The 55,798-nt window shown below is 62.7% G+C and carries 57 protein-coding genes (2 of these 57 running past the window's edge); 16 read left to right on the top strand and 41 right to left on the bottom strand.

The genetic code is table 11. The features are described 5' to 3' along the window. From J8I33_RS13260 to J8I33_RS13245, 4 genes are all read left to right on the top strand, one after another. Positions 1-352 carry the final stretch of a hypothetical protein gene (locus J8I33_RS13260; RefSeq protein WP_209936589.1) on the top strand. 737 nt of this gene lie to the left of the window's left edge, so the window shows 352 of its 1,089 coding nt (coding positions 738-1,089); the start codon falls outside the window, past its left edge; it ends in the stop codon at positions 350-352. A 15-nt stretch (positions 353-367) separates the two neighbouring features. Beyond that, positions 368-1,438 (top strand): nucleotidyltransferase domain-containing protein, encoded by a 1,071-nt coding sequence (locus J8I33_RS13255; RefSeq protein ID WP_209936585.1) that lies wholly within the window; start codon positions 368-370, stop codon positions 1,436-1,438. A 561-nt stretch (positions 1,439-1,999) separates the two neighbouring features. After that, a complete protein-coding gene (locus tag J8I33_RS13250; protein ID WP_209936987.1) occupies positions 2,000-2,275 on the top strand; it encodes an HU family DNA-binding protein in 276 nt (91 codons plus the stop codon). A 105-nt stretch (positions 2,276-2,380) separates the two neighbouring features. Continuing rightward, positions 2,381-2,836 carry a helix-turn-helix transcriptional regulator gene (locus tag J8I33_RS13245; RefSeq protein WP_209936583.1) on the top strand — a complete coding sequence of 152 codons (456 nt, stop codon included), beginning with the start codon at positions 2,381-2,383 and terminating at the stop codon, positions 2,834-2,836. Positions 2,837-2,908: 72 nt separating this feature from the next. Here J8I33_RS13245 and mobH read toward each other — a convergent pair whose 3' ends face one another. Further along, positions 2,909-4,780 (bottom strand): MobH family relaxase, encoded by a 1,872-nt coding sequence (mobH, locus tag J8I33_RS13240; RefSeq protein WP_209936581.1) that lies wholly within the window; start codon positions 4,778-4,780, stop codon positions 2,909-2,911. Positions 4,781-5,139: 359 nt separating this feature from the next. Between mobH and J8I33_RS13235 the strand changes: the two genes are divergently transcribed. From J8I33_RS13235 to J8I33_RS13225, 3 genes are all read left to right on the top strand, one after another. Continuing rightward, positions 5,140-5,766: an integrase gene (locus J8I33_RS13235; protein ID WP_209936566.1), complete on the top strand. Its 627-nt coding sequence runs from the start codon at positions 5,140-5,142 to the stop codon at positions 5,764-5,766. A 12-nt stretch (positions 5,767-5,778) separates the two neighbouring features. After that, a complete protein-coding gene (locus tag J8I33_RS13230; protein ID WP_209936560.1) occupies positions 5,779-6,387 on the top strand; it encodes an RES family NAD+ phosphorylase in 609 nt (202 codons plus the stop codon). 106 nt (positions 6,388-6,493) lie between these two features. Continuing rightward, complete coding sequence (locus tag J8I33_RS13225; RefSeq protein ID WP_209936554.1) at positions 6,494-6,850, top strand: DUF3742 family protein; 357 nt, start codon at positions 6,494-6,496, stop codon at positions 6,848-6,850. Here the strand turns inward: J8I33_RS13225 and J8I33_RS13220 are convergent. Genes J8I33_RS13220 through J8I33_RS13200 form a run of 5 tightly spaced genes read right to left on the bottom strand, consistent with a single transcriptional unit; the run spans position 6,847 to position 11,500 of the window. Next, positions 6,847-8,352, bottom strand: a complete 1,506-nt coding sequence (locus J8I33_RS13220; protein WP_209936546.1) for a conjugal transfer protein TraG N-terminal domain-containing protein — start codon at positions 8,350-8,352, stop codon at positions 6,847-6,849. The two genes, J8I33_RS13225 and J8I33_RS13220, sit on opposite strands and share 4 nt — an antisense overlap. Positions 8,353-8,364: 12 nt before the next feature. Next, positions 8,365-8,727 (bottom strand): hypothetical protein, encoded by a 363-nt coding sequence (locus tag J8I33_RS13215; protein WP_209936539.1) that lies wholly within the window; start codon positions 8,725-8,727, stop codon positions 8,365-8,367. Beyond that, positions 8,724-10,136: an integrating conjugative element protein gene (locus J8I33_RS13210; RefSeq protein ID WP_209936535.1), complete on the bottom strand. Its 1,413-nt coding sequence runs from the start codon at positions 10,134-10,136 to the stop codon at positions 8,724-8,726. Before J8I33_RS13210 ends, J8I33_RS13215 begins: the two co-directional genes overlap by 4 nt. A gap of 12 nt (positions 10,137-10,148) precedes the next feature. After that, positions 10,149-11,084, bottom strand: a complete 936-nt coding sequence (locus J8I33_RS13205) for a TIGR03756 family integrating conjugative element protein (protein ID WP_209936529.1) — start codon at positions 11,082-11,084, stop codon at positions 10,149-10,151. Further along, positions 11,084-11,500 (bottom strand): TIGR03757 family integrating conjugative element protein, encoded by a 417-nt coding sequence (locus J8I33_RS13200; RefSeq protein ID WP_209936526.1) that lies wholly within the window; start codon positions 11,498-11,500, stop codon positions 11,084-11,086. Before J8I33_RS13200 ends, J8I33_RS13205 begins: the two co-directional genes overlap by 1 nt. Before the next feature lie 270 nt (positions 11,501-11,770). Between J8I33_RS13200 and J8I33_RS13195 the strand changes: the two genes are divergently transcribed. Together J8I33_RS13195 and J8I33_RS13190 are read left to right on the top strand one after the other, a co-directional pair. Beyond that, positions 11,771-13,159 carry a kelch repeat-containing protein gene (locus J8I33_RS13195; protein ID WP_209936523.1) on the top strand — a complete coding sequence of 463 codons (1,389 nt, stop codon included), beginning with the start codon at positions 11,771-11,773 and terminating at the stop codon, positions 13,157-13,159. A gap of 82 nt (positions 13,160-13,241) precedes the next feature. Further along, entirely contained in the window at positions 13,242-13,610 is a 369-nt protein-coding gene (locus J8I33_RS13190) for a hypothetical protein (protein WP_209936520.1), read from the top strand. Positions 13,611-13,690: 80 nt separating this feature from the next. On the opposite strand, the gene J8I33_RS13185 is transcribed toward J8I33_RS13190, so the two are convergent. From J8I33_RS13185 to J8I33_RS13120, 14 genes are all read right to left on the bottom strand, one after another. Next, positions 13,691-14,446, bottom strand: a complete 756-nt coding sequence (locus J8I33_RS13185; RefSeq protein WP_209936518.1) for a thioredoxin domain-containing protein — start codon at positions 14,444-14,446, stop codon at positions 13,691-13,693. Positions 14,447-14,470: 24 nt separating this feature from the next. After that, the gene (locus tag J8I33_RS13180) at positions 14,471-17,350 is read right to left on the bottom strand and encodes a conjugative transfer ATPase (RefSeq protein ID WP_209936514.1); all 2,880 of its coding nucleotides are present in this window, start codon (positions 17,348-17,350) and stop codon (positions 14,471-14,473) included. Continuing rightward, positions 17,350-17,781, bottom strand: coding sequence for a TIGR03751 family conjugal transfer lipoprotein (locus J8I33_RS13175; protein ID WP_209936509.1), 432 nt, complete (start codon positions 17,779-17,781; stop codon positions 17,350-17,352). Before J8I33_RS13175 ends, J8I33_RS13180 begins: the two co-directional genes overlap by 1 nt. After that, positions 17,762-19,168: a TIGR03752 family integrating conjugative element protein gene (locus J8I33_RS13170; RefSeq protein WP_209936504.1), complete on the bottom strand. Its 1,407-nt coding sequence runs from the start codon at positions 19,166-19,168 to the stop codon at positions 17,762-17,764. The genes J8I33_RS13175 and J8I33_RS13170 overlap by 20 nt, the downstream gene beginning before the upstream one ends. Further along, positions 19,158-20,069 (bottom strand): TIGR03749 family integrating conjugative element protein, encoded by a 912-nt coding sequence (locus tag J8I33_RS13165; protein WP_209936498.1) that lies wholly within the window; start codon positions 20,067-20,069, stop codon positions 19,158-19,160. The genes J8I33_RS13170 and J8I33_RS13165 overlap by 11 nt, the downstream gene beginning before the upstream one ends. Then, positions 20,066-20,761: a PFL_4703 family integrating conjugative element protein gene (locus tag J8I33_RS13160; RefSeq protein ID WP_209936491.1), complete on the bottom strand. Its 696-nt coding sequence runs from the start codon at positions 20,759-20,761 to the stop codon at positions 20,066-20,068. Before J8I33_RS13160 ends, J8I33_RS13165 begins: the two co-directional genes overlap by 4 nt. Continuing rightward, positions 20,758-21,168 (bottom strand): TIGR03750 family conjugal transfer protein, encoded by a 411-nt coding sequence (locus J8I33_RS13155; protein ID WP_209936485.1) that lies wholly within the window; start codon positions 21,166-21,168, stop codon positions 20,758-20,760. Before J8I33_RS13155 ends, J8I33_RS13160 begins: the two co-directional genes overlap by 4 nt. Before the next feature lie 13 nt (positions 21,169-21,181). Further along, entirely contained in the window at positions 21,182-21,541 is a 360-nt protein-coding gene (locus J8I33_RS13150) for a TIGR03745 family integrating conjugative element membrane protein (protein WP_209936479.1), read from the bottom strand. An 11-nt stretch (positions 21,542-21,552) separates the two neighbouring features. Further along, positions 21,553-21,786, bottom strand: a complete 234-nt coding sequence (locus tag J8I33_RS13145; protein WP_209936474.1) for a TIGR03758 family integrating conjugative element protein — start codon at positions 21,784-21,786, stop codon at positions 21,553-21,555. Further along, positions 21,783-22,169 (bottom strand): RAQPRD family integrative conjugative element protein, encoded by a 387-nt coding sequence (locus J8I33_RS13140; RefSeq protein WP_209936467.1) that lies wholly within the window; start codon positions 22,167-22,169, stop codon positions 21,783-21,785. Before J8I33_RS13140 ends, J8I33_RS13145 begins: the two co-directional genes overlap by 4 nt. Before the next feature lie 365 nt (positions 22,170-22,534). Beyond that, a complete protein-coding gene (locus J8I33_RS13135) occupies positions 22,535-23,284 on the bottom strand; it encodes a TIGR03747 family integrating conjugative element membrane protein (RefSeq protein ID WP_209936460.1) in 750 nt (249 codons plus the stop codon). Continuing rightward, positions 23,281-25,482 (bottom strand): type IV conjugative transfer system coupling protein TraD, encoded by a 2,202-nt coding sequence (traD, locus tag J8I33_RS13130; RefSeq protein ID WP_209936454.1) that lies wholly within the window; start codon positions 25,480-25,482, stop codon positions 23,281-23,283. Before traD ends, J8I33_RS13135 begins: the two co-directional genes overlap by 4 nt. Before the next feature lie 4 nt (positions 25,483-25,486). Further along, a complete protein-coding gene (locus tag J8I33_RS13125; RefSeq protein WP_209936449.1) occupies positions 25,487-26,035 on the bottom strand; it encodes an integrating conjugative element protein in 549 nt (182 codons plus the stop codon). Then, positions 26,032-26,565 carry a transglycosylase SLT domain-containing protein gene (locus J8I33_RS13120; protein WP_209936981.1) on the bottom strand — a complete coding sequence of 178 codons (534 nt, stop codon included), beginning with the start codon at positions 26,563-26,565 and terminating at the stop codon, positions 26,032-26,034. The genes J8I33_RS13125 and J8I33_RS13120 overlap by 4 nt, the downstream gene beginning before the upstream one ends. A gap of 327 nt (positions 26,566-26,892) precedes the next feature. Here J8I33_RS13120 and J8I33_RS13115 point away from each other — a divergent pair, with 327 nt between their 5' ends. After that, positions 26,893-28,647 carry a hypothetical protein gene (locus tag J8I33_RS13115; protein WP_245171976.1) on the top strand — a complete coding sequence of 585 codons (1,755 nt, stop codon included), beginning with the start codon at positions 26,893-26,895 and terminating at the stop codon, positions 28,645-28,647. Positions 28,648-28,704: 57 nt separating this feature from the next. After that, complete coding sequence (locus tag J8I33_RS13110; RefSeq protein WP_209936443.1) at positions 28,705-29,793, top strand: DUF3800 domain-containing protein; 1,089 nt, start codon at positions 28,705-28,707, stop codon at positions 29,791-29,793. Between the two features lie 18 nt (positions 29,794-29,811). On the opposite strand, the gene J8I33_RS13105 is transcribed toward J8I33_RS13110, so the two are convergent. From J8I33_RS13105 to J8I33_RS13095, 3 genes are read right to left on the bottom strand one after another with little or no spacing between them, the layout of a single operon-like run. Next, positions 29,812-30,564, bottom strand: coding sequence for a TIGR03759 family integrating conjugative element protein (locus J8I33_RS13105; RefSeq protein WP_209936437.1), 753 nt, complete (start codon positions 30,562-30,564; stop codon positions 29,812-29,814). Then, a complete protein-coding gene (locus J8I33_RS13100) occupies positions 30,561-31,199 on the bottom strand; it encodes a hypothetical protein (protein WP_209936434.1) in 639 nt (212 codons plus the stop codon). Before J8I33_RS13100 ends, J8I33_RS13105 begins: the two co-directional genes overlap by 4 nt. Then, on the bottom strand, positions 31,196-31,672 hold the full coding sequence (locus J8I33_RS13095) for a PilL N-terminal domain-containing protein (protein WP_245171974.1): 477 nt from the start codon (positions 31,670-31,672) through the stop codon (positions 31,196-31,198). The genes J8I33_RS13100 and J8I33_RS13095 overlap by 4 nt, the downstream gene beginning before the upstream one ends. A 515-nt stretch (positions 31,673-32,187) precedes the next feature. On the opposite strand from J8I33_RS13095, the gene J8I33_RS13090 reads away from it, so the two are divergent. The 4 genes from J8I33_RS13090 to J8I33_RS13075 all read left to right on the top strand — a co-directional run bounded on the left by J8I33_RS13090 (position 32,188) and on the right by J8I33_RS13075 (position 40,599). Further along, on the top strand, positions 32,188-34,350 hold the full coding sequence (locus J8I33_RS13090) for a type VI secretion system tip protein VgrG (protein WP_209936428.1): 2,163 nt from the start codon (positions 32,188-32,190) through the stop codon (positions 34,348-34,350). Positions 34,351-34,387: 37 nt separating this feature from the next. Then, positions 34,388-39,163: an RHS repeat-associated core domain-containing protein gene (locus J8I33_RS13085; RefSeq protein ID WP_209936426.1), complete on the top strand. Its 4,776-nt coding sequence runs from the start codon at positions 34,388-34,390 to the stop codon at positions 39,161-39,163. Beyond that, positions 39,160-39,564, top strand: a complete 405-nt coding sequence (locus J8I33_RS13080; protein WP_209936424.1) for a hypothetical protein — start codon at positions 39,160-39,162, stop codon at positions 39,562-39,564. Before J8I33_RS13085 ends, J8I33_RS13080 begins: the two co-directional genes overlap by 4 nt. A gap of 684 nt (positions 39,565-40,248) precedes the next feature. Then, positions 40,249-40,599 (top strand): hypothetical protein, encoded by a 351-nt coding sequence (locus J8I33_RS13075; protein ID WP_209936422.1) that lies wholly within the window; start codon positions 40,249-40,251, stop codon positions 40,597-40,599. Positions 40,600-40,829: 230 nt separating this feature from the next. On the opposite strand, the gene J8I33_RS13070 is transcribed toward J8I33_RS13075, so the two are convergent. Then, positions 40,830-41,549: a hypothetical protein gene (locus J8I33_RS13070; protein WP_209936420.1), complete on the bottom strand. Its 720-nt coding sequence runs from the start codon at positions 41,547-41,549 to the stop codon at positions 40,830-40,832. Between the two features lie 534 nt (positions 41,550-42,083). On the opposite strand from J8I33_RS13070, the gene J8I33_RS13065 reads away from it, so the two are divergent. Further along, the gene (locus J8I33_RS13065; protein ID WP_209936417.1) at positions 42,084-42,545 is read left to right on the top strand and encodes a lysozyme inhibitor LprI family protein; all 462 of its coding nucleotides are present in this window, start codon (positions 42,084-42,086) and stop codon (positions 42,543-42,545) included. 224 nt (positions 42,546-42,769) lie between these two features. Here J8I33_RS13065 and J8I33_RS13060 read toward each other — a convergent pair whose 3' ends face one another. From J8I33_RS13060 to J8I33_RS12980, 17 genes are all read right to left on the bottom strand, one after another. After that, positions 42,770-45,049, bottom strand: a complete 2,280-nt coding sequence (locus J8I33_RS13060; protein WP_209936415.1) for a helicase-related protein — start codon at positions 45,047-45,049, stop codon at positions 42,770-42,772. 111 nt (positions 45,050-45,160) lie between these two features. Beyond that, positions 45,161-45,463, bottom strand: a complete 303-nt coding sequence (locus J8I33_RS13055; protein ID WP_209936413.1) for a hypothetical protein — start codon at positions 45,461-45,463, stop codon at positions 45,161-45,163. Positions 45,464-45,554: 91 nt separating this feature from the next. Next, complete coding sequence (locus J8I33_RS13050; protein ID WP_209936410.1) at positions 45,555-45,875, bottom strand: methyltransferase; 321 nt, start codon at positions 45,873-45,875, stop codon at positions 45,555-45,557. Between the two features lie 56 nt (positions 45,876-45,931). Next, a complete protein-coding gene (locus J8I33_RS13045) occupies positions 45,932-47,071 on the bottom strand; it encodes a DUF6094 domain-containing protein (RefSeq protein ID WP_348636013.1) in 1,140 nt (379 codons plus the stop codon). Between the two features lie 39 nt (positions 47,072-47,110). After that, positions 47,111-47,761: a hypothetical protein gene (locus J8I33_RS13040; RefSeq protein ID WP_209936399.1), complete on the bottom strand. Its 651-nt coding sequence runs from the start codon at positions 47,759-47,761 to the stop codon at positions 47,111-47,113. 78 nt (positions 47,762-47,839) lie between these two features. Then, entirely contained in the window at positions 47,840-48,100 is a 261-nt protein-coding gene (locus J8I33_RS13035; protein ID WP_209936394.1) for a hypothetical protein, read from the bottom strand. Between the two features lie 9 nt (positions 48,101-48,109). Next, positions 48,110-48,433: a hypothetical protein gene (locus J8I33_RS13030; RefSeq protein ID WP_209936389.1), complete on the bottom strand. Its 324-nt coding sequence runs from the start codon at positions 48,431-48,433 to the stop codon at positions 48,110-48,112. A gap of 92 nt (positions 48,434-48,525) precedes the next feature. Next, positions 48,526-49,215 (bottom strand): DUF3275 family protein, encoded by a 690-nt coding sequence (locus J8I33_RS13025; RefSeq protein ID WP_209936382.1) that lies wholly within the window; start codon positions 49,213-49,215, stop codon positions 48,526-48,528. A gap of 57 nt (positions 49,216-49,272) precedes the next feature. Then, on the bottom strand, positions 49,273-50,202 hold the full coding sequence (locus J8I33_RS13020) for a DUF3577 domain-containing protein (protein ID WP_209936375.1): 930 nt from the start codon (positions 50,200-50,202) through the stop codon (positions 49,273-49,275). Between the two features lie 323 nt (positions 50,203-50,525). Continuing rightward, positions 50,526-51,368 carry a phosphoadenosine phosphosulfate reductase family protein gene (locus J8I33_RS13015; RefSeq protein ID WP_209936369.1) on the bottom strand — a complete coding sequence of 281 codons (843 nt, stop codon included), beginning with the start codon at positions 51,366-51,368 and terminating at the stop codon, positions 50,526-50,528. Positions 51,369-51,517: 149 nt separating this feature from the next. After that, positions 51,518-51,871: a DUF3085 domain-containing protein gene (locus tag J8I33_RS13010; RefSeq protein WP_209936355.1), complete on the bottom strand. Its 354-nt coding sequence runs from the start codon at positions 51,869-51,871 to the stop codon at positions 51,518-51,520. 132 nt (positions 51,872-52,003) lie between these two features. Continuing rightward, entirely contained in the window at positions 52,004-52,816 is an 813-nt protein-coding gene (locus tag J8I33_RS13005) for a GTPase (protein ID WP_209936348.1), read from the bottom strand. A gap of 289 nt (positions 52,817-53,105) precedes the next feature. Then, the gene (locus J8I33_RS13000; protein WP_209936962.1) at positions 53,106-53,384 is read right to left on the bottom strand and encodes a hypothetical protein; all 279 of its coding nucleotides are present in this window, start codon (positions 53,382-53,384) and stop codon (positions 53,106-53,108) included. A gap of 469 nt (positions 53,385-53,853) precedes the next feature. Next, positions 53,854-54,573 carry an ABC transporter substrate-binding protein gene (locus tag J8I33_RS12995; RefSeq protein WP_209936340.1) on the bottom strand — a complete coding sequence of 240 codons (720 nt, stop codon included), beginning with the start codon at positions 54,571-54,573 and terminating at the stop codon, positions 53,854-53,856. A gap of 74 nt (positions 54,574-54,647) precedes the next feature. Next, the gene (locus J8I33_RS12990; RefSeq protein WP_209936334.1) at positions 54,648-55,103 is read right to left on the bottom strand and encodes a hypothetical protein; all 456 of its coding nucleotides are present in this window, start codon (positions 55,101-55,103) and stop codon (positions 54,648-54,650) included. Positions 55,104-55,205: 102 nt separating this feature from the next. Next, a complete protein-coding gene (locus J8I33_RS12985) occupies positions 55,206-55,598 on the bottom strand; it encodes a hypothetical protein (protein ID WP_209936327.1) in 393 nt (130 codons plus the stop codon). A gap of 27 nt (positions 55,599-55,625) precedes the next feature. Beyond that, positions 55,626-55,798 carry the 3' portion of a hypothetical protein gene (locus J8I33_RS12980; protein WP_209936322.1) on the bottom strand. The gene runs 40 nt beyond the window's last position, so only the last 173 of its 213 coding nucleotides appear in the window; its start codon lies beyond the right edge, outside the window — the gene reads right to left on this strand; the stop codon is at positions 55,626-55,628.

The raw sequence follows: 55,798 nt of genomic DNA, 5'->3' as shown, positions 1-55,798 counted from the left end.
AGAGCACCTTGCTGTGATGATGGATGGGGTGGATTGGGGGGGAGCATGGGCATGGAATGTTTCTGCGCTGGGTGCGACGATGCTGGGCGTGCCGTATGACGAGTTGCCGATCAGGTATTTCAGTCCGGCAATCCTGGACGTAAGGGGGGCAAAATTCTCCAAGTCGGTGTTTGTGGCCTCTGGAACGTACGACTACCTTCCTCGGGAGTATCTTGATTCCAGGCACATGTACGAGAGGCACGGAGAGCCAATCTTCGAACGCCTCTTGCAGATGACAAGAAAATGGATGTCGGATCCCACGCGCTTTTTTAGGAATTATTCGATTGATTACGTCATTCAGGAAATTTCATGAAAAAGATCTTTAGATATGGAAAATAAAAATATTATCGATATGGATTTTATTGGGCGGAGTGTGTTGGCAGCAGTTTTGCAAAAAGCAAAACAGAAGGAGCTGGAAGTTCGATTTGTCTTGATGGGAGGGTCGTTTTCGGAGGGTTTGGCATCATCGGCATCAGATATCGATCTTGTTGTCGTTCATGACGGTGAAAAGAAGTCGCATAACATTGTCATGGTTGTCGAAGGGATGAAGGTCGAGGCGATAGTTTTGGGTCAGCAGGACTTTTTAAGAATTATCGGGATGGACCGACAGGGTGCCGCGGGTGCGGCATATTTCTGGCAGTTGGACGCAAGAAGAAGGCTGCTATTTTCCAGGCCGATCCATGGGCATGACGTATACGAGGCTCAATTCAAGCAAGCCCGGCTCGAGGATTTCATTGCGGATCTTGCCGAATTTCAAAAATCGCTTGCCATCAAGAGCTTCTTGGACGTGAAAGGAGCGTTCGACGACGCTCTTCATGAGGATGATCTCAGAATTCGCTGCCGAATTCACCTCGAGCATAGCGTTGATCTGCTGCTTAGCTCACTTGGCGATTATTATTTTCGCGAAAAATACAGAGTGGCACGGATTAGACGCAGGTTAAAAGGGGATTGCCTGGCGTTGGTTGAAGATTCTATTTCTGCGCTTCTTTCTGGGCGCATGGAGGATAGTGGCTCAACCTCGATGTCGGCTTGGAGTGGGCGGGTATTTGCCTATTCGAATTTATGTCAGTATTTGGCAGCGTTTTCGGATTTCTGGCCCGGTTGGCTGACCGTGAGTGATTTTGAGAATTTTTTGCAAAAAGCCTCGCTTGAATTCCCGATCGGTATTTTTGCGTGTGGCAAGGATGTTCTATGTCAGTCTCGGTATGCGGCATTTAAAATTCCAATGGCATTTGCCAATGCCATGACTCTGAGGCTGCTTGGGCTGTCTGAAGTGCGAGTGGCCGAGGGGGTCGAAGCTTACGCTCAATATGAGTCGGCCGGTGGCCGGGATGAGATCGTGCCGGCAGACCTCGTGAAGCGGAAGCTGCAGGAGATGATGGTGAAATTGGGCGTATGAAATCGAGAAAGAACTCGACGGGCAGCCGAAGCAGATTTGGCGTTTGGTCACCTGTGTGGGGAAGGGCTTCTAGAGAGTGATGGTCAAGGAGAACCTGCTGGCCATCAGCTGGTGCTGGATGGCCTGATCTCCCAGGACGCTCAATCGGTGAGCGGCTCGTCTCAGCAGGCAGAAGCCACGCTGGCCTCGGCCAAAGCTGCATTGGCCGCGCAGATGGAGGAAGACTGCACGGCAGGCTTGCTCGATGAGGCACGCATAGAGGCCCCGGCCTCCATGCTGTGGGCCGGATGGTGCTGGCCCCTGTCTGCCAGGCGTTTGGTGAGTCCCGCGCTCGCACGAAGTGACGGGGTATCACGGCGTTCCACCGAGCCCGCTGATTAGGTGCGTTGGCCTGGCCGATTCCAAGGCTGACGCGCTTCGTTTCAGCAACAATCTTCTTGATTTTTCCGATGCCGTTTTTGACGAACTTCTTCGGTCGCTTGACGACTACGGTGTAAGTTTTGCGCGACGAAGCCGTCATCGATTGTGATCTATGCCTAGCTTTGCACGCGGCAAGCGTTCCTGGCCGCCAAGAATGAGTTGTCCAAAAGGGCAGCCAATGATGTGCTCGACACCTTGATCGAGACCATCCAGACGACAGTGAAGAAGGGCTATCCAGTGCAGTTGATTGGTTTCGGCACCTTCAAGTCTGTCAAACGCGCGGCGCGTACGGGCAAGAATCCTTTGACGGGGGCTGCGCTCAAGATTCCCGCGCCGACGGTGCCGAAGTTCGTGCCAGGCGCGAAATTCAAGGCCGTAGTGGACCCAAAGGCTGCCGAGCGCAAGGCTGGCAAGTAATCCAGTCTTCCTCTGCGCACCTGATGCAGAGGATGGCAGTCTTTGGTAGTTGCTTCCACAACGGTGTTACGCTTTGTTCAATCCGTCGCATGGAGTGGTTACGAGATGACTGCCTTTTCTGATGCATTCCGGTCCGAGGTCTTGCGCATGGCGCGCAAGGAGATCAAGGGGGCGGTTGGGGGCCTGCGCAAGACGGTAGCGACCCAGCGCTCCGAGATCGCGGCGCTCAAGCGGGATGTTAAAGCGCTGACTGCCCAGTTGAAGGCAGTGCTCAGGGGCGTGAGCCGCCAGGATGGGGCCAGCAACGCTGCGCCCGTCGAGAGCACTGATGTACCAGCACGGCGCACGCGCCGCTTCTCTTTCAATGCGCAGGCGCTGGCGGCGAAGCGGGAAGAGCTGGGAATCTCTCAGCAGGGCATGGCGGTCCTGCTGGAGGCTTCCACGCTGTCGGTGAGCCGGTGGGAGAGCGGCAAGGTTACGCCGCGTGCCGCGCAACTGGAGCGCATTCAGTCCGTGCTGAAAATCGGGAAGCGGGAAGCGAAGGCCAGGTTGCTTGGCTGAATCGCAGGCACACGCCCGCATAAAGGCCATGCCAGCCATTGGCATGCTGACAGGCATGGCAGGATCACGCGGTCATTCACCAGCAAGCCTGAGATAGGGATTGTTCACCGGGCTGTCGCTGAATAAGGGGTGGTGGCTTTGCAGCAGATAGCCATGCAGGCGTCTGGACTTGCGGGGCCCGGTGACCTCGCAAGTCCAGATGTTCAATCCGTCCTTTTGCTTGCGGTGCAGTTGCAGCTTTTCAAAGCGCTTTTGGACCCATTGCCAATCCTGCTGGCCCTGGCCCTCTTGCCGGGCCAGCACACCCACCTGCGGGTGCTCTTGTGCATAGCGCTGGAACACTCCGGGGCTGACCAGGTAGGCCGTGTCGCTCACGGTATGCACGAGTGCCTTTGCGTCGTTGATGACGAGCTTTCGTGAGGTGATGGCCAGCTTCAGCCAAGCCATGAAATGCTCGCCGGATGGTTGTTCCACCGTGGACGCTGGTGCAGGCGAGGGCGCAGGCGGTGGGGGCAAGGCCTCGGCCGGTGCGGGCATTGGCGCTTCAACGGGTGCGGCAGGCGCTTGCTCCGGGACGGCATCCGCATCTTGCCGGACGCCGGGTGCATCGCTCATGCCTACCAGCGCCAGCATGTCCGCGAGCACGTCGGGCGCGGCCTGGGCTGCAGGCGGAGGAACCGGGGCCAACGCCGAGCTGCCGCCGTCTTCCCAGGGGGCGCTCTCTGGCGTTGGGGCGGTTGGCTTTACAGTCGCTGCGGGCTGGGGGGCTGACGCGTCAACGTCTGTCTCGGCAGGGGCGGTGTCGATGGCTACCGTGCCAGCAAACGGCGCGGGCCGCTCGCCGATATCCCAGATCAGCGCAGGAGCGAGGCGCAGTACTGTGAACGAATGGGACCAGCCGGTCGCGCTGGTCACGGTCGCTCGCCATACCGCTTTGCCGTCCGGCGTGGGCTGCAGCATGCCGTGATCCTGCAGCACGTTGAACACGGCGGTGTTGTTCGCGGGAATACCGTCGATGCCTTGGGACAGCAGATGCGCACGCAGCTTGTCCGAGACAGTCTTGCTCACCAGCCACAAGGCGTCCTCGGTGAGCCAGCCATCGGAGGCTTCCGGCTGATTCAGTTTCAACGTTTCCTTGAGCAGATATCGCAGCCCGTCGAGCAGCTTGCGTTGCAGCGCATGCTTGGGCGCGGCCATGGCGCGCGCCGGGTCGCCTCCCAGCTCCTGGGCCACAGAAGCCCGGTCGGCCTGCACCACCAGTTCGCCCAACACGCCGGCATGCTCGTACTGGCCCGCCATGACGTAGAGCAGCGGGCCCCAGAGCGCGGGGTAGCCGCTGAGCCAGTCCAGGATATGGCGGTCGAGCAGCTGGTGATAGAGCAAGCCCGTAGCGGCGCCGTGCAGGCGGTACTCGCGGTTGTCGCGGTAGCGGAAGTGGTACGGCTGGTTCAGCGGGCCGTGCCACGGGTGCCATGTTGAGCCATCGGCCAGCTCGACGTGCAGGTCGACGGCGAGCTTGCCGATGTCATGCAGCAGCGCGGCGTAGGCGACGGCGGCGGTCCAGGCTTCGGATTGCGCCGCCTGGTCCTCGGGGCTGGCGCCAATGGGCAGCAGATGGGACTGCCGCAGTTTGAGCGCGTAGGCGACGATTTCCAGGCCGTGGTCGAGCATGCCCCCCGGGTAGGCATGGTGATGCGCCTCAGAGGCCGGGAATGCCTGGACCAGTTCCGCGTAGCGTTCCAGTGGTGTGCGGTACAGGGTGGCGAACTGCTTGCGCGACAGCGACGTGCGCTGCCAGATGTGTTCCAGCAGCCTCTGGCGGCGCGGCGTTGCCAGCAGAGACGCGGCCGACTCGGGCCGCAGCAATCCGGTGGGGAGCGTGGCGGCAGGTGCTGGCGCCACAGCGGCCACCGGGGGGCGTTTTCGCTGGAACAGGGAGAGCATGCGGTGTCCTGATGTTGGGGCAGGGCGGGAGCCTTTTTGCCTTTTCGGCCTTTTCGGGGTAGGGCCTTTCCCCTTGCTCCCATTCCCTTCCCCTTTTGGCCCTTTACGGCCCTTTGGCCTTTGACCATTTGGGTATAGCGCGGCGCGGGGCGCGGCTCCATCGTCAATGGGGAACCGGGCTGAATCGGATTGGGTGAGGGCCAGGCAGCGAGGCTGCCCTATGATGCGCGGATGCCGTCGCCAACCAGGCCGATGGAGGCCTTTGCCAGGGAGAGTAGCTTTGCGAGTTGTCAAAGTTGACAAACGAGACAAGAGAGACTAGAGTGGGTTTTGTCTCAACCATGCTGTAGGAGATGACCATGCCCACGACCCTTGAATTCATTGCCGACCATCTGCCTCGTGTCACGGTGGAGGATGTGCGCCGTTTCGCGGCGACTGTCGAAATCCTGGATGCTCGGGCTTTCGCGGCAGAGTTGCAGGCGTTCGTCCACGAGCGCGTGGAGGCGGTGGAGCTTCCCGCTGCCTTGGAAGAGAAAGCGGTGGAGCAGACCCTGGCGCGCAAGGCGGCTGCACTGCGCGCCGGCATGCGCTGGACGCCCGGCGAAACCGACATCCAGCGCGGCCGCGCCGTGTTGCTGGAGGCATTCGACCGGCCGCACAACCTGCCGCTGCCCGAGTTTGCCAAGTTGGCGGACAAGTCGCGCCAGCAAATCTATAAGGACATCCTGGCCCGCAGGCTGCTGGCGTTGAACGTGGGGCCGCGTGGCCAGAAGCTGCCCGACTGGCAGCTAGATCCGGTGAAGCAGCAGTTGACGCAGGCTGTGCTTCAGGAGGTCGAGGGCATCGACAACTGGACGATCTACCGTACGTTGTCCGAACCGATAGAGGGCCTGGGCGGGCGTTCGCCGGTGGAGGCGGTAACGGCGGGCTCGATCGACGACGTGGCCCGAGCCGTGTTCAACGTTCTGGGCGTGCATGCGCATTGAGATGGGGTTGGCGTGAGTATCGAGTTGCCACCGTTCCTGATCGATGCGGGTGAATTGCTTCAGCACGTGAGCCGTGTCGCGTACCGGGGCGGCCCGCTGCACTACGGCTGCGACGCCGCCAACCGCTACGATGACCCCGCACGGACCTATGGCGTGCTATACCTGGGCCGTGACCTTCCCACGGCGCTGATGGAGTCGGTGTTTCACAAGCACCAGTGGCTCGCGAACACGGAGCGCTCGATCGCGCTCAAGGAAATCCAAAGCCGGATGGTGCGCGCGGTGGGCGTCCTGCGCGAACTGCGCTTGGCAGACCTCACGGCAGCGGGTGTCATGGCGGGTTACTTCGGCTTGAATCTGGAACAGTTGGCCAGCAGGGACTACACGCATACGCAGCAGATTTCTGCGCAGGTGCATGCAATGCTCGGTGCCGATAGCCTCCCGCTGTTCGACGGCATGCTCTATCCGTCGCGCAACAATTATCCTTCCGCGAGCATCGCACTGTTCGAGCGGGCCAAGGCAAGGATTCGCGTCTTCGAGGACATTGATCTGGTTGACCATGCAGACTGGCCGCGTTTCGTTGCCACCTATCGCATCGGCGTGGTGCCCGATCTTGGTCCGTAGAGCCTGAGACGAAGCGTTTTGCCGCAGGTGAAGACACATCTACGCCGCAAGCAGGAGCGATTGGGGCAAACTGGAGCAGCTACCGCACATCCATGCGCTGACGATCATGAAGACGACAAAGCACACCAGCATCGCAGAACGATTCGGCCGCCGGCTTGGCCGCGGATGGCGTGCCTATGCGCGCGGTGAGCGGCGTGCGTCGAACTGGTTGGTGTCCAAGGGGATGCCGCTGGCTGGAGCCGCCGTACTCGTGTGGGCGGTCAAGCTGGCTGTGCTCGGGGTGTTGCTGTACACCACCTTCTGGCTGGCTCTGCTGCTGGTGTTCGTCATGGTACTTGCACGGGCTGCTGATAAATCCTCCTTGGAAGACGATGAAAAGGCGGAATGGCGGGTGGGCTGGTCCGGGTATGGTCTATATCGTGGCGAAACGCGTGTCGATCCCGGTCAGGATGACGATGCTTAGACTACCTTATTAGCGACTTTGCTCCCCGCGGCTTTGGCCCCATCGGTTGACGTTGCCATCATCTGAGCAATGTTGCCTACCCGGACACCCGCCCAGGCCAACGCCGCGACCCAGAATGCGGGCAGCGCAATGAACATCGTCCCCATGACGAAATTCAGCAGCATGTCGCCGAAGGCGTTGTCCAACCCCACCAGCGGATGAAAATTTTGGTGCGGCCGGTTCCAGCCGAAGCCCCAACCGTAGAGCGCGTCGAGGATGGTGCTGTCGATCCAGCGGGCCAGCTGGAACCAGAAGTCCACGAAGAACAATGCGAACTGCACGACGCTGACGGTGACGACCGTCTTCAGGTCGTAGGTGCCCACGACCAGCACCAGCGGGATGCAGATGACCAGCGCCATCTTGAGCAAGGCGAGCACCATGGGCAGCGCCTGGCGCACTACGTCCATGGCGGGGAACGCGGCAATCGCGCCGGCCGCCATCCCCACGTCGCCCGTGGCCCTTGTCACGATGTTGGGCAGGCTCTTGTCGATCTGGCCGCCGTAGTCGGTATAGACCGAGCCCTGGTTGAGCTTCTGCTGCCGCGGCGAGACGATGGCGCGGATCACCGAATCATCCACCTCGGCACGGCTCATGAAGCCGGCCCAGCGCGCCAGGCGTGTGAGCAGGCCCGGGTCTACCTGGCCCAGCAGCCGCGCCCGCAGGCCGTTGCCGCCATCGGCCCACCATTGCTTGCAGGTCGGGTAGCCGCCGCCGCTGGGCACCTGCGCCAGCCCCGCATCGCGAGTGCCGTTGTAGGGCCAGTCGACGCGCGGCGTGCTGGAGCGGTAGCTGTCGTAGTAGCCGGCCGTGTTCGTGAACATGCGCGAGCCGATCCAGGTCACGTCGTACATCTGCGCCTCGTCAAGCTGAGGGCGCTGCATGAACAGCTTGGCGCGGGCAGGTCCGTAGCAGTCGTGGGTGAAGTCAGCAACCTCCTGAGCCAACACCGGATCGCCGATGCGCGTGGCGTCAATCTCCATGCGCATCTGCCGAAGATCGGTGCCGCACGGAATCGCTGCGACCGACGCGCCAGTGACGGCGCGCGAGAGCGCGTGCATGAAGGCCCACCAGACTGGCACCTTGGCTGATTGGTTGTTGATGGTGCTGAAGGACTGCGACCAGCCTGTGTCGGCAGGCAGCGGCACGTTGACCTGGCACTGGGCCGAGCGTGCCTTGTCGTACCGGATGGTGTTCAGGTCGACATCGATGAACGGGATACCGGCGAACATCACGACCACGATGGCCACGTACACCCGGTTCTCGATGCGTGCTGCCGAGAGCACACCCTTGTTGCCTTCGTCGGCGCCTTCGGCGCGGGCCTTGAGCCACTCCTGCAGGATAATCGCCAGAAAGGGAATGGCGAACACGCCGCTGGATACCAGCACGGCCCAGATCCCGTTGTGGACGATCCAGGACACGAGGGTGAGGTAGTACTCCAGGTAGTCGGTCGTCAAAAGCGTCATGTTTCAGCCTCCTCACGCGCCGGCCTGCATCAGCAGGCTGGCCTCCAGCGCCACGATGGCGACGACGCCCGCGATCTCGCTTCGCATCAGGCGGCGCCGTGCCTGCACGTCTTTCTCGCGCGCCAGCAGTCGGCGGCGCATCCAGATCCAGCCGCAGGCCGTCGCCGCATAGAGGCATAGCCGCCACACCAGGAAGTAGCCTGCCGCGGCAGCCAGCCACCGCTCCCAGCTGGCAATGCTGCCGGCGAGGTAGACGCCGGCGATGTTGGCCGCCACGGCTGCGGTGAGGATCAGCACCGTTGCCAGCAGCGCCTTCGCCGTGCGCCGGCTGAAAAGCCAGTGCGGCCGCAGCCAGCGTGTGTGAATCAGGCTCATGGCTTGCTTCCCGGCTTGCCTTTCTGCAACTGATCGAGGCGGCCGGGCACCGTATCGCCCTCGTAGATGCCGCGCGAGCCTGCCGCGCGCGCCCCGTGGCGCTGGATGATCGCCATCGGCGAGTTGGCGGCCAACGTCCGGCGCAGCTCCAGTTCCGTCTTGAGGTTGCCGATCTCCTGCGCCAGTGCAGCGCTTTCCTGGTCTACGGCCTGGATCGCCAGCTCATTCGCCGAAACGTTCGGCTCCTTCTTGCCGGCGAGCAGCGTGCGCTGCAGCAGCAGGGCCTTCTCGAGCACGCTGGTCAGTGCCACCTCCGAGGCCAGGCGCTGCCCAAGCAGGTCTTGATCCGGCTCGTCGCGCAGCGCTTCGATGACGCCTCGGGTGATCGGGAGGGAGGCGGCGCCGGCCGCTTCCAGATTGGCCGCCGTGGTTGGTTTGGCGCGGCTGACCAGCGCCTGCAGCACCTTGACCTTGACTTCGTACTCCTCCTGAATCATCGGCGTAAGGCCCACGCCAGGCGTGGTCTGCGTCTTCGTGCATTGCTCGCAGGTGCGCTGCTCGCGCTCGCCGAGCACGCGGGTGGCCCAGGTTGCCGCGTCCTGCGGCGAACTCCAGGTCTGGCAGGTCAGCTTGTTGCCGCAGGCGCTCCTGCTGATGGGCGACGTGTCGGTCGCGCCGCGCCCGCTGAGCAGGTTGTAGCCGGCACGGGTGACGTCGCTGACGACCTTGATCGAGCTCTGCCCGTTGCCGCCCGCATTGCTGCCGCCAATCCACGGAACTCCGTTGTTGCCGCGGCTTTTCTCGGCCTTCTCGACGGCGGCCACGGCATCGGTACTGGACACTGCCTGCTTCAACGCCATGCCCTCCGCCAGTTGGCTCCAGCCGGTCTGCCCGCCGGCCAGGTCAGCCATGCGCTCGGCCATCGCGCGGCAGGTCAGCTTGGAGCGGTCGAAGTCGAGCCTGGCTTGCAGCACGCCGTTGGTCAGCAGGTTGTACAGGCCGGGGTCGGCACGCTGGATGATCAGTGCCGGCAGCGAGGCGACCGCGCTTGTCGCACTCTGGATCACGTTGCTCATGATCTGCTGAAAGCCATTCGTGAGGCCGTTGAGCTGGTTCTGCAGCGTGGCGGTGATGCTCATGTCGCCGCAGATCAGGTTGCTGTTCCAGCCGATCCCCACGCTCAGGCTTTGCATTTTGCCCGCGCCGCTCATCGATACCGCACGGCCGCCGCCGATGCTGTAGAGCACGTTGTCGCCGATAACGCTGCCCGAACTGCTGATGGTGCCATCGCCAATCTGAGTCTGTGCTGGGGCCGGTCCGCTGGTGAGTGCCAGTGCAACCAGCAGGATCGCGCAGCGCAATGTCGCGCGGTGACGGCCGGAGGAGAGATTGGGGGTAGGTTTCTTCATCGCCGTGCATCCTCAGAGGAAGTCCGTACTGCCCAGGAACGTCTGCCCCCGGCGTTTGCAGCAGCTATAGGGGCGCCACAGCGCCCAGGCGTAGTCGCCACGCTGGGCCTGGACCAGGAAATTCGTGTTGGGGAACACCACGCAACTGCTCGACAGGCGGGGCGTCAGCTCTTGCCACTTGCCCGTCGATGCCTGGCTTTCCACCAGGGCACCGGCCGGCCAGTAGCCGGGCCGCGCGTTCGCCAGCAGCGGCTGGTAGACGTGCAACTGCCCTCGGCGCGTGACGATATCGCCAGCGCGCTGGGCGACCACGGCGCTGGCTTTGTGGTCGTCTACCTGATGCAGGAAGCCGCCGCGTGGATAGATGTTTCCCCACAGGTTGAATGTCAGGCGCCCGCCGACCTCGCGCATGCCTGGTATCAGCGACTCCGGGTAGGCCAGCTCCGGTATGTTGTAGCGCCAGGCGATGGTGTCGAGCGTGCTGAGCAGGTAGGGCATGAGCGGCGTGCTGGCACCTTCGCACGTGTAGCCGAACGATGAGAGGAACTTGTTGAAGGCCGCGCCTGCCGGATGACCGATGACGTCGGCGTTGCGGAACTTGGCCAGGTTGTTCTCGTTGCTCTGGTTGGTGGTGCCGTCGCCGCCGCTTTGGGCGCTAGGGTTGGCAGGGCTCAGCAGCCGGGCTTCGATCCACGGGTTTTCGCCGGTGTTGGCGTAGCTGGACACCACAGCGTCCGGGATGTAGTGGCGCACCTTCACTGAGGTGCGAACGCGGCAGCCGCCGAGGCCGCATTGCAGCCAGTAGCAGATGCCGACCACCCGGTACTCGAGGCAGCCTGGCGAGAGCGCGGAGGCCGCGATGGTGGCGGTATCCAACGCGCACGCGCCACCGGACACCCCGAGCAGGAACGATGCTGCGGCAATGCGCAGACGGCGTGAGGCGATCATCAGTGCTCCTTCCTGTACTGCGCAATGCGGGCCAGCGCGATCGACACATCCGGCTCTCCGTAGACGACGTAGCTGTGCTCGACAACAGCGGCGGGCACTTTGGTTACTCCCAGGCTCCATGCCTCGGTTACCCCCTGGTAGGCAACCGCCAGCCGCCGCTGCAGTTCGGGGCCACCTTGCTCCAGTCGCCGCTGGACGATGGGGGCCGCTTTGCCGGCATCTCCCGGCAGGTCCGCAGCCAGTTCGGCCTCGAGCTGCGCCGCGGTGTCCAGCTCGACGACGACAGCACCGGCGGGTACGCCGCGAACCGGGTGTGCCCGGTCGGTAAAAACGTGGAGGTCGGCCGCCAGCACCGGCAATGCAGCGGCGGCCTGCAGGGCAAGCAATGCAGTGGCAGCGAGGTGAGGGAGCTTCATGGTGCGGCGCCTGGAATCGGGTCAGGCATGCATTGCACCGCATACCCGGCGAGTGCTCTACCAAGAATCCGTTTTCCAGATGCACCGCATTCCTTGGCGTTATGCGGGAGCCACTTTCTCAAGCTTCGATTGGGCTGAAAACTCCAGGGCAGATCAGCTTTGTGCGAATACACAGAGGTTGTCCAAAATCCGCCTGCATCTTGTCCACCACGCGTCAGCCAGCGTCTTTGCTAGACTTTCACCTTTCACGTGACGACGCCCTTCTTGGACATGCAGCACACGATCGGATTTTTGCGCGGGACGGCCTTGAGCTTCTTTGCCGCCCTTGCACTTTGTGGCCAGGCCGTGGGCCAGTCTGCGAACGGCGAAACTCAAACGACGAATGAGCCTCCCCGATGGAGGCTCACGAAACCGATGTTGACGTCACGCTTCGGTCATACCGCCGTTTCATTGCCTGACGGCCACGTGTTGGTGACCGGCGGTTTCGGGGGAAAGGGCGGCGGCAGGGTGCTGGCTTCCAGCGAGCTTTACGATGCCGAATCTCAGCGTTGGTTGAAGACCGGCTCTATGACGGTGCCGCTGCTTGCCGCCAAAGCCGTATTGTTGCGCGACGGTAGGGTGCTGGTTGCAGGTGGCCGGTCTGTGGAGACCATCACGGTTTCAACGGGGAGCGTGACTGGACTCTCATTTGATGGCACCCCGTTGGCTGAGATGTATACCCCCGAGCGCGGAGCATGGTCAGCGGTTGGGCCTATGGCGACGGGACGCCTGCGCCATACGCTTACCGCGTTGCAGAATGGCCGAGTGCTTGCCGTCGGAGGCCAGAGCGGCACCAAAGACGGTGGGGTCTATGAGGTTCTGGGCTCTGCGGAGCTGTTCGATCCCACTCAAGGTGCATGGCTGGCCACTGGGTCTATGGTTGCGCACCGTACTTGCCATACCGCCACGTTATTGTCAGACGGCAAGGTGCTTGTCGCGGGAGGGCGGACCGAGCGACCTACCTACGGCAGCAAAACGGCAACTTCATCAGCAGAACTATATGATCCGGCGACTGGCACCTGGACCGAGGCCGCCCACATGAGAGCGGCTCGCTGCGGTCACACGGCGACGCTCCTGCGATCGGGCAAGGTCTTGGTGGCAGGTGGCGAAGATGATGAGAGGGCCGACGAAGATGCGGTGGTCGCCGAAGTTATCAAGGAGAAGGGCCCCAATGTCACGGCGGCGGACCTAGATGCGGCCATTGCCAAGGACGCTCGGCCGTATCTGAATTCGGTGGAGATCTATGATCCGGCCACAGGCCAATGGTCATCCGCAGGGCGCATGAGTGGCGCTCGATCGGAGCATACGGCGGTGCTGCTGCCTAATGGGAATGTGCTTTTCGCGCGTGGTCGCGATAGCCGGAGCTTGGATCTGGATTCGGCTGAAATTTACGACGTGACGAAAGGCGCCTCCATCGCCACGGTGCCGATGCATGACGCCGTTGGAAGCGGGGCTACGCTTTCCTTGCTGCCTAACGGCAAGTTGCTGGCGGCGGGCGGCGATCGAGGTTATGTAGAGTCCAAGCCCGGCTTCAGGGAGCGGCTTGCGCGTGGAATTTTTCGGGAAGATGATTTTAACAACAACAGCGCTCTTGCTTCGGCAGAACTGCTGGACTACTGATCGTGTAGCGACACTCCTCACGCGAATTTTCCAGCACGAAACCATCGAGCAACCAGCTGCGGCAAATAAGAGGAAATTGCACGTGCCTTCCTGCCACATTCTGGCGGCCACATGTTTTCTGTTCGGCGCGGTCGCATCCGCCCAGGCGCAGACTTCCGGCCCGTTTGAACTGAAGTGGCCGCATCCCGGCGAAAAGCTCGTCTACCAATCGCGCGGCTGTGCCGATGAATGCTGGGAGGCGACGGTGGTGAACAAGCGCACCGGTGTCTTGCTCGCACGCCTGAGCTGTGACGGCACTGACTTGCCGCTCACCCTCCATGGCTACCGGCCTGCCGCGACGCCATCCCGCGTGGATCTCGGCGATTGCAGCCCTGATTCCTGGCCGCCCAAGGGCGTGAACAAGTTTCAGGCCATACCGGCGGAATTCGAGCGTTTGCTCAAGATGCGCTGATTTTGTGCGGCCGGCGGGCCGCGCCTGTCATCAAGCTCTTCACGCCCGACGCTCGCGCGATTTCGCTCTGCATGCCGGGGCTACTTGAGCAGGGAGCTGGCGATGCCAGCGGGCATTTCGGCCGCGGCAGGCTGGTCGCCAGTCGCGAGCATGTCCATGGCCGATAGCAAGGCATCGCCCTCGATCGGCCCCACCAGCAGGATGGCTTTGCCGGTTTCGCGATCTTGCAGCCGCACCGAGGGGGTGGCAGTCACGCCGCCCGTGATGGATTCCACAGCCTGCGCGCGGATCACCGCATCGGGGCGCTCGCTGGCCAGGCACTGCTCGATGGCTGGGGTGAGGCCGGGATAGCGCAGGCCGTCGGGCAGGCCCTGACCGTTGCTGCGCGTGTGAGCATAGACCCATTCGATGGTTTGCCAGAAGGCCGTCTGCCCACCCGATTCTGCAGCGCATTCGGCCAGGCGCGCTTCGGCCGATGCTGCTGGCTCATGCGCGGCCAGCGGCAGGTGGTGCCATTGCAGGGCCACGTCTGCGTTGCTGCTTACCCAGCGCTTGAGTAGCGGGAAGTAGCTCCGGCAGAACGGGCATTCGAGGTCCGCATAGAGCGTCAGCGTGAAACGGCCGTCCGGGTTGCCCAGCAGCCAGGGAGGCACGGCCCGTGGCGAGCCGCTGACCGGCGCGGAGGGCAGTGCGGGTTCGCCGGACGGCCGGGTCAGGAACCCGACCAGCAGCAGCGCGAGCCACCCGGCGGCCAGGAGCCAGAGCCGGCGAGTGCGCCAGCGCCGACGGCGGAATGACTGCACCTGCATCGGAATGAAAGGACGTTGGGGTTCCATGGCGTTCTCCGGCGGCTATTGCGGCTATTGCGGCAGATCCAGGGCAGGCGATCCGATGCCACGCGCTTGGTCGATCTTCTCGGCCACCTTGAAGGCCGCCTCGAGTTCGCTGACGCCGTATTGCTGCATGAGCTGGTAGCGCTCGGCTTTTTCTTCGGGCTCGGTTTGCGCGAGCGCGAGGTACAGGCTCGGCGGCACGGCGCGGAACAGCACCTCCATCGATTTCGACAGGATCACACCCTCGGTGAACTTGCCGGCTTCCTTGCGCGCCGAGAGCATCAGCGCCTTCTGCGCCGGGCTCAGCTCACGGAACCGGGCAATCTTCTCCACTTCGTCGGGCGGCATGCTCAAGCAGATCCACCACTCGATCATGTTGAGCATCGGCTCGGCGGCCTTCGGCAGGTCATCGATGTTCTGCGTCGCCAGCCAGAACCACGCCCCGAGCTTGCGCCACATTTTCGTGATCTTCACGATGTAGGGCGACAACAACGGGTTCTTGGTGATGATGTGCCCCTCGTCCGTCACGTTGATGATCGGCCTGCCCAGGAACTGGTCGCGCTCGGCGATGTTGTTGACCGTGTTGATCAGCGAGATATACGCGATGGACAGCTGCGCGTTGTAGCCCTCGCGGGCATACGTCGCCAGGTCGACCAGGGTGATATCGGCCTCGGGCCATGGGGTGCCGTCCCGGTCGAACATGTCGCCATCGGCGCCCTGGCAGAACATGTCCATGGCGTCGGCCATTTCCAGCAGCCGCGCGCGCCGCATTTCCGGCAAGGTGGGGTCCTGGCCGCGTGCACGCAACGCGTTGCGCACGTCACGCGTGAGCACGGTACGCTTCTCGGCCACGCAGCATTCAGCCGCATCGATGATGCATTGGCGGATCAGTGAGCGATCGGCCCGCGTCATGCGTGCCTCTTCCTTGTCTTCGCCGCCGGTGATCATCAACCGTGCGGTGATTTCGAGTTCGCCGAGCACGTCGCGCTGCTCGTCTGCATCGGTGACAGCGGCTTGTGGCGGCGGGTTTTCGTCCAGCGCATCGGCATCAAGCGTCTGCACGTCGCTGGGTGTCTCGATCAGCCGGCGTGCATCGGCGAACGGCGCGAGGGTGACGCCAGAGCCGGGTGCCAGCCTGACGCGGTTGACCGTCAAGCCGAGCTTGCGCGCGAACTCCGCGAACAGCCCGAAGCTGTTGCCTGCCTCGACGATGAACAGGCGGGGGCGGTAGAGCGCCGTGACCTGGTTCAGCAGGTTGTTGAGCGTGGCGGACTTGCCCGAGCCCGTGGGACCGAAGAGAAACAGGTGGGCGTTCATCTGCCGGTCGAGGCGGTTGAGCGGATCGAAAGTAATGGTTCCGCCGCCGCGGTTGAACATGGTGATGCCAGGGTGTCCCGTGCCCTGGCTGCGTCCCCACACCGGTGAGAGGTTCGCGGCATGTTGGGCCAGCATCAGCTGGGTGTACCACCTGCGCCGGTCCTGGGCGGGGTTGTAGCAGCACGGCAGCCAGCGCAGGTAGCTGTTGAGCGGGGCTACCTCATCGTCCTCGCGCACCGGCTGCAGGCCGGCGTTGAGCATGACGCTTGCCAGATCCAGGCCGCGCCGGTCCAGCTCTGCCTCGTCGCGTCCGCGCAGGTAAAACGCGAGGGTGCCCCGGTAGAGCTTGTGCGCGCTGCCGATCAGCGAGCGCGCCTCCTTCACGTCCCGCAGCGTTTGCTCCGATGCCAGGGTTTCGCCCACGGCCTTCTTCGCCAGATGGTTCAAGTCCGACTCGAGCACATCCTGGGGCGTTGCAACAAGCGTCAGACACATCGTCGTGTCCTCGGGCATCTGGTCGAACAGCGTGTTGATCGCATCACCCTTGCGGGTCTCGCCGGTCAGGTGCCCGGCGCCGGGCGGCATGCGCAGCCGGTCGGTAACGAGCACGCGGTGCGGCATGCCGTCGAAATACCAGGCCCCGTGCTCCACGTCCGAGCGCGGCTGCCCGAAAAACAGCCGTTGGCTGAAATCCCGCCCGCTCGCAAGCTCGATCTCGCCTTCCTCCGATGCTTCGGGGTAGCGCGCCAGCGAATAGAAACGCTCCCGGTCCTCGATGGCCGCTCCGAGCATTCCGGGGTTGGGGTTGAACCAGTGCAGCAGCCAGTCATGAATATCCGCCGCGCCCAGGCGCCGGGCCTGGATGCCTGCGTTGGCCAGCCCGCCACACAAGCGGTCGCAGACGATGCCCAGCACCTGCTCGGGCGTCTGGCCGCGCCGGGCGGCTTGTCCAGTGGCGCGGCGGTAGACGACCATTCGCACACGCCGGGTCTGGCCGCGCCAGGGCAGCCGAGTGACCACGGTGTCCTCGAACAGCCCGCCTGGCTTGGCCACAGCGCGCAGGTGGTGACCGAAGAAGCGCAGGTAGAACTCGGTGAAGTCCGTGCCGCGGGCGCGCGGCTGCACGTAGTCGCGCAGGGTCTGCAGGTACTGGTTGAAGCTGGGCTCGTCCTGGGCGTAGAGCTGCAGTACCCAGGGGTTTTCGTCCAACTCGTCGAAGCTGTCCTGCAGCGCGTTTTCCAGTGCGTCCCTGGCCTGGGCCAGCCAGGCCGGCTCGCGGCCCTCGGTGCCCAGCGGCACCAGCTCGAAGAAGGCGGCCACGGACTGTCCGTCCTCCAGCAGCATCGAGTTCGACCCGGGCAGGAACTCCACCCAGGGCAGTAGCCCGACGAACGATGGCGCCACCTCGTACAGCGCCTGCTCGTCGGCCACGGTCGCCGGCCTGCGGCCCTGGACCGCCGAGCCGGGTTCGGGGATGCCAGCCTGGCGCAGGGATTCGACGTGGCGCTGCCAGCCGTCCGGCTGCTCGTCATCGAGTGCCTTGCTGGTGTCGACTGCGCCCAGCCTTGGCCACGGGAGTTTCCACCGCATCAGTAGTCCTCCACGCGCTCGCCCGGCATGGCGTACTGGATGCGCTGGTACAGGGGGAAGACGGTCGCATAGCCCGGTACCGGCACAGGGTCGGTGCCTGTCAGATGCGGATAGACATACATCACGAGATCGGGATTGGGCAGGCGCTTGAACTGGCGTTGCACTTCGTTGTGCGCGGTGCGCGTGAAGCGCGCTTGTTCGGCAGGCGCGGCCTGCATGTCGATGCCGGTCAGCGGCCGGCGCAGGCTTTGGCGCGCATCGAGCAGTTGGCGGCGCACGGCCGGGCCCGCGCCGTCGCCGGCTTCCCGTTGCCAGATGTCCATCATCGTGCTGTCGCCATGGGGCAGCAGCTTTTCCTTGCTGGTGGCGCAGCCGCCGAGCAGCGCGATGGCAATGGCCAGCGCGAGGCCCTTAATCGAGTTCGAGTGCATGGCTTTCTCCGGCGCGGTGATCGACCTTGCGGCCCTCGGGCTCGTAGTCGATGGCGATGGGTTTTTCGAGGTGGACGGCGACCTTGGCGCCGGGCTGTACGTAGACGGCCGCGAAGGCCTGGCCGTAGAGTTTGTTGATCCACGCTGACATGTCCTGCACGCCGGCGGACAGGATGCGGCCCACGGCCTCGTCGCCGGTGATGCCGACGGTGCCCAGCGAGCCACTGCCGTTGTTGCTCACCGACACGCCCTTGTCGGACTTGATGAGCGCGGCAGCGCCGGCACCAGCCGCGGTGACCAGGGCTTGCGTGCCGAGGTACTGCTGCGCGTTGCTGCGCCGCTCGCCGCTGACGCAGGGGATTCCGTGGGGATCGCTGATCCAGCCGAGGCCGTCGCCCTGGTTATTCTGTTGCTTGCCGTCGCTGTCGTCGGGCACGGTACGGACGGTTCCGTCGCGGAAGACGAAGGTGATGCTGCGCACCTGGCCGCGCACGCACGACAGCGTCCAGTCGCCCGAGGCCGTGCCGCTGAACACGGCGCCGGCCACATCGGGAATGTCGATGCCGTTGGCGGTGAGGTTGTCGGGGCCAACCAGTACTTTGAACGGATACGGGTCGTTGACCGTGCCGTCGATCGGCACGCGGCCGATCAGCGCAGTCATCGCCACAGAACCCATGAGGGTCGAGTTGGTCGGCACCGTGTAGACGGGCTTGGTACTCTTGGCGCCCGCGGCGCGGGAACCGGCGTTCGCCACGGTGTCAGCGGTGCTCTGAAGCGTGCGCTGGGCCGGACCGAAGCTGGTCGGGAAACTCATGCCGCCATTCGCTTTGCCGCGTCCATCGGTCTGCTTCGCATCGTCCGGCTCCACCCAGCGCGTGCCGCCTTCCACGCCTTTGTCGTCGCCGTCACGCAGCCCCAGGCCCACCGGCAGGTCGGCGTGGCCGCCATCGCGTCCGCCGATGCCGTCCAGGCGCCGCTGCAGGTCGGCCAGCAAGCCCTCGGTCTGCTGGCGCTCGCTGGTCGCCTGCTGCTGGTCGCGCTGCTGGTTGGTACGCTCGGATTCGAGCGCGGCACTGATGCGCTGGTCGATCGATTCATCACGTTGGCGCAGGCGCTGGTTCTCGGTGCGCTGGGCCTTGTTGTCGGAGACGGCGGTCTGCAGCTCGGTGCGCAGTTGCTTGACCTGCGCCACCAGCGTCGCCACCGTGTCATTCGGGGTATCGCCTTCGATGCCCAGCGCCTTCATTTCCTCGGCGGTCAACTGCGCGTTCGAACCGGTACGGGGCGGCGTGGAGGCATCGCCGCCCGAGAACAGCCGAATGCCGATGAACAGCACCAGAAGCCCCACCGGGATCATCAACCACTTGAGCAGGCCGTTACTGCGCATGATGGGCCTCCTTGCCGTCGCTGGCCTCGGGCGGCGGCAAGTGCGCGGCCGGGTCGAAGCGGTGGATGGCAGGCAGCAATGATTGCGCGAGGCCGCGGCCGCGCGTGACCACGTACAGGACGGTGGTGTCCTCGGGCGCGCCGTGCGGGCCGAGTGCCTCGTGCTGGAATGTCGCCGTGAGCAAGTCGCCCTGCAGCGTGCGTGGGTCGAGCGTGATCCAGCCAGTGCTGGTGTTGGTCAGGCGCACGGCCGTCACCCACTGGTCTTCCAGGCGCCAGGAGGCGAGCGCGGTAGCGCGCACTGGCAGCGTGGGCATCAGCGTGCCGAGGTCCAGGTCGCGGCGCAGGTTGACCCGCATGACGCCCGGCAGCGGCTCCACGGTGCGCAGCGGGGCATACAGGTTCTGCGCGGCGAAGCGCGTCAGCACGACCGGAATCGGGGTTTCGCGCCGAGCACGCACCCGGTCGCTGGCATGTGCCGGTGCGTCTTTGTCGGCCGGCTGGTCGCCGTAGCGTGCAGGGGCAGTGTCGCTTTCGACGATGCGTACAGGCTCCAGGGCTGGCTCGCCGTCCTTGGCTGGTTCGGCGGCAATGTCCAGCAGGATCAGCGCGCCGGTATCGGCGTCTTGCAACTGCAGTCGCGTGGGCTCGATCGGCTCGCTCGCGCGCAGGTACACCGCGCCGCCGGCGCTCTGCACGCGCAGCCGCTCGCCAACGCCGGCCGGGATGCCGACGCGCACGTTTCGGTCGATGAATACGATGCGCTCCTGGCCGACCCGCAGCGGCACGGCAAGAGGCATGCGTTCCCAGCGCAGGATCTCCAGCGCCCGGGCCTCGAGGGGAACGCTCACGGCCAGCAGTCCCAGCAAGGCGAGCAGGTGGTGCCGGAAGGGGTGTTTCATTGCTTGTCTCCTTGAGGCGCATGCGGCACCAGGCTGCCTTGGGCGGATGCTGGGCGCGCCGGCTCCGGCGTGCTGATGCGCTGCGGTGTGCCGTCGTAGCAGTCGAGCGCGAGGCCAAAGGGGTTGCGTGCGGGGTTGACGTCCACCCGTGTGACCTTGATGGGGTAGCGGACCAGGGCGCGCTTGATCTGCTCCGAGCCGTAGTACTCGTCGGCGTTGAGGTCCAGCGTCACCACCCAGTCATTGCCGGAAACCAGGCGCACACGCGCCGTTGGGTCGTCGCCATAGCCACGGCCCGGAATCTCGTAGATGCCGCGCACGCGCTGGCGCAGTTCGCCCGTGCTACGCCGGGATTCGAAATCCGCCTGTAAAAAGGCTCGGCACGATTGCGTGAGGTACGGCGACAGCGCATGCAGGTTGCGCGGGTAATCTTCCTCACCGTTCGTCGGCCAGCGATTCAACTGCTGGAACACGTAGAACGTGAAGGCGTACACGCTCTCGGGGGGAACCTCCCACCATTTCCGGGTGCTGCCCGAACGCAGGTCGGGAGGCACGTGGATGGTCAGGTCGCGCGGTGCGCTCCACCATCCGCCGCCCATCACCAGGGCGACGATGAACAGCGCTCCGGCGCCCAGGCGCAGCGTCTTGATGTGTGCCTGCAGGTGGGTGATCTCGTTCTTGAAACGGCTCATCGCGCCTCCTTTGGCGTGAACCTGCGGGTGGTCCAGAAGCCCGAGCGCGAAATCAGCCGCTGGCCGCCCACCCAGCGGCTCACGAGCGGATACTGCGTGGCGACGTGCCACTGCAACTGCCGGTGCAGCCAGGTATCGGGCCGGCCGCGCTTGAGCCGGCGCAGGACGCCGCCGCCGACAAAGATGCCGAGGGCTATGCCAAGGACGACGAAGGTGGGCGCCAGCGCGATCGTGTGGAACACCCAGGACAGCGGCGCGCCGATCAGCAGGCCCGCGGCGCCGGACAGACCGCAGCAGAACCACAGCTCGTCCGCCGTGAGGCCGCGCACTACCACCGGGTGGCGGTTGAGCCGGTGCGGCAGGAACGTCACGGTCCCGTCGGCGCGGATGTGCTGGTGCTCGGACATGGCCCGCACCTGCTTACAGGACGCCAGTGGCTTCGGTGAGCAGCCAGATGCCGATCACGAGCAGCACGGCACCGATGGCGACGGTGAGGCCGAACTGGCCCCAGGTCTTCTTGCCGGTGTGGATTTCCGCGTAGGTGCCGTAGGCGTGGTAGCACACGCCGACGAACATCGATGCCACCACCAGCAGGGCCACGAGCATGACGATGTCGTAGCCATAGTTGCGAATGGTCTGCATGATGCCGCTGCCGGTGCCGCGCGATGGATTTTCCAGTTTCGGCAGTCCCTGGGCGAATGACAGCGCCGGCAGCGCGGCGGTGGCCAGGGCCACGGTGGCGCGCTGGGCGAGGCGGGAGGTGAGGGTGCGGTTTCGCATGGTCGGTCCTTTCAAGAGAGGAGGAAGAAGGTCAGCACGAGGTACATCGCGACGAAACGGATGCAGACGATCAGGAACTGGCGTTGGTTGAGGCTGTTTTCCGCCCATCCGACATAGGCCGTCCGGATTGCCCACACGCCCCACACGAGCAGTACGGCGAAGACGATGCCGACCAGGACGGTCGCCATCGCCGAAGGCTGGATGCCGCTGTTGGCCAGGAAAGCGGTGGTCTGGGCGCTGTTCATGGCCGGCGCTCCTGCGTTGGCGCCGATGGTGCCGGTGGTGCGGTTCGCTCGGTGCGGTACTCGCCAGCCAGCTCGGCGGGATCGCGTGGCTGAGCGCGCGATGGCGTGAGGTGGTGCTGGATACCGGTGCGCACGCGCGCCAAGTCAGCCAGGAGCCGTGGGTAGTCGAAGTGGTAGCGCTCGCCCGGCGTGATCGGGGTGTGTGCGGCGCTGTCGGCGACCGTGCGCTGCAGCGCGTCGAGCTGGCGCAGCGCGGCGGTCAGCTCCTGCCGCTGTGTCGGCGTCTCGGCGTGGGTCATCTGCGACTGACCTGCCAGCAGAGCCGTCACGAGAAAAAAAGGCACGCCGCGATGCGCGGCGCGCGGCCAGATCGAAGCCACCATTGCACCATTCCTGTGTGATCAGCAATGGCTCGATCGTGGAGCCCGGGAAGGTTTCAGGCCGCAAACAATAGGAACTCGCAGGGAACCGGATTGATGGGCCAGGGCCTGTTCACATAACGCACGGGGATCGCGTTGCGCAGCCTTGGGATGGGATGCAAGGCGCCGGTCCGCAGCAAGGTAGGTACCTTGCAAGGAACGGCAACGCCGCAGACCGCCCAAGGCTGCACAACCCGAAGGGCAAGCCAGGCACGGCCGCCACTGCGTCGTTGCGCTCCTTGTGCGGGTATCTACCCGCACTACGTCGCACGCCTAGCATTGACAGCCCTGCCTGGCTTGCGCGACCCCGTGGGTTATGTGAGCAGGCCCTAGAGATATTTCTTGAAACTGCCCGCCGTGAGGCTCACGGCCAATCCCAGCAATACGGCACTGGGCAGCAGGATGACCAGCGGATGCACCGAGACCGGCAGCGCGAGGTAGGTGACCCAAGGCAGCACGGCCAGCGGTATCAGGCTCGCCTTTGCGCGGTGGTAGAGGAAGCCGGATTCACGGCCCGCGCCGAAGCGGCGCACGTCGCGCCGCACCAGACCGTCGATAAGGCCGACAAAGGCAGCCGTGCAGATCAAGGGCAGCGTAAGTGCCAGTACCAGCAGCCTGACCAGGAACATCAAGGTGGTGAAGGCTGCGGCGATGAGATAGTTCTCGGCCCAGACGTAGGCCTGGCTGATGAAGTAGCGGAAGTTCCGCGCCTGCCCCTGGCTGGGCGCGCGGGCGCGTTCGGCGGCCTGGCTCATGCGATCTTGCAGCCCCGAGCGCACGAAAACCCATTGGTAGCCGGTATCCACCAGCGAGTGTGCGGTGCGCCCAGGCTCCTGCACGACCACGCTGCGGGTGAAGTGGCTGGACAGGTGCCCGAGCTCGTACTGGAGCATCTCCTGCGAGTGCCGCCAGCCCTGATCCTTCCAGAACAGGTGCATGCCCACGCACTCCACGATGATGGAAAACAGCAGTGATCCGATCAGCACTCCGAACATCCGGAACGGCAAGCCGATGGTGCCTGCGATCAGGCCCTGCCGGCGGTTCTGCTCGCGTTGCGCGGTGGAGGCCGCATCGCTCATGGTGTGGCCTCGTCGTTGACATCGTCTCCTGCCGTGTCGTCCACGCCGGTGGCGGGGGCGGGTGCCCCGGCGGCCACCGCATCGAGCAGGTCGTCGGGCAAGGCCGCGTCCTGCAGGGCAGGGGAGCCGGTGAACGTCCACCACTGGGCTGCGTCGGTGTAGGTCTGGCGCATGTAGCCGGCGAGCTGCTGCAGATCCTTGGGCATGACTTCGTCCGGGTCCGCCGCGGGCAGTGGCATCCTGATCTTCCAGAGCTGCCCGCCCTGCATCAACGCGAAACACTGGCCCTTCGGCAAGCTGACGACGTGCGCGGGCTCGATCATCGGTACGCTGGACATGCTGATGCGGTCCTGGGTGTTCGAGGTGAAATCCGTCGCGCCGCGGATATCGGAGCTGTCGGTCGCGCCCGAGACGATGGTGGTGGTATAGACCTCGACCTTGGGCAGTTGCCGGGTCAGCAATTCGGCGGTGGCCGTCTCGCGCACGCGCAGCATGAACAGGTTGTTGAAGTTGCCGATGACCTGGCCGGCCTTTGCGCGGTTGCCGATGCGCGCTTCGATGTCGGAGAGGGTCTGCGTGTACGCGGTGACCTGTAGCCCGGCACCGCCGCCTTTGTTGATCAACGGGACGAACTCGTCGCCCATCAATTCATTGAATTCGTCCGCGTGCACGTTGATCGGCACGCGCGTACCCGCCGATGCACCCGGCAGACCATCGTCGATGCCGTGCTTGTAGATATGGCCGGCGACCGACACCAGATCGGAGAACATGGAGTTGCCGACCGCCGCCGCAACCTCGGCATCGGACAGCGCATCCAGGCCCACATAGACGACGGCGCGCTTTCTGATCACCTGCATCCAGTCGAAGATCGGCCGGGGGTCAGCCAGGTCGGCGTAGTGCGGCGCCAGGAGCTGCGCGGTCTTGCCACTGGTGAGCTTTTCCAGGAGCGGCAGCAGCGATGCGACGATCTTGTCGAAGTAGGTCTTGTCGTAGCGCACTGCCGAACGCAGGCCGTCGAGCACCGGGTCATAGTTGCGCACCTGCGAGAGGTACTGCTCCAGTGCGACCACGCGCTTCTCGCGCCCGATCATGTTGCGCGGGATGTTCTTGTCGTTCAGGCGCCCCTCGAGCTGGACGATGATTTCCCAGGCCTTGGGCTCGGTCTTGGCGAAGTAATGCTGGGCGTACTCGATGAACAGCGCGTCGATATTGATGACGTGTCGCTGGATCAGCATGTAGTCCGGGCGCTGCCCCAGCTCGACCAGGGCGCGGGCGATGATATTGACGAAGCGCCAGGCAAACTCGCGGAACGCCGCACTGTTGCCTTCGCCGGAAAGCTGGCCGGCGATTCGTGTAGCGACTTCGCTGATGCGCCCGAAGCGGCCCACTGCGTTGTAGCGGGCGGAGATTTCTGGCCATCCCAGATGGAAGATGTAGAACTCCCCCTCGCGGCCTGCGCGCTTGGCCTCGACGTACATGCGCTTGAGCAGATCGGCATCGCCCTTCGGGTCAATGACGATGACGACCTCGTGCTCGCCGGCGTCGTTTTTACGGCGGATGTCCTGGGTGACGAACAGCTCGGCGAGCCGCGTCTTGCCCACGCGCGTGGTGCCCAGCACCAGCGAATGCCCGACGCGCTCGCCCAGCGGCAGGCTGACGTCCACTTCCTCTGGCTCGATGCCATGCAGGCGCGGCAGGCCCCCCACGGGCGGCAGTGGCCGCACCGGGTTGAACGGCACGTCCCAGCCAGTGAGCCTGGGCAGGCGCGACAGCGGGAACGGCGCGGATTCCAGCCGCTCTTCCAGGCGCCGCGCCAGCCGGTATGCCGGAGTCGGCTCGACGTAGTTGCGGAATTCCGGCCGGTAGGTCTGCATGAGCCTATGGGTGTGCTTCTGCTCCCACATGAAGCCGCGCCCGATAAAAAGCCGCTGCTGGCTGACCGGCACGTCGCGGCTGGTCATCACGTAGCGCGGCAGGCGGCGGATGTTGCGCCGGTAGCGCAGGATCACGCGGGCGTCGCGGTATCGGATGGCGCCGTAGGCGCTGAACGCCAACGCGCTGCCGATGCCCATCGCCGGGCTCAGCGCGAGCGACCACGGGGCCGCCAGGGAGAGAAACGCGGCACCTGCACACGCTGCGACGGTGTATAGCTCCACCGCTGGGCGCAGCAGGACTTCGACCGGTTGTTTTCCCGCCATGGCGTCATTGCTCGATGCTGGTGGCCGTGATCAGCGCCGGGTAGTGCCGCAGACCCAGGCGTTCGGCAAGGTCATCGCCGGCTACGGGTGCTAGCGGCACGCCGGGCACCAGCGCACGCAGGCGCGTCAGGGCCTGCATGGTCGCGACATTGACCACCAAGCCGGTCGCGCCGCGCTCGCGCAGCGCGGCGGCATGGCGGCGCAGCCACGCATGCGATGCTTCGTCATCGCCGACGACCACGAAAGGCCGAAGGCCCGGCGCCTCGATTACCCGCCGCGTGACGGTGCCGGGCGTGAGCCTGGCGCTGCGCACCGGCAGCATCGCGGCCTCGTCCACGGGTGCCACAGGAGCCTGGGGCAGTGGGATGGGCGAGCGCGCAGCGCCGTTTCCATCTGGCTCGTGCGGCTGTGGATTGAGGGCTTCGTAGTACGGCAGCGTCGAGGCGCCGCCGCGGTCGTCGACCACGATCAGCGGCGTTGCCTGCGGCTGGGCGCCGGCGGGCGGCAGCCATACGGCAAGCGACAGGGTGATGAGGGAGGCGGCGGGTTTCATTGTTTGGAATCCTGAATGAAAACCACCGAAAGCCCTGGAGCCAGAACCTTCGACAGATGGCGTTGCACGTCTCGTCGGTAGCGCGCAGCAGGCGCGCCTCCTGCCGGCCGGTGGTAACGGCCGATCGCGTGAATCCAGTCCTCGCCCGGGGTATGCTGTTCGCGCAGGATGGTCGCGGCCAGTGCCAGGTTGCGGTACGGATCGAGTAGCTCGCACGGCGGGACGCCACGGTGGGCCTGGTGGCCGACGTTGATTTGTCCCAATCCCACGTCAATGCGCTTGGCCGACGTTCGGTGCAGCGCCTCTTTCAGGCCCGTGCAGGCTGTCTGCCGTGTTCTGTAGCGCAGCGAGCTGCCTGCGACGTTCAGGGTCCATGGCCATGGACGCAGTTGCCCGCGAATCCGTGTGCCGCTTTCCTGCAGGGCCACTGCGTACAACACGGGTGACGGCACGCCGGCAGCGTGGGCGGCCAGTTGATAGGCTGGCGGCGGGATTTCGGCTGCAGCTCCAGGCGTTGGCGAACAGAGCATGCAGGAGGCTATCCCGACCCAGAGCCACAGGCGTTTCAGCGAGCCGACGGGGGAACACCGGCATTGAACGGAATTGAAGGGCACCTGTACTGGCTCCGTAATAGCGGCAAGGAGCCTTACTTTCGCCAACCTGTAGCTGCCCGGCAGCAAACAATGCGGCGCCGAGCGGTTCGGATTCACTTGCAGGTGGCACGAAAGAGCAATACATCGGTAGACTCAGCCAGATAAGCTTCGAATGGGATCTGCTTTTTGACTTTGCTCGTGCCGCAGGCGTGAAGTGACTGTGCCGATGACGTGTAACTTTTGATATGCCAAGGACGCATACCGATGATCGATTACCTGGCAGCTTTTCCGATTCCCGCCGCGTTGGTGCCTGAGCGACTGCGTGAACTCCTGGAGCCTGTTGGAACCAATCCTGCGACTCGCGTGGAGGTCAGCTCTCACACGGATCGAGATATCTACGGGCCGGCCAATGAGACCGTGCAGATGTTGATGGCGGTGGTTCCGGACGACGGCCGACCGCTCCCGGTACTGCATAGCGATCAAGGACTGGTCGCTCATTCGACGCCGGTGATCGGAGCAAAGGGTAGCCAGCAAGACTTCGTGCCGAATGTGTGCGGCCACGACTACATTGTGGCGTCGTGGGGGAGCGGTTCTTTTTCTTCCTACCACCTGGCGGAAAAGGTGTGGATGGCATTAGGCCTGACGGCACGCAGTATCGGAAATGAGCACCAGTGCCTCATATACGACGACCTTGATCTTCCTGAATTCGGTGTCGCGCAAGGCGAGATTTCCAGCCAGTACTACTTCCAATCTTCTCGCGACGTCCGTTGGTTTATGTCCAACGAGTACCTCCGCAAGTATTTGTGGCTACGAGGCGGGCGCGGTGTTCGCCAGTTCTACTACCAGGCAACCTTGGCGGATACACCAGAACTTCAGGCCTTCATGAAGGGCGAAGATATTTTTGTGCTGGAAGTTGCAGGCGAGTGGTGCGACGGTGAAATCCAAAAGACCGACGACGCCTATCTGCTCCAGGTGTGGGCTACCGTGGAAGCTGTTTCGTGCGAGCTATGTCCAGACCAGACCGCTGAAGGACTCGAATGGCCTGGTGTGGCGGGGGGAGTCACACGTGCGGTCGCAAATGGCCTGTTTCACGCGGAGAGCGTGTATCTCGACGATCGTTTCCTTGAACGGTACGAGCAGAACAGCCTCTACGACACCACGCCCGTTCGTATGTACGAAAGGTGGAATTGCAGCCCGTCTTACCTGGGGCAATGGGCCTTCAGCGATTGCAAGCGCGTCGGCCGAAATCTGATCAAGGTGCAAATCCGAGAGCTATACAAGGGTATGCCGGACCGTGAAATTCTCCATGCACATAGGCACGTAGTCGATCCAGCCATCGTGGCCCAGCGAGATCTCGATGAAGAGCACATCGTGTCGAAGGTGTCGAGGCTCCTCGATCAGTGGCTGGAACTCGGTGACAACCTGTCGCGACTTGCGGCAATACTCGATATCGAGAAGTCGCCGGAAGAAATCACCGGGTTCTCGCGTCGTGAGGTGCAGGACAACGGCTGGCTCCATTACCCGCGACTTTCCAAGTTGGCACAGACGGCGCCGCTGGAAATGAGCCAGCAAGATTTTCTCGCACGATGCAAATCCATTCATGAGTTCTGGCAGAAATTGCCTGACGGATTTCTCAGGAAAATTCTGGTGGCGGCAGGTGTACCGCAGAAGCGGATATCAAATCTCGCGAGCCTTAAATTGCTGCAGGCGCTGCAGATCGTTCTGGCCAGATTGGATGAGAATGAAGAGGCGTCTGCCGCCTTCCGGAGCGATGCCGAGCCCGAGGGCTGGGATGCAAGAGGCAAGGCCGTCTCTATGTTGTTCCTCACCAATGACCTGCGCATTGCTGATGCGCATGAAGTTGCGGGCGGTATCTTCGAGCAGATGCAGAACCAGGGATTTGATACGGCAACGCTGAACCAGGGTTACGGCAAGGCACTCGATTTCGTGTTTGACGGCGTCATCAAGGCGTTTGCCTCTATCAATCAACCGTTGGGAAGCATCTTGGCTCGGGGATGATAGGGAGCCGGGGGAGGCTCCGTTCAACAAAAAAGGGGGTAGGGACTCACTATGACTATGACGTTCTACCTGGACGAAAGCGGCCATAGCGGCGATATGGTCAACAGTGGGAAGGCTTTCGACTTCCAAGGGCAGCCCTACTTTGCGCTGGCTGCGGTAGGGCTGAAGAACGAGGACGAGAGCGAAGTTGCCCGGCACATCGCCGAACTACGCGACAAGCACCGGATTCCTCCAGGTGAACTGAAATCCAAGTCGCTGGTATCCAAGCCAAAATTTGTGGCGGATGTCATCGACCATCTGTTCGCAATCAAGTCGCCCCTCTTCGTCGAGCTCGTGGATAAGCGCTATTTCATCAGCGTAAACATCACCAGCTTCATGGTCCTTCCGGTTTGCATGGATTTCCCGGAAGGGCCGAGGATGACGTTTCTCCGTAATGTGGTCGCAGACTTTCTCCATGCGGAAGCATCAACAGAGGTGCTCGATGCTTTCGTAGGCGCGTGCATGGAGCCGTCAGAAGAGCGCCTCTTGGCGTGCTTTACGTTGCTTCGGTCACTCGCGACGCGCCGCATTTTGATTCCCGCAACGAGTGAGATTGCTCAGGGAATCAGGGTGATGGTGGACGATGCGGAGAATGAGTATCGGGAGCTGAAAAAGCAATATCCCGAAGCGTTCCTGAAGTTCCTGCCCCCGCCGGATTACAACAAGCGCAGCAAGCGAGTCTGGATGCTTCCGAATCTGACGTCGTTCGCCAACATCTATGCAAGGATCAACTACTACTTTCGTCGAGACATCCAGGGCATACACATCGTGCACGACCAGCAGCTGGAAGTTGAGGAGATCCTGCAACTAGGTAAGCAAGTTGCGGAGGCTCAGCGCGAGCGAGATAACGTCCCTCATACGCCACGTTCTGATTTCATATTCGATCAAACTGCCACGTTCTCGTTTGCGCAATCGCACGATCACATCGGGTTGCAAATGGCCGATATCGTTGCAGGAGCGGCAATGCGCTGCTTCCGGGATAGTCGGATCGGACAAGCCCATCCCGATCTTGCCCGTGCAGTCGATCGACTCATCGAAAATTCGGACTCCAAGACTGGATTTGGCGTCAATCAAGTCGTTGCTACGCGCGATGTGCGCTATGCCTAGATCGGTAACGACTCGACTTCACTGACGCTGCCAGCCGCTTGGCGTTTCGTGCAACACGGCGGGTAGCTCACCTCCGACGCCCAGCGAGAGCCAACGCCCGGTGTCGTGGTTCAGCGTGATGGTTCGGGCCCGTACCTTCTCCGGATCGATGCCGACCCGTGCCGCCCACTGCCGGATCCGTGCATCGTCCTGACGGCTACCGACCATGTACAGGTCGAAAGGTGTGTTGGCGGCCTGCAGCGTTCTGGCCTGTGCGTCGCAAGGCGCGCAGCCATCTTTCACGAACAGCGCAAGGCGTCCATTGCCTGTCGGTGCCGGAGCCTGGGCGCCCGGCAGATTGACCCGCACGGCGTTCGGAAACGCTCGGCGCCATGCCTCGTCATAGGCCCGCTGGTACGACAGCAGCTTTTCGGTACGCCTGGCCTCGGCCTTCACCTGCAGGTCGGCCATACGGCGCCGCTCCTCATCATTGCGGGCCTCGATGCCCAGGGCGGTCAACGGGTCGAGGTTCGGCGAGTAGGTGCCCAGCGGCCCCTGCATCAACTGGCGGTAGCGAGTCCAATCCTCGGGGCTGAGCCCCCAATCGCCCGCCAGCCGCTGATCCAGGCTGGCCTCGCTGCTGGGGCGTTCAACGCTTTGTGCGGTTGGGGTAGTGCGCGGCGAAGCAGGCCGAGGCTCGGCGACCGCTTCCGCTGCAGGGTGCACGGCGGCTGTGACAGTCAGCAACAATGCTGACACGCGAGGGCGCAGGGAGGTGGTGCATTTGCTCATGGCACCACCACTTGCTGGGTTTGGCCGTTGACCCGAAACATGGCGTGCCTGTCGTTGATGTGCTCCAGCGTCCAGCCGCCCTCCGATTCACCCGTCCGCAGCAACCGCATCTGGCCCGCAGTAGTGGAGCCCAGTGGCGCCACCGTGAGAAAGCGCTCGCCGCCGCGCAATTCCATGCCGAGTACCTGGAACGGTGGCTTGGGCGGCATGGGCACCTTCGCCGTTGCCTTGGGGCGTTGAACGGGCGTGGCCGTTACTTTGGGCGTTGCGGGCGCCTCCAGCTTTTCGATACGCGCTTTCAGCTCACGCAGCTGCTGGTCATCTGTGAGCGCCGCGACCGACATTTCCAACGGGGCCAGCCGAGCTTCCAACGCCTCGCGTGTGGCCGCCAGTGCCTCTGGTGCGAGCGGCGCTGGCTGGCGCCTGAGTGTCGCCAATTCTTGCGTCACCTGGTCGAGACGCGTCGCCAAAGCGTCGATCTGGCCAATCTGCGGCGAGGGTTCAGATGGCTTATCCAGCTTGGGTAAAGCCTGCAGCATGATCACCAGCCCTGCACTGAGGGCAAGCAGCCAGGCCACCGCGACGACGCGAAGCCACGGCATGCGCTGCCGTGTGGCATGAGAGGAAATGGTCATGGTGCCACTCCAGCGGATACAAGCTCGATGGGATCGGATTTGCGGATAAAGCAGACCTGGCGGGCGCCCTCGTCGAACGACAGGAGCCACGCAGGCCCAGCCAGCGTCTGCAGCGCGTCCCGCAGGGTCATGGGGCCCAGACGCAGATGCGCGGCCGGTAGAGGAAACGCATAGAGCATTGAGCTTTCGCTCGTGTGGCATGCGCTGTAGCCCGTCCGTTGCAGCAGGTGTTGCACGCCATCTCCCACCGTCGGGGAGAGGTGCGCAGGCATTGCCACATCCACGACCTGCAGGGATAGATCGCGTTGGCTGGCCTCAGGCCGCAGTTCAATCAGTGTGTAGCGGCCATGGCGAACTACCGGTACCTCGCTATCAGTGCTCTCAGCCGCAACAGCGGTGTTGTTGGCAACGGAAGGCGAAATTTGGCGCTCCACCTGTGAGGCGCAGCCGGCCAGCATGGCCAGCAGAGCCAAGCCGCACACGGCTTGGAACTTGTGGAGTGTGAAGGATGGCATATGGCAGATCCCGAAGTCGATACGACGGAATTGCCACCTTGGCAGTCTTGCAAGACTCGTTCAGCAAACAATACGAATTCCAATCTTCCCGTCTTGTTGGCGAACGATTCTGGTGAGAAGGGGAGGCGCGCCAACTTGCGCTGTTTCGGAGCGCTGTACTCAAAGAGTCGATTTTCAGGCACCGGTGAGCGCTCGTGCCGGCGCGCAATTTCGTGAGAGTTTGTGAATATTCTCAAGCTGGGCAGAGCACCCAATTTCCCTGACTAAATAGATTATCCGAATTGAATTTTTATATTTAATAGGTAATACCCCGAAGCCGTGTGGTCATTAGACCGAACGCGGCCCTCGTGCTCTTAAGATGCGGCGCAGAGCAACCCGGAGCCGCATATTTCGGTGACCGGAAAAAAAGCTCAATAGTTGAAAAAACTTGGATGGACTGGCGCGCCTTCGCGGTAGCCAGAAGGAGGAGTCACATGGGGAATCGAACGTTCATCGCGCACAGCCCATTGGGCGAGCAACTGGAATTTCGTTCGCTGGCCGGGCAGGAAAAAATCTCCCAGCTGTACGAGTTCCGGGTGCGGCTGCTCAGTGAATCGGCCACCATCCCGGCGAAGGCGCTGCTCGGCAAGGACATGAGTATCGAGGTGGATCTCACCACCGAAATCGGCGGCAGCGGCAAGCGGTTTCTGTCGGGGCAGGTTACTCAGTTCTCCTACGTTGGGAGAGACGGCGATTTCAACGCCTATGAGGCAATATTGCGCCCCTCGCTGTGGCACGCCACGCGCCGCAGCGATTTCAAAATATTCCAGTTCAAGACGGTGCCGGACATTGTTCAGGAGGTGCTGGGTAAATACGGCTTCACCATCGAGAACCGCCTGACCAACACGTACCGCGAATGGCCGTATGTCGTGCAGTACGGCGAGACTGATTACAACTTTGTCGCCCGGCTGCTGGAGGTTGAAGGGGGCTATTTCTACTTCGAGCACAGTAACGGCAGCCACACGCTGGTGCTGGCCGACGATATCGGCTCACACAGCCCACTGCCCAATGGGCCCAGCACCATTCCCTACTATTCGGGCGATCGCGCTGCCCATGTGCACGATGAAGATTTCATCGACGGCTGGGGCTGCATGGAAGATATCGCGTCGGGGCATTTCGAGGCCGACGACTACGATTTCGAAAAGCCCAAGGCGGATCTGACCACGCGCCAGCAGCAGCCCGCAGGCCATGCCGAAGACAGCCGCGAAATCTACGACTGGCCCGGCGGCTACACCGATGTGGGCGATGGCGAGAACTATGCCCGTATCCGCATCGAGCAGCAGCAGGCGCAGCGCGAGCTGGTGCAGGGCGAGGGCAATGCCCGCAATATCGCGCCGGGCTATTTGTTCACATTCTGCAAGTATCCCCGCGACGACCAGAACCAGGACTACCTCATTGAATCGGCCCAATACCGGTTTGAAGAAAACGTGCGCCGCAGCGATGGCGCCGGAGGTTCCGGCGCTGGCAAGCGGGCTGGCATCGACAGCCCGACGAGCTATCGGCTGAGCTTTTCGGCCGTGCCCAAGCGGGTGCCCTACCGCAGCCAGCGGGTGACGCCCAAACCCAGTACGGTCGGCCCGCAAACCGCCGTCGTCACCGGCCCGGCCGGCGAAGAAATCCATACCGACCAGTACGGCCGCGTGAAGGTGCAGTTCCACTGGGACCGTTACGGCAAGATGGATCAGGACTCCAGTTGCTGGATTCGCGTGAGCCAGACCTGGGCCGGGGCGAACTACGGCAGCATGCACATACCGCGCGTCGGGCAGGAAGTCATTGTGGATTTCCTGAACGGCGATCCGGACTATCCGATCATCACCGGCCGGGTCTACAACGCGATGCAGATGCCGCCGTGGCAGTTGCCGGCGAACAAGACCCAGAGCGGCATCAAGACCCGCAGCAGCGAAGGCGGCACGCCGGGCGACGGGATGAAGGATAGCCCCGGCACGGCGAATGCCCTGCGCTTCGAGGACAAGGCGGGCGCGGAGCAACTGTGGCTGCATGCGCAAAAGGACCAGCTCACCGAAGTCGAACATGACGAAGACAAGTGGGTGGGCAATGACCGGCGCAAGACCATCGACCGCGATGAGTTCAACACCATCCACCGCGACCGCACCGAGGTGGTGGACCGCAACGAGAAGATCACGGTGCATGGCTGGCGTACCGAAGAAGTCGATCTCGACGAGACGCTGACGGTGCACCAGAGCCGCAAGAAAACCATCGACCAGAACGAAACCGACCACATCAAGAAGAAATGGAACATCACGGTCGGCCAGGTGCTCACGAAGATGGTGGGCCTGCTCTCCACGTTCAATGTAGGGCTGACGCATGCGGAAAACGTCGGCGTGCTGCACAGCTCCATCGTGGGCGGCAAGCGTATCGAATTCACCGGCCTGAGCAAAACCGAGACCGTGAAAGGCCCGCGCACCGCTACCGTCAAGAGCGACACCCTGCAAGTGGAAGAAGTGCAAAAGGTGAGCGCCCAATGGATAGAGCTGCATGCCAGCAAAGGGATCTTGCTTGCCTGCAACGGCAGCACCGTGCGCCTGACGCCCGAACTCATCCGCGCCCTGGCCGATCTCGCCAAGGTCAACTGCTGACGGCGTACTCCACCACACATCAAGAGAGGGAAATTTCATGAGCGGTAAACCAGCAGCGCGCATCAGCGACAGCGTCAAAGGCGGCAAGATCATCACCGGCTCGCGCACCGTCCTCATCGGCAGCCAGGGCGGCATCGCCTGCTCCGTCTGCCCCGGTGGCGTCAAGGTCGGCAGCCCCGTCAATCCCCAACTCGGCGCCAAGGTGCTTTCAGGTGCCGCCGATCTGGACTTTGCCCTGCCCGGCGCCATGCCCCTCGTGTGGCAGCGCCAGTACAGCAGCTACGTCAACGCCAGCGAAGGCGGCCACTGCGGCATCCTCGGCTACGGCTGGGGCACCTCGCTGGAACTGCGGCTCACCGTGCTGCCCGATGCCACCCTGCTGCACGACAGCCAGGGCCGCACCATCACCTTCGAGGCACTGCCGGTGGGCGAATCGATCCACAGCCCCAGCGAAGACATCTGGCTGCTGCGCACCGGCATGCACCCGGGAGGGCTGGCGCAGGAGTTGGCCAGCCTCAGTGGCGCGGCGCGGTTCGCAGGCGAAACCGCCAATGAGCCCGAAGCCTCCGAGCCTGCGACAGCGGGCATACAAGCCCCGGCCTGGTGGAGCGGCCGCTTTGCCTGGGTGCGCCGCGACCTCGCCTGCAGCGCCCACCTCATCCTCGCGGCCAGCGGCAAAGGCGACCAGATCTGGATCTTCGCACCCGTCAACTGGCAGGCCATAGAAACCGCGCGCAAGGCCCTGCATGCCCAGCCGGGGCAGCAGGCTCCCTCAGCAGAAGCACTGCCGGCCCCCAGCGAACACTGGGTACTGCTCGGCACCCTCGACCGCCTGGGCCGCTCGCAGCGCTACCGCTGGACCGACAGCGACGGCCCACAGCGCATCACCACCATCGAAGACGGCGTGGGCCGCCAGTACCAGCTGCACTATGCGCAAGCCCATGCCGCGCGGCAGGCCCGGCATTACGCCTCGGGCCACTTCTGGCAGGCCGACAGCGGCCTGCGCCTGAGCGGTATCGACCTGGTGAGCGACCCCATCCACCCGCTGCTCAACCAGGGCACGAAGGCCGCCAAGCCGCTCACCCTGGTCAGCTACGCCTACAGCGCCGAGGGCGACCTCATCGCCGTCACGAACCGCCACGGCGAAGTCGTGCGCCGCTTTGGCTGGCGCAACCACCTCATGGTGTTCCACCAAGAGCGCGATGGCCCTGAACACCACTACGCCTACGACCGCGACGAGCCGGGCGGCAAAGTGATCGAGCAGCGCAACCAGCAGGGCCTTGACTACCGGTTCGACTACCGGACATTGCCCGAGTTGGAGGGCCAGCCGCGCACGGCCACTGTCGTCAGCGACAGCCTGGGCCGCCAGCAGGCCTACCTCTTCCAGGGCGAGTCAGGGTTGGCGCGTCTGGTTGAACACACGCGGGCAGACGGCAGCACCGTGCGGCGCAGCTACAATCCCTACGGTCACCTCAGCGGCATCACCGACCCGCTCGGGCGCACCACCTACCTGCGGATCAGCCCCGAAGGCGAACTGTTCGGAGTCCAAAACCATGACGGCAGCACCAGCAGCCAAAATCACGACGCCAACACCGGCCTGCTGCAAAGCGCCACCGACGCGGCTGGCCGCACCATCCGCTACCACTACGACCACCACCACCGGCTTACCCGCATCACCGGGCCCGACGGCAGCGAGGAAAGCCTCGAGTATCCCGAGCCGACGCTAGACCGGCTCAACGCCGACAAACCCATCCGCATCACCGACGCCAGCGGCGGCAGCAAGCGGCTGGCCTACACCCCGGCCGGGCAGCTCGCCAGCTACACCGACTGCTCGGACTACACCACCCACTACGAATACAACCGCTGGGGCCAGCCTGCGGCAGAGACCAACGCGCAGGGCGAGCGCACCAGCTACCAGTACAACGACCGGGGCCAGCTGCTGGCCGTGCACCATCCCGACGAAAGCATAGAACGCTACCAGTACGACGCCCAGGGCCGGGTCAGCCAGGTGCAGGCAGGCCGCCACAACAGCGCGGCCCCCAGCACCACGGCAGCGTCGGTCAGCATGGAATACGACCTGTGGGGGCGCCTCACGCACCGCAGCCATGCCGGCCACAGCCTGGCATTCGCCTACGACGCGGCCGGGCGCCTCGCCCAGCTCACCAACGAGAACGGCGAGCACACCCACTTCGCCTGGGACGCCATGGACCGGCTCACCCAGGAAACCGGCTTTGACGCCCGGGTGCAAAGCTACCAGTACGACGCGGCCGGGCAACTGAGCCAGTCGAGCGACGGCTGGGCCGGCGACCAAGGCCAGCCCGAACACACCACCCGCTATGAATGGGACACTGCCGGGCGGCTGGCCGCGCGGCACCTGCCGGCCACGGGCGAGGCGCCGGCCACCATCCACCGCTACCAGTGGAGTCCCGCAGGGGAGCTGGAGCAGGCCAGCGTATGGAATGCAGACACTGGGCTGGAATGGCTACAGAGCCAGGCGCTGATCGAGCGTGACAGCATGGGCCGGGTGACCAGCGAGGTACAGCGCCTGTTCCAGTCCCCACGGCCGAACATCGGTCCGTTGAAGCCCGACCCGGTGATCGAATTCGAGCACCGCATCAACCACCGGCTCGATGCGCTGGGCAACCGGGAGGCCAGCCAGTTGCAGGGGCTGGGCGAGGTCGGCTACCTGCTCTACGGCTCGGGCCATGTGCACGGCCTCATGTGGGAAGGCAACACCCTCGTCGACTTCGAGCGCGATGCGCTGCACCGCGAAACGAAGCGCTTGTGGAGCCAGGATATCGGTACCGCCGGCATGCAGCCCCCGGCGCAGCAGTTCACCCGCCAGCTCGAATGGGACGAGGCGGGGCGGCTGCGGGCCATGCGGCTGGCGGGCCTGCCCGCGGCCATGCCGGCCGACATGCTGGATGCGCCCATCCAGGCGGCCCGCCACGTACGCCCGCCGCAAGCCCTGGTCGGTATGCTCACCTCGCGCCACTACCACTACGACAGCCTGGGCCAGATGGTGGGCATCGAAACGCCTGCGGGCACCAGCCGCTTTGCCTACGACGCCGCAGGCCGTCTCACCGAGGCCCAGGGCGCACAAGGTACCCGGCAGCAATGGTGCTTCGACGCGGCGGGCAACCGCCTGCCGATCATTGCAGGGAAGGCCCCCGGGGCAGCCACGGAGCCCACTGGCCAGCTCACCACCATCGACCGCCAACGGGCGCAGCAGCGCGCCCACGATCAGGCCCGCTTCACCACGCCGGGCGAACCTCATCAGGCCCAGCCGCACTGGATGGAGCCTCACTACAACGTGCTGCACGGCGCGGACACCCCGGAAGAGCAGCCTGGCAGCGCGGCGCTGTACTGGGCCGGTAATCGAATAGGCAACTACAGCAACAGCGAAGACCCGGGCGGTGGCGGCGCACAACTGCATTACCGCTACGACAGCCGGGGCAACCGCACCGAAAGCGTGGATGCGACCACCGGCCGGCGCATGGTGCTGGCGTACGACGCGGCCAACCAGCTGACCGAGATTTACATCGAGGAGGGTGATAGCCAGCGCCGCCAGTGCTACCGCTACGATGCTTTTGGCCGCAGGCTGGCCAAATACAGCAGAGATAACGGCAGCGATAGCGGTAGCATCGGGCGGACGGACTACTACGGCTGGGACGGCGACCGCCTGGTGCACATCGAGCGCCACAGCGCCGGCAACGCGCAGCCCGAACTCATCCACACCGTCTACGAGCCGGGCCACTTCACGCCGCTGCTGCAGCTCAGGCGGCCCGCCGCCGCCGAAAAAGCAGCTGCCACTCTGGTGGAAGAAATCATGGGGCATATCGCGCATCCCATGGTGCGCGATGCGCTGGAGCCCATGCTGCGCGACCTGGCCGCCACGCAAAAGCAGATCATGGGCAATGCTGAGCGCTACATGGCACAGGATGCGCGGGAGCTGATGGTCAGCCAGTTCGCGCTGCTGCAGCAAGACCAGGACGAGGGCCGGGCGCTGCGGGCCAAACACATTGAGGTGCGGCACTATCTCTGCGACCATCTAGGCACGCCCCAGGCGCTCATCAGCCAGCAAGGCGAGGTCGAGTGGGCCGCAGCACTGGACGCTTGGGGCAATTTGCAGCAGGAGTACAACCCCAAGAAGCTGCATCAGCCAATCAGGCTGCCGGGGCAGCATGAGGATGGGGATACGGGGCTGTACTACAACCGGTATCGGTACTATGACCCCAAACTTGGACAGTATGCAAACCAAGATCCTATTGGGTTGTATGGTGGATTGAATGGCTATCGCTACGCTATCTCAAATCCTGCGATAAAAATTGATCCGCTAGGCTTATTCACTGCTGGCAAAGACGGGGTGATTGGTGTTGATTCCGATGGAATTCCCTCTTTTGATGAGGGTAATTCGCTGTTTCATAGCTATAACGTAACTAACTCATGTAGCAAGATAAATAAAGGCTGTACGCTAAACAATGCCAAAGAAGGACTTCTGAAGTATCCCGCCCCCGGAGCTTCCGGTCAGCCTATCAAGGATGGGCAGGAAGGGTTTGCAATTCCAGTCGGCCCGGTGCGTCATGTTGTTAAAAACAATGGGGAAATGGTCGTTAATATAACGAAGCCTGGGCACCTGCTATATCCCGGAATAGTAAGGCGATGGGTGACAGATGATGGCAACTCGGTCACTATACATACGTACGGAGAGGGGACTGGCTATTTTCCGAAAATTAACGAGATGGCCTCGAAGCCACTTTGGAATAGTGTTGATTCAAATATATTTGAATACATGGGGTGTGAGAAGCAATGAAATTGATTGATATTTTAATGCCTGCTCTTGTGTCTTCTGTTGTCGGGGCGGTTTTGATTACGATTTCTTCATGGAGGGGGTTTGGTGCGACCTCTTTTATTTTTGGTGGAATATCGCTAATTGTAATTTTTATTCAATCCATAATTTCGTTGTTGTTTTTTTGGGTTGTTAATGAAAAAATATCCCGCGAACTGATTGTTTTTTTATTCGTGGCGGGTGGGATATTTAATGGGTTGATTGCGCTCGCGGTGTTAACTAGGGGCTCAATACTAAAGTTAATCGCAGATAAAAATGCTGGGATGGATGGGTGGTCCATGATTGCAGTGTATGGTGGGATAGGGTTGGTATGCGCTATGTCTGCCTATGTTTATATTAATAAATCTAGATTATTGGGGCTGTAAGGAATGAGGAGGTGGGTTTTTCTATTTCTTGGTGTGGCCTGCCTTTTTTGTTGCCTATGGTCGGGAATGTGGTTTTTTTCGTCGGCTAGCTTGGCTAGTGGGTACTGCAAGAATGAGTTTTCCCTGTTTGCCGAGACCTTCCGGTGCAGGCAGCCGTATATTGCATTGGTTATGAGTCTGGTCACTGCCATTTTGTCGATTCTGTTCTTTGTCGTGGCGAAGCGTAATGGAGGGAGGCGATAAGCTTGGCCCCTCTCGCTTATGTTCCCTCGACTCCCAACAGCAATCCATACAGCAGCTTAAGTGGGATGCAGAAGGCCCAGCTCCTGCACAGCTGGAGCCACGGCCCACGTTGGGTTTGGACGCAAGAGACTGTCCTGCGGAGTAGCTCGGCCGCCAGATCTTCGGCCCGTGCTGGTAACCGCGAGCCCGAGCAAGGTACGCCAGAGCTACCAGCGGCGATGCAGGCTTGTACATTGGCGCAGGCGGAGTGGGCGGCGCCGTCGAAAGAGTTTTGTCGGCAGGGTGATCGGCAGGCTCAGGGCTGGCAGGTTTCTTCGCCGCACGCAAACGGAATTCCCCTGCCAACACTCGCCACACCAGGCCGAACAGAGAGGCCAAGACAGCACCCAGTCGCACACCTGAGCTGACACAATTGGACTATTGCACGACGAGGGGCTGTATATGCCTGTACCACCGATTCCTTCTTGGCTCGCCATTTCTCTCATCACTGTGCCTTGTGGATTCCTCTTTGGGCTAACCCAAGCCTCTGACAGTGAAAAGCGCCGCGAGCCATCAGGGTTCATGCTGTTCGGCAGTAGGACATTGCCACAGTTGATTGCCAGCGCCATGGTTAATGCAGCGCTGGTCTCACTCCTTTTTATCGCCCCAAGTCTCTTACTGCTTAATGTTTTTGACTTGGTTCCGCTGTATGGCAACGATCGCTATGTTTGGGGATGGTCACTCTTGGGTGGAACCGCAATTGGCAAGATCGTTCGCTGGTGGCGATGGAAGCGGCGGCAGGATTTCTTTTGATGGCGCCGGGAGGGGGCAGGCAATTCTTCCGCGATTGATTTTCGCCAAATATGAAAAAAATAATTCTTCTGCTAGTGGTGGTGATTGTTTTTATTTTGGTTTTCTATCCTCCTGAGTGGATGGAAGTGGATAGCTGCCTTGATCTGGGAGGGCGCTGGAGCTACGAAACATCCCAATGTGAGCATGGAAGGTAGCCCAGCCGCTCGAGGAAAGGGCTCCGCGCGGCCCGCCTACTTGTCGACATGCGTCGCGACCAACATCATCGGAAAGTTGTGAAGACTCGTGGCGTCGGTTGCCAGCAGCGGTAGTTCCGAACGGTTGCCGATTGCCTCGGCGAATGCCTGGCCGACAGCCATGGGAAAGTAGCGGTGATGGTTCAGAACATGGGGATCTCGCCCCCATACCACCGCACCGCTCAGCTTCGCGTAGGCGTCCCCGGCAAAGGCGGCCAGCGAACTGCCGAACGTCGGTTCGATGATTTCTCCCGATTCGACGGTGAGCCAGGCATGCAGATTGATGCCTTGGCGTTTCTCTTGATGGAGTTCAGCAAGGGTGATGCCGGTTTTGCACCAGCGCTTGAGGTCGGTCCAGGTGGGCGAAAATATCTGCTGGTCGTCTTTCCAAAGCTGGCCGATAGTCACCCAGACTTTGGCGCCTAGCTGCCGCTCAAAGTGCGGCGCGAGATAGTGACACCATTTCAGGCATTGGCCGGCTGCCTTTGCAGGGTCTTCGACGCCCCCAGCTCGAAAAGCCGGCTCGATGAAGTCTCCATTGGCACCCAGGATATCGCGGTCGACCCAATATGGCAGCGCCATCTTGAACCCGCAAGCCGCCGTGAAGTCGACCGCCTGCTCGAAATTGCTGCGGTAGTCGCCAATCTCGTCTGACCGAGTCGGCAGCTTTACGTTGTCGAATTTCCTTCCAACGCGATTGAATAATTGTTGAAACATCCTTTTCCTCCCTGACTGACGATATGACGCATCTGTTTATACAGGAAATGTGGTGCGATGCCGACACCTTGGCGATGCTATCCAACCCAGTCAGCAAAGAATGGGAACCAATGCTCGACCGATGTTGCCAGCGACTGGCCATGAACGGACGCTCAACATATGAGACAGGATTGCTGAAAAACCTGCTACGCTCGCACTTACCAATGGTATTAAGAGCCGCTAACACAACCCAGCAAATCGCAGATTTGCGGTTGAGACAAGGCGCGAAGCCGTAGACAGTACAGTAGTACGACAAGGCGAAGCAACGAAGTATCAAGGGTTGTGTTAGCGGCTCTAAATGATGGAATTGCAATTGATGCCAAGATCACGCGGCTGTCGACTTCACATAAGGAAATCGTCCCCCCGCTGAATGTGACCATCGTCGCGATCGGCTACTAGGCGAGCAACAGGTTCGCCTCTTGAGTTGCAGCATTGATCGAATAGCGCGTAACGTACCTTGGCGACGCATGCGCCAAACTACCAAGGATCAACCGAATGTCCCGAAGAAGAATCGTTGCCAGTGTGGGCTTTATTTTGTGTATATCGCTGAATGCCCAAGCTGAAGTGTTGACGGACACAGCACGGATTGAATATCGAAAGTTGACTGCAACCCTGGAGATCGCCGACGACCTTCAGCCTGACTGCCCGTCGAACGAGCCTGCGAGCTGTGTGAAGGCGTTCACCGACAGGGCTGATGCTCGGCTCAACCTCATCTATCAGGGGCTTCTACAGCAGTTAAGAACGCAGCCGGAAGTGAGGCGTGCGCTCATTGCCTCCGAACGTGCCTGGATCACCTTTCGTGACGCGAACTGCAGAATTGCTGCCGAGTATTACCGCGGAATCGCTCACGGCTACCAAATTCAGAGCTGCTTACTTCGTGTAACCAAGCAGCGTGTCGAAGAGCTTCGAAAATTCGCACGGACGGACAGCGTATTGTCTAATCCAGGTGACTGGTGAGTGATTCGTGGAGCGCACGGGGACACACTTGACCGAATGCGCGAAGCATACAGGGCCGATTACTGGCGGCTCTCAATCCGCCGAGCCGGGTTGCAGAGCTGGTGAATGGCCGCTACCGGAAATTGGACTGTCCGCTCCGGGGCGGCAAGCGACATCCCCGAGAATCCGCAAAGAACCATAAAAAAACGGCGCCCGTGAGGGCGCCGGAAAAATACTGCATCTAATCAGGCAGCAACCAGCTGTCGGGCCAAAGCGACTTCGACAGAATCGCCATCCTGGTTCAAAACGTCGAGCCCGGACTCAGGCACGTCGCCCGAGGTCGACTGCGAGACCATGATCTTCTTGGCCATCAGCTCCAGGCAGGTCATCTGCGAGGTAGCGGTGTAGCCCAGGTAGATCACGCGCACGTGCAGCTTCTGCCCGATGCGCCAGGAACGGCGTGCTGCCTGCTGCAGCGAATACACGTTGTAGCCCGACTGCATGAACACGATCGTCGGGAACTCCAACAGGTCCAGCCCCGTCTTGACCAGCTCGGGGTTGGTGATGAGCACATCGATGCCACGGTCCAGCTGCTCGGCGATCCAGTCCTCGCGGCGGCTGGCGTCCACGCTCGCGCGCAGCACCGCAACCTTGAAGCCTTCCTGCTCCAGCAGCACCTTCAGGCGCGACGTGGTGTCGCGCGTGCCGGTATAGACCGTGTAGGCGAGGACCTTGCGGCCCTGCGCCTTCTCCTGCTTGCAGATCTCGATCAGCTCACGCTCCTTGGGGCTGATCTCGAACTCGGAGAATTGAGCCGGGACGAACGCCAGGGTGGCGCGCGTGCGCGGATGGGTGACGGTCTCCGGCCGGAAGCAGCAATCCGGCCAGGCCAGCAGCACGTTGAGAACCACGCCGAGCAAGGTCGTATCGCGCCGCGCCAGAGCCTGTTTCAGCTCCGCGGTCAGCCGGCCCGCCAGAGCGCGGTAGGCCGCGGCTTGCGCCGTGTCCATCGCGACTTCGCGGAACTCTTCGTCATACGGCGGCAGGACGTTGCCGCCAATGTCCCTGAGCTTGAGGAAAATCGTGAACGGCAGGATGCAACGCAGCACACCCTTGGGGCCGAAGCCCGGGGCCTTGACCGTGCGCACCGATACCTTGGAGCCCTTGGCCGTCTTGTGCGCCGTGCCGGTGCTTTCGGAATAGATGTCCTTCAAGACACCGTGATCGCGCATGAACGCCATCGCGGCCGAGGTCATGCTGCCGCTCGTGCTGGGGCGGTAGCCGTCTTCGATCATCCGCCCCGGAAGGGCTCGGAACAGCAGGTGGAACAGGTCGTCTCCGTAGCCGCCCATCAGCGTGCCGGTCAGCAGCAACGTCTTGCGTGCTTTCGCTGCCAGCACGCCCATGGCCTGGCCCTGGGCACTGCCTCCGTTCTTGTACTCGTGGGCCTCATCGGCGATAAGCAGGTCGAACGTGCCCTGTGGGAGATACCTCTTGATGAACTCACTGGGCTGGTAGCCGCCCTCGCCAAAGCCGAACTCCATGTTGGCCATCGCGCGTTCCATGCGCGTGGCCTGACGGTCGGAAAACACCAGCTCGCCGTTGCCGTCCATGAGGTTGATGAACTCGTGGATGTTGTCCCCGAGCATTGACGCGAGGAAGCCGTCACCGAACTTCTGCATCAGCTTCTGCGCGGTGACTTCCCCAATGGTCGGGATGCGTTTCAAGGCTTTGAGGACTGCCGAGGACTGGTCGCTGCCGGACGGACTGCGCGGGCGGATCAGCGTCCACAGGGGCGCGGTGCAATGGCCGCACTTCCTGCGGTACTCCTCGGCTTCGAGCTCAACCGGGTTGACCGGTTCGCCATCGAGGTCGGTGATCACGGTGCCGCAGTCCGGGCAAGCCGCCACGTCGCCGTGGCGGGTGCGTCGCTGGGTGAAGGCAGGTTTCCAGTGGAAGCCCATCCGCATCCGCACTCGGCCCAGGACGAAGAACTCCTGGCCCGTGGGCTGCACACCCAGCTGCTCGCGCAGCTTGATGAGTTTGACCAAGGTGTCCGGGCCGTTGAGCACCCATACCTTGGCGCCCGCAACCGTCTCCTGGATCTCGCGCCGCCACTTGTAGACCAGGTGGGGTGGCGAAAGCACCAGGGTGCGGCGGTAGCCTTCGGCGTTGAGCACGGCAGCCAGGGCGATGCCAACGGTCGTCTTGCCACAGCCCATTTCGCCGTTGACGATCGCGGCGCGTTCACCGCGATCGATCAGCAGCTCGGCGGCGGCATGAACGACTTCGGCCTGAGCGGGGAACAGCTGGCGCTTGAGGCTGGCGACGACGAGCTGCCGGTGCGCCTGCGGCTGGCCGGTGTAGACCGGCGGGTTTGCTTGGTTCAGCGAATCGAGCAGTTCGTCGCCGAATTCGGTGACGAAATCCTGAAGGCTCAGGTTCAGAGGGGAGGATTCCGCGTCGAGCAGTTCGCCTTGTACGGGCGCGGTGTCGGCGGCGGCGGTGTCGAGATCGAGGGACATGGTGATGCTCCAAAGAAAATGGGGCATGCACCACCCCCAGCGGGGCGATAGCATGCCCCATGCTGGGAAAAAGAGCGGCGGGTGGTAGAGGTAACCGCCGTACGGAGAAGATCAGTACTCGCTGGGCAGCAGCAGCGTCGTGACGCTGCGATCCCACTCGGTGATGATCCAGAGCGCCAGGTCGGGCCTGACTTGGTAGGACGAGTGCAGGCGGTCGTTGCCGGACTTCAGCGCGGCATCGTTCTGCTGCCGGTCGCTGTCGTGGAGGTCGCCCCAGTCGCCACTGAGGTGGCGGTGGAGGTACGGTGCCGGGTTGAGCCGGCCGGTTTGGACCAACGCGTGAACGCCTTCGGTCATGACGATGGAACCCGCGTTAAAGCGTGCTTGCGCGAGGTTGGAAATGGCGAGTGCCATGGTGGTTCTCTTTCGATGCAATCAAGGGCCACGGCACCCCTGCGGGGCGACTGGGCCCCAGTGGGTGGATGAAGATGGCGGTATAGCGCCTTTAGATCAGGTCCGGCTCTTCGGGAAGCTGGACCACGGTTTTCTGCTGGTCTTCGCTGGTCATGATGACCAGCTCCAATTCGGACGTAATCCTGAATCGCGAGATCATCAGGCTGTCTTGCTGGATTGCGACATTGTTGGCTTGCCGAGTGGCTTCATCGACATCTCCCCAGTCGCCGCGTACGTGGCGCTGCACATAGGCCAGGGGATCGATGAGGCCTCGGCGGGCCAGCCAATGCACCTTCTCGCTCAACTGCAACGAGGCGGGTGCGAACAATGGTTGTTTTTGCGGTGCGGACAGTTGGAAAAGACGTGCAAACATGGTGGTTCTCCTCAGATGAGATTCAGTTAAAAGATAGGTTTCCTATGTAGTCAAACTTAGCGAATGGTCAGCACCTCGCCTCGTGTTGGAGACTCAGGTGTCATGTCCCACGCACGGATGACGGGCACGAACTTGTCGGTGAGGATGCGGGTCTCGGCGATCGAGCCGTCTTCGCGTTCGGTGAATTCCCGCTGCAGCGTCTTGTCCTTGTGGGTGTCACCTTTGACGACGAGCACGCGCCCGGATTTCGAGCGCACCACGCCAGAAATCGCTCCTGCGGCCAAAGCCAGGGCGAGATGCCAGTGGGACAAGGCCCGCGCCGGTGGGCGCAGCGATTGCTGCGATGCCCCGAGGTGCGTGTCGAGCGACGGCCAGAGGCCTTGTAGCCGGCGCACTTCGTCGGCGAATTGATCGAGCTCCATCGTTATGCGAAAGAAATTCTCCGGCTCTGCAAGGCTGGCGGGGACGATGTATGGCAGGAACGGCCATTCGCGCGGCAACTCTTCGGCTTCGGCATCGCCTTGCCCGATCTGCAGCAGCAGATGGCGCACGACCTTCGCCGAATCCGGTGCCTGCTCGCGCTGGCGTACCCGGCGGCCGAAGATCACCACCTGCTTGAACTGCGTTTCCACCGCTCGGTAGATCCGCAGATCCGTGTAGTGGCGCGTCAGCCAGCCGACCAGCTCCGCATCGAGCACGTGGCCGGGGATGATGAAGACCAGCACGCCGCCGTATTGCAGCAGCGACAAGGTGCGTTGGTAGAAGAGCTTTTCGAGGCGGGCGCGGCCCTGGCCTTGATAGCCGATGTTGCCGTTGGCATCCTTGGACAGGTCGCCATACGGCGGGTTGAGCCAGAGCAGCCCGAAGGACTGCTTGGAGACCATTGTGTCCATCAGGTCCGCGTGCAGGCAGTGATCGACCAGGCTGCGGGCATGGCGTGCCCGCTCCGCGTCGAACTCGACGGCGAATGCCTTGACATGCTCACGCCCGAGGGCGTGGGCAGCTTCGGCGATCGCCACGCCTTCGCCGGCGCAGGGATCGAGGATGCACATCGGCCCATGATCACAGGGCATCAGTGCGTTGAGGGCTCTTTCGAGCGTGGGTTCGTCAGTCGGGTAGTACCCGTTCTTCGCGAAATTTCTTGCGAGCCGGGGGAACATGAGGGCCATGAAAGTCTCCTGGTTGACGGGGAAGATGAGGGAAGGCACGCTCGATTCGTGCTTCCGTGGCGTGGATCAGGCCGCTATCGCTTCCGGCGTCCAGATCCTGGCCGGGAAGGGGTAGGCGGTGAGAACATCGCTGCGAATCAGCGAGCCCAGCGCGAGGGTCAGCGCCGGCATGTCGATGGCGAGCCGGTGGCCTTCCAGTGGCCCGAGGGCAAACGGCAGGCGGCCCAGCATTTCGCGGCTTTGCAGCAGGTCCAGCACGGTCTCGCGCCAGTGATCGAGCAGCGGCAACGGGCAGGTGTCGCGCACCAATGTCCACAGGCGGTCAAGCCGGTGGGCGCTGTCGCGCGGCAGCAGCGCCAGTGCGCTGGCATTAGCCTTGTCGGGCTTGATACAGCGCCGGTCGAACAGCCACACGTTGGAGAGCGAACCGAACAGCGTCCTCCGGTAGGCGCGCGTGACGCGCTTTTCCAGGCGATCGACATTGCCGATGAAAACCGGGACGCTGCCCCCCTGGCCGTTGATGATGTGGAACTGGTCCAGTCCCTGTTCGTTACGCCCAAGGGTCAGGCGAGCGAGGAACTGCTGGACGGCGGTGTCGCGCGCCCAGATCGACAGGAAGACCAGATTGCCCTGGTCATCGCCGACGCAGGCGTCGGCCATCACGTCGGGGCATTCGTCGATGCGATACAGCGTGGTGGAAGAAGTGTTTGCGGGCATGGTGGTGTCCTCGGATGAGCGGGAACAGCACCGCCCGATGAGGCAAGTGCTGCCCCAAGGGAGAGAAAAAAACAGCCGTCAGATCGGTTCGATCCAGCGGAGGTGTGGACTGAAACTGCGTGACTGATCGCCAACACGGATCGGCGTTTGGCGAAGCATGTAGATATTGTTCAAGTACAGGTTTCGATAGGTCAGCGCCTGTTCAGCCTGTGGTCTGGTCAAGCCGCTGTTGATGAAGTACTCCAGCATTTCTTCGTCAGAGGACACTTCGTCGTTGGACAACTGGACTTCAACGAATTCCAGCAGTGAAGGCGGGAGCACCATCAAGATCAGGTCCATATTGATTCCTCAATACGAACCACAACCAGATGGGCAGCAACCCAGTTCGATGCCGTGCGGGCAGTAGCCGTGTTCAGCATTCCAGTCTTGGGCTACCTGCAGCTCGGCAGGTGTTGCGTAGTCCCATTCCTGGGCAATCTGCAAAGCCTGCACGCGCTGGTCTTCTGGTAGCCGACCAGCTTGCGTGTCGATCGCCGAACTGAAGCATTCAACGTAGTAGTCGTGAGACAGTCCGCAACCCTTGATGGCTTGTGCGGCTGCTGTCTCGCAGAGAGCCCGCCACGCGGATTCATCCAGCGCGGTACGGGGTATATCGGAAACGATGTTGGACATGGGGGTAACCTCCAAAAAAGCCGGAGGTTCCCCCGCATCGGGAAGAATCCCCGGCGGGTGGATTAAGAGCATCGCAGATGCGATGTCTGTGATCACGCAGGTTGCAGTTCGGCCTGGCGGCTCCACTCTTGCGTCTTGAAGTCCAGCGCGTAGCCCAGTTCGCCCAAGCGGGCGATCTGCGCGCGCAAGGCGCGGCGGTCAATGGTTGAATCCAGCTTCACCGACTCGCCCAATGGCCACAGCAGGCCGAATAGCGCCGCGTCGCCGTCGTCGGCGCTGCCTGGGGCAGCGGCCGTAGCGGGTGGGGACGCATCTACGCCGAACGGCGTGGTATCGATCAGTGGGTCCGATGACGCCTGCACGGGCGCGGGCTTGATGGGCCTTGGCGCTTTAACGGACTTGGCCGGTGCTGCAGTAGGCTGCGTGCCCAGCTCTTCATCGAGCGGATCGACGTCTTGCGTGCCGAAGCTGCGTGCCTCGTCGCGGCTCAGTTTGTCGATGCCGTTGAGGGTCATCCCGTCGAGGCTCGCGCGGACTTCAAACCGCGCACCGCCCGCGACCGGGTAGGACTTCGCAAAGATGTAGCGAATGACAAAATCCCCGTCGTACTTGCCTTCGGGGTACTGCTCCAACTCCGCATCCTTGACCGCGAACTCGCCGATAGGGGTGGAAAGGCGACCGACCGTGAACGGGCCGTTCTTTCCACGGATAGTGCGCAGCGTGAGCTGGCCTGGGACGACGATGGGTAGGACTGATCTCGTGGGGGCCGATGTGGCTGCCATGATGGTTCTCCTTGAGAAATAGGAAAAAGGCAAGACCCCGTGTGGGGCCTTGCCAGATCAGAACGAGGCAGCCAGTGCCGGCTCCTGCTCCTGGGCTTCACCTTCGAACTCGCGTTCTGCGGGCTGCGAAGGTTGCTCGGAAGGGGTGTCAGCGGCAGCTTCCGTGGCGTTGCTGGCTTGGGACGCGGGTGCGTCGTGGGCCGGCGGCTCATCGGCTTGCGCCTGGCTCGTCGGATAGACCTTGGTGCCGTCGATCTTGATCAGACCGATGTGGACCAACGTCGACTTCAGGCTTGCCGCTGGTTCCCCTGCATGCTCGCCTTTGGTGCGAAGATAGGGATCGACCTTCATGTCGTTCAGACGGAAGGAGATCAGCACTTTTCGCTCCGCCTCGACGGCCTGGACACAACGGCGAACCAGATGTCCGGCCTCGGGGGTAGTGACGATGGTGTCGAAGTACCGATAGTCCGGTTCATCGACGGGCCCGGCCAAGGCGGCGACGCAGCACGACAGGAACGGATCGCCATCTTTAGGCGTGACGTCCTTGATGCGGCTGAGGTAGCCGATGCCGCGAGTGACAAGCTCATGCTGCTCAATCGAAGCCAGCTCGGTTCGATCGATCAACTCGGCTTTGAGCAGCCGCGCCTTAAGGCTGGCGGCCGGTTGCCCGGCGTGCTCGCCCTTGTCTCGGATGTACGCATCGCCCCAGATGTCGCCGAGGCGAAAGCGCACCAGCGGGCGCTGCTTGGAATCGTCAACGCCGATGTAGCGTTCGACAAGCTTCTTGGCCTCGGCACCTGAGACTTTGACGTCGAAGTAGCGGTAGCTCGGGTCCCTGGCGGGGCCGACCAGCGCGGCGATGGTGCATGCCAGGAAAGGCTGCGCTCGGCGGCCGCCCCGGACGGGTACTTCACGGGCTCGCTGGATGTAGCCGATACCAGAAGTGTGGAGGTCGAAATACGATTTCTCGTTGGACGTGGTGTTCATGGTGAATCTCCATTGGGATGAAGCGGAGACACACCAGCCCCACGCAAGCGGGGAAAGGTGCGTAACCCCGCGATGGGTTTGAAAAGGCGAAAGCATCCGCCACCGGAAAGCTCGGTGACCGTTCGCGCGAGGATGCGATGCGAACTGGACCGGTCACGCAGCGGGAGCTGCGCCGCAACCTCGAAGACCGATGGTTGCCTGGCATGTCGCTGACAACGTCAGCAGGCATGGGGGCAGCATCGCCGTGTGCTGCGCGCGAGGCAGCAATCAATCGGCAACCGAGCGCTTCCGTTTCTAGGCGTTGCGCCTCACTGACTTTCACATCAGTCGCCGCAGAAGCAGGCGATCGATTCCTCGGCGGCATCGAACAGGTCGCCCTGGTCGGCGGCGAAGCGCGCCAGGTCGGCGTAGCTGGGGCCATCGACGCGGAATCGGGCACCGCTGGGCTTGCTCGCCAGGTTCAGGGATTCCATGCGAATCCACCACACAGCAGCTTCGGGCCGAGCCTTGATGAGCGCCAGGCGCTGGCCGCGCGGTTTCAGGAAACAAAGGTCGCAGTTGCCCTCGAGCGTGCGCCCGTTCACCGTGAGCAGGTCGAGGTTGAACGGCTGCGTCTGCCAGAAGGCCCCCACGTCGCGCACAGTGACGCCGGCATCGGCCAGCGGCATGCACATGGTCTCGCGGGTCGATTCGGTGGAGTGGCCACGCGCGCGAATCTTGGCGACACGCCGCTGCTCATCAGCGCGGATGCCAATCATTTGGTCCAAATCGATCCAGCCGAGGCTCCGCAGGAAGCGGTGCATAGGGCGTATCTTCAGGCTGGTGGTGCAGCTCCGGACGACCGGATTGGGCAAGTATTGGCGCTTGCGGATCAGCGCCTCGAACGGCTCACCTTGGCGGCTGGCGCGGTCGAAGTCGACCAACGTGAAGCCGGGTTCGTCGGACAGGTACTCCAGCCAGTGGATCGGTACCTGCCAGTGTTCTGCGCAGTCGCGCACGAAGCGTAAGGTCGCCTCCATTTCCTTGCCGGTGTTGGCGAAGCAGACGATGGCGTCGGCCGGCAGTCCGCCATTGGCTTGCAGCACGCGCCAGAGCATGTAGGCGCTGGTGCGTCCACCCGAAAAGCTGATGCAGGTGGGCTGGGTGATCTTGAATGGGTCGCGCATGAGGTGGTCTCCGGTGGCATGCCTGCGCTCGGGCAGGCGAGGCAGGCCATGGCGGCCGAAGACGAACGCGCACGCGCGGCGACAGCGCGGGCCGGCGAAAAGAGAAGCCCCCGAATGGGGGCTGTGAGAGTCGGTCAGCGGTTGTCGCGCTATGCCGATGGAACCGCCTCCAACGACAGGTGCGTGGCGGTGGCGGACAGCATCAGGTCGTCCGTGCTGTGCAGGATGCGTGCGAAAACACCGTCCTTCGGGTCGAAGAACTCGCCGAAGTCGTCGCCGCCCAGCTCGGTGCGTGCCAGTTCCCACCAGTCGTCAAACGGGTCGGTATCCGGGTTGCAGCCAACGGCATAGGCCAGCAGCTTCACACGGCCGTCAGGGCGACGCTCCCCGTGCTCGGCGAGGAAGTACACGCCCTGGTCCTTGGCGAGGATGACGCGGCCTTGGTTGGCAATCGCCTCGGTCAGCACGGGGCGCAGCTCGGAGCCTTTGAATCGTAGGGACATGGCTGAAATCTCCTGTGTGGAATGGAAATGAAGTGGCCTTCCACCAGGATGGAAGGAAGGCCTGTAGGGTTGAGATGCCGTGGCTGTGTGCCGGGGCTCAGCCGAAGAGCAGCGTGGTTTGGGTGCAAGGCGTCATGCCGTCGCGGCCTGGCGTCGCCGCGTCGCCTTCGCATCGAGGATGCTCACGCCGATCAGGCGCCAGCGCCCGTCGTCTATGAGCCGTTCCAGCGCTTCGCCGAGCATGTCGAAATACACATCGTCGTGCCGATCGATCAGTTCACCGTTGCGGTGCAGTTCCACTACGTAGGCGTCGGCCCCTCGGTCGTAGAGCACCGTGACCTGACCATCGAACTTCGTGGTCGAGACCGTGAAGCTGATCGCCGGAGGGGTTGCGATGATCTTGGACGGCTGGGGATCGACCCAGGTGAAATCCCGGGCATTTGCATCGACCAGCATGTGGGTGAGCTTCCGGAAGCCGTCAGGTGCCGGCATCTCTTCCAATTGCTGGATGAGCGCCTGGAGCTCGGGGCACTGGGGCTTGGGGATAGGCAGCTTGGCAGGCGCGGAGCCGAGGATGTGCATCTTGACAGTGAAAGGCGTGCCGTCGGCGGTGTACTCGGTCCGTTCCTCCGGGGTGTCCGCGCGCAGCCCGTCGAAGCGGCGCCGTGCGTAGGGGTGGACATGCACCTTGGCGCCTTCGTTGGGCACGGTGGTTATCAGACTGGGATCGAGCACCGCGAATTCGGCACGGCTGACTTTGACGACGATGGCATCACTGGTCGCCGCGACCACCTTTCCGTCGAAGGGCTCGGGATCGATGGCGAAGCCCAGCGCCGACGATTGCGGTTGGTCATCGAACACGCGGTATTTAAACGACCGCACATTGCTGGGGACGTGGCCTGCCACAAACGAGGGCATCAGGGATTTGATGAGGGAACGGTCCATGGAGATTCTCCTTGAGAAAAAACAAGGGACTCCTGGCCCGCAAGGGAGGGTGGTCCCTTACGGTGAGGTGGATGGATGCGCGGGGCATCCGGGGATGGATGTGACCTGTGCCGGGTCGGCACCGCAGTCTCGAAGGTCAGGACTGCTTGGGCATGTAGCCGGCTACGCCAGCGAACATGAAGGAAGAATGACCTGCGTCCATTGGCCGGGCACGAGAGAAACCGATTTCCATCGGTGCGCTTTTGCTCGTTCAAGAAAAAAGCCCCTCGAATGAGGGGCAAGGGGACGGTCACGGAATCTCGTGGACGAAGTGATGCAGGCGCTGCGCAGGGAAGAACAGATGCTTCCAGCGGTCGCCATGGGTATGGACGCCATCGAACAGCACCATCTCGTAGCGGTCGATGGGGGTTTCCAACAACTGGCGAGTGTCGACCTGACGCATCCGGAGCTCGCCGTCAGGGCGCTCGAACACCATGGTCTGGCCCACGGCATCGGGCTGCGACATGGCGTCTACGCAGGCGATCAGTTGTTGGTCGAAATCCTGCTCCAGTCCATGCTCACGCAGCAGACCTTCGACAATGACATCCAAGTTGAGGTTATCGAGAGGCCGGCTTTTGTCGACCTGCCGCTGGCACAGGCCGTGGATATTGGTTGCCAGCTGCATCAGCAGCTCGTGCAGGGGAAAATTCTTCTGGGACATGGTTGTACTCCTGTCGTAGCCGCTACTGCTTGGTTTCGAAGATCCACCACTCCGATCCTGGCAGCGCAGTGCCACGGATGGGGTGCATGTCGATCAGTTGGGCGTTCGCCGTCCAGCCGGCAGGCGGTGCGTAAGCCCGCACGTCGCCCTGGCCTTGCCAGCGGCGCATGCGCGTTGATCCAGAGGGATACAGTGGGTTGGATACAGGGGAAGCCCGTTGCTTCGCGCGGGAGCTTGAAGCTCCTGGTTGTTGGGGCATGGTGAACTCCTGGAAAAAAGGAGCGGACCTGCACCCTTTCGCGGGTTGGCAGGCCCGCAAGGGAGGATGAAGTGAAGATCAGTCGGTTTCGTACAGGGGCAAGCCGTCCAGTGTCGAAGCGTCTGCATCGAAGACCAGCATGCGGGCATCGGCCAGTGCCGCCAGGTGCAGCACCTCGACGAGAGAGGCCGGCATGCCCTTGCCAAGATGCTCCTGTCGCAGTTGCGCGGCAGTGATGCCTTCCACGTGCTGCAGGTTCTCATCCGTCCAGGGCGTGGCGATCAGCTTGACGCCGATGGCCGGACTGTACGGAATCCGGAACGCAACGAACAGAAACGCCGACGGCATGGCGAGGTCCGCCAAGTTGCAAAGGTACCGATGCGCCTCTTCGGTGATGTGAGCGCTGCTGATCTCCCAGCAGCGGCTGTACAAGCCCGTCTCGAAGCTCAGGCGATGGATCACCTCACGCGCGGTGTCCTCCGAATGGTGGTCGCCGAGATGCACGACCCGATCGTCGCTATCCTCGGCAGTGGTTGCATACACAACCGAGCGTACGATACCGTCGGTGGGGCACTGGTTTTCCAGTTCCGCTGGCACATCCTGCCCTTCGATGACCAGCGCGAAATCCGCGCAGAAGATGCAAAGGAACCGCTCCACGGCGTCATCGGGGAGATGCGCCTGGCTGGCATGCAGAGGCCGCCAGACTGGAGGGCAGTCGTCTTCGGTGGTAATGAGCAGCGTGCGGACCAGGCGCAGATTCTGGTAGCCGCGCGCAAAGGGATTGGGGTTCTGGGCCATGGATTGGCTCCTTGATAAAAAGCGGAGCCGGTCCTTGTGGACATGGCATCCGCGAGGAAAGGAAAAAATGAATCTCAGTCGCCGAAGTCGGTCGGGTCGCCGAGCAGCTTCAGCACGTCGATCAGGCCGCAGTTGGCCAAGACATACAACTCGTTGTAGTCGTCGCCCGTCGGGGCCTGCTCCGCCGCATTGAGCTGGGCATCCAGATCGAGAATGCTTTGGCGCACGGAGCGGGCCAGTGCCAAGGGAGCAGGTACCTCATCGGCAATGGGCTCACCGAGCTTAGTGAGTACGGACCGGGGCGATAGGGCACCGGGGATGGCCTCGAACACACTCGGGGTTACGCTGCGGCAGATTGCTTCGGTCTCGAAGTCGCCGACGCAGATGATCTCGTTATTCGGTGCGCCTTCGGTGTCGTAGTCCACGACCGCAAGCGCTGGCTGGGGAAGGTGTTTCGGCCAGTCCTGAATGACGATGTCCTGGACAAGGCCGCCCTCGAGGACAATCGCAAAAGAAGGTGTGAATGGCATGGTGGTATCACTCTTGTGAAGAAGGCGAGGGACACCATCCCCAATGGGACGAATGTCCCTCTTGGGGTTGAGAAAGGAAAATTGCCAGCAAGCTTGCGAGGCTCACCAGCCGTCGTAGTGCAGCACCAGGTCGGCGATGACTTGGCGGCGTGGGAGGTCCAGGCCGTTCAGGTCGGCGAGCCCTTCAAACCCGCAGCGGCGCAGCAAGGTAGCTCCGTCACGGGAGTTGTAGAAGCTGACCAAGGCTGCAAGGAACAGGCGTTCCCCACCGCTCAGAAAGCCCAGGGCCTTGGCGATGCGCGGCACGTCAGGACAGATATCCCACTTGCTTCGGGCCTGATCCAGCCCGTTGCGGGTGCCATCGCCAAACCAGCGAGGTCCGGCGATTTCGACACCACGCTTCCACGCGGCAAAGAATGCATCGGGTGCGGCCGCAAAATGCTGCTCCTCTTGCAGGAGCTGATTGAAAACTTCCGGGGGAAGGTAGTCGCTCATGACATGACTCCTTTCAGCGTTGGTCCATTACGGATTGGCGAGCTGTGACCAGCCGCCTCTTGCGAGGGCACGCTGCGCTGCGGCGTAGCTGCGGAAGTACTCGCCGGATTCCCGAGAAACGGGGCCTTCGGTATCGCGCGTGCCGATGTAGTGACCGGCGGCGCTATGCAGGACTTGGAGTGGCAGGAACTTGCCGGTGT

The sequence above is a fragment of the Burkholderia sp. AcTa6-5 genome (genome assembly GCF_017815075.1).
In the GTDB taxonomy this organism is placed as follows: Bacteria; Pseudomonadota; Gammaproteobacteria; order Burkholderiales; family Burkholderiaceae; genus Burkholderia; species Burkholderia sola.
This window is presented reverse-complemented; position numbering and strand designations above follow the sequence as displayed.

Excerpts from the sequence above, each read along its gene's own strand:
- J8I33_RS13085 (WP_209936426.1), top strand. The coding sequence starts at position 34,388 with ATGAGCGGTAAACCAGCAGCGCGCATCAGCGACAGCGTCAAAGGCGGC.
- traD (WP_209936454.1), bottom strand. The coding sequence starts at position 25,482 with ATGGCGGGAAAACAACCGGTCGAAGTCCTGCTGCGCCCAGCGGTGGAG.
- J8I33_RS13135 (WP_209936460.1), bottom strand. The coding sequence starts at position 23,284 with ATGAGCGATGCGGCCTCCACCGCGCAACGCGAGCAGAACCGCCGGCAG.
- J8I33_RS13115 (WP_245171976.1), top strand. The coding sequence starts at position 26,893 with ATGATCGATTACCTGGCAGCTTTTCCGATTCCCGCCGCGTTGGTGCCT.
- J8I33_RS13100 (WP_209936434.1), bottom strand. The coding sequence starts at position 31,199 with ATGACCATTTCCTCTCATGCCACACGGCAGCGCATGCCGTGGCTTCGC.
- J8I33_RS13035 (WP_209936394.1), bottom strand. The coding sequence starts at position 48,100 with ATGGACCTGATCTTGATGGTGCTCCCGCCTTCACTGCTGGAATTCGTT.
- J8I33_RS13185 (WP_209936518.1), bottom strand. The coding sequence starts at position 14,446 with ATGGAACCCCAACGTCCTTTCATTCCGATGCAGGTGCAGTCATTCCGC.
- J8I33_RS12995 (WP_209936340.1), bottom strand. The coding sequence starts at position 54,573 with ATGGCCCAGAACCCCAATCCCTTTGCGCGCGGCTACCAGAATCTGCGC.
- J8I33_RS13080 (WP_209936424.1), top strand. The coding sequence starts at position 39,160 with ATGAAATTGATTGATATTTTAATGCCTGCTCTTGTGTCTTCTGTTGTC.
- J8I33_RS13205 (WP_209936529.1), bottom strand. The coding sequence starts at position 11,084 with ATGATCGCCTCACGCCGTCTGCGCATTGCCGCAGCATCGTTCCTGCTC.
- J8I33_RS13125 (WP_209936449.1), bottom strand. The coding sequence starts at position 26,035 with ATGAAACCCGCCGCCTCCCTCATCACCCTGTCGCTTGCCGTATGGCTG.
- J8I33_RS13020 (WP_209936375.1), bottom strand. The coding sequence starts at position 50,202 with ATGAACACCACGTCCAACGAGAAATCGTATTTCGACCTCCACACTTCT.
- J8I33_RS13245 (WP_209936583.1), top strand. The coding sequence starts at position 2,381 with ATGACTGCCTTTTCTGATGCATTCCGGTCCGAGGTCTTGCGCATGGCG.
- J8I33_RS13180 (WP_209936514.1), bottom strand. The coding sequence starts at position 17,350 with ATGCGGTGGAAACTCCCGTGGCCAAGGCTGGGCGCAGTCGACACCAGC.
- J8I33_RS13155 (WP_209936485.1), bottom strand. The coding sequence starts at position 21,168 with ATGTCCGAGCACCAGCACATCCGCGCCGACGGGACCGTGACGTTCCTG.
- J8I33_RS13175 (WP_209936509.1), bottom strand. The coding sequence starts at position 17,781 with ATGCACTCGAACTCGATTAAGGGCCTCGCGCTGGCCATTGCCATCGCG.
- J8I33_RS13150 (WP_209936479.1), bottom strand. The coding sequence starts at position 21,541 with ATGCGAAACCGCACCCTCACCTCCCGCCTCGCCCAGCGCGCCACCGTG.
- J8I33_RS13170 (WP_209936504.1), bottom strand. The coding sequence starts at position 19,168 with ATGCGCAGTAACGGCCTGCTCAAGTGGTTGATGATCCCGGTGGGGCTT.
- J8I33_RS13255 (WP_209936585.1), top strand. The coding sequence starts at position 368 with ATGGAAAATAAAAATATTATCGATATGGATTTTATTGGGCGGAGTGTG.
- J8I33_RS13090 (WP_209936428.1), top strand. The coding sequence starts at position 32,188 with ATGGGGAATCGAACGTTCATCGCGCACAGCCCATTGGGCGAGCAACTG.
- J8I33_RS13225 (WP_209936554.1), top strand. The coding sequence starts at position 6,494 with ATGAAGACGACAAAGCACACCAGCATCGCAGAACGATTCGGCCGCCGG.
- J8I33_RS12990 (WP_209936334.1), bottom strand. The coding sequence starts at position 55,103 with ATGCCATTCACACCTTCTTTTGCGATTGTCCTCGAGGGCGGCCTTGTC.
- J8I33_RS13200 (WP_209936526.1), bottom strand. The coding sequence starts at position 11,500 with ATGAAGCTCCCTCACCTCGCTGCCACTGCATTGCTTGCCCTGCAGGCC.
- J8I33_RS13165 (WP_209936498.1), bottom strand. The coding sequence starts at position 20,069 with ATGAAACACCCCTTCCGGCACCACCTGCTCGCCTTGCTGGGACTGCTG.
- J8I33_RS13075 (WP_209936422.1), top strand. The coding sequence starts at position 40,249 with ATGCCTGTACCACCGATTCCTTCTTGGCTCGCCATTTCTCTCATCACT.
- J8I33_RS13030 (WP_209936389.1), bottom strand. The coding sequence starts at position 48,433 with ATGTCCAACATCGTTTCCGATATACCCCGTACCGCGCTGGATGAATCC.
- J8I33_RS13210 (WP_209936535.1), bottom strand. The coding sequence starts at position 10,136 with ATGAAGAAACCTACCCCCAATCTCTCCTCCGGCCGTCACCGCGCGACA.
- J8I33_RS13145 (WP_209936474.1), bottom strand. The coding sequence starts at position 21,786 with ATGAACAGCGCCCAGACCACCGCTTTCCTGGCCAACAGCGGCATCCAG.
- J8I33_RS13195 (WP_209936523.1), top strand. The coding sequence starts at position 11,771 with ATGCAGCACACGATCGGATTTTTGCGCGGGACGGCCTTGAGCTTCTTT.
- J8I33_RS13070 (WP_209936420.1), bottom strand. The coding sequence starts at position 41,549 with ATGTTTCAACAATTATTCAATCGCGTTGGAAGGAAATTCGACAACGTA.
- J8I33_RS13235 (WP_209936566.1), top strand. The coding sequence starts at position 5,140 with ATGCCCACGACCCTTGAATTCATTGCCGACCATCTGCCTCGTGTCACG.
- J8I33_RS13055 (WP_209936413.1), bottom strand. The coding sequence starts at position 45,463 with ATGGCACTCGCCATTTCCAACCTCGCGCAAGCACGCTTTAACGCGGGT.
- J8I33_RS13005 (WP_209936348.1), bottom strand. The coding sequence starts at position 52,816 with ATGGACCGTTCCCTCATCAAATCCCTGATGCCCTCGTTTGTGGCAGGC.
- J8I33_RS13050 (WP_209936410.1), bottom strand. The coding sequence starts at position 45,875 with ATGTTTGCACGTCTTTTCCAACTGTCCGCACCGCAAAAACAACCATTG.
- J8I33_RS13220 (WP_209936546.1), bottom strand. The coding sequence starts at position 8,352 with ATGACGCTTTTGACGACCGACTACCTGGAGTACTACCTCACCCTCGTG.
- J8I33_RS13015 (WP_209936369.1), bottom strand. The coding sequence starts at position 51,368 with ATGCGCGACCCATTCAAGATCACCCAGCCCACCTGCATCAGCTTTTCG.
- J8I33_RS13040 (WP_209936399.1), bottom strand. The coding sequence starts at position 47,761 with ATGCCCGCAAACACTTCTTCCACCACGCTGTATCGCATCGACGAATGC.
- J8I33_RS13025 (WP_209936382.1), bottom strand. The coding sequence starts at position 49,215 with ATGGCAGCCACATCGGCCCCCACGAGATCAGTCCTACCCATCGTCGTC.
- J8I33_RS12985 (WP_209936327.1), bottom strand. The coding sequence starts at position 55,598 with ATGAGCGACTACCTTCCCCCGGAAGTTTTCAATCAGCTCCTGCAAGAG.
- J8I33_RS13120 (WP_209936981.1), bottom strand. The coding sequence starts at position 26,565 with ATGCTCTGTTCGCCAACGCCTGGAGCTGCAGCCGAAATCCCGCCGCCA.
- J8I33_RS13215 (WP_209936539.1), bottom strand. The coding sequence starts at position 8,727 with ATGAGCCTGATTCACACACGCTGGCTGCGGCCGCACTGGCTTTTCAGC.
- mobH (WP_209936581.1), bottom strand. The coding sequence starts at position 4,780 with ATGCTCTCCCTGTTCCAGCGAAAACGCCCCCCGGTGGCCGCTGTGGCG.
- J8I33_RS13065 (WP_209936417.1), top strand. The coding sequence starts at position 42,084 with ATGTCCCGAAGAAGAATCGTTGCCAGTGTGGGCTTTATTTTGTGTATA.
- J8I33_RS13105 (WP_209936437.1), bottom strand. The coding sequence starts at position 30,564 with ATGAGCAAATGCACCACCTCCCTGCGCCCTCGCGTGTCAGCATTGTTG.
- J8I33_RS13060 (WP_209936415.1), bottom strand. The coding sequence starts at position 45,049 with ATGTCCCTCGATCTCGACACCGCCGCCGCCGACACCGCGCCCGTACAA.
- J8I33_RS13110 (WP_209936443.1), top strand. The coding sequence starts at position 28,705 with ATGACGTTCTACCTGGACGAAAGCGGCCATAGCGGCGATATGGTCAAC.
- J8I33_RS13160 (WP_209936491.1), bottom strand. The coding sequence starts at position 20,761 with ATGAGCCGTTTCAAGAACGAGATCACCCACCTGCAGGCACACATCAAG.
- J8I33_RS13140 (WP_209936467.1), bottom strand. The coding sequence starts at position 22,169 with ATGGTGGCTTCGATCTGGCCGCGCGCCGCGCATCGCGGCGTGCCTTTT.
- J8I33_RS13010 (WP_209936355.1), bottom strand. The coding sequence starts at position 51,871 with ATGTCCCTACGATTCAAAGGCTCCGAGCTGCGCCCCGTGCTGACCGAG.